Below are 57,252 nucleotides of genomic sequence, written 5' to 3'. Positions count from 1 at the left end.
GGACGGACTGATAGACGCGATCCAGGTCTTTCCAGTGGCTGCCGTGCCACAGTGCGGCAGTGAGGTTCGAAGCGAGAAGGACAAGTGGCCCCCACATCTGGTGGTACAGAGCCATCTCAATCAGGGAAACAGCCCCTGGGCGGTCTGCATTCAACTGGTGCAGGGCGCCCGCATTACCCTGTGCAGGCACTTTCGCTTCCTTGTCCACGAAGCCGATCGATTCCGTCGCGGATTGAGCCCGAACAGCCAGCATGAGGCAGGTCTGCCGAATCACGGTCTCCCGACGCTCGGTTGTGATCGAGGCTGATTTGAGGCGGGCGAAGCGGTGGAGGATCTCGTGAAACACATACCGGTCCTCGTCAATCTGCTCGATGAGGCTCAGCTCGAACAGCGAGTCCAGCAGCTCAGCTGAGGCGTCGAGGTGGACTTCGTCGAGTTCAGCCTCGGGCGTGGTAGTCACCGTGACCACGTCTGAGGTGACGGACATGTGCGGCAGGATCCCGAGAGTGGTGAAGAGTTCTGCCTGTTCCGGGCTGAGCGCGGCAAAGCTACGCTCCAAGACGGGCTCCACTGCGGTCTGGCCAGCCCGCAGAGCTCTCACACCCCGATCAGGGTTGGAGATGTCGTCGAGGAATCGGTCGACATTGACCTTGGGGCGACGTGCCAGATGAGCGGCCGCGACATGCAGCGCGAGAGGATGTCCGGCACATGCTTGCGCCAGCGAGGAAGCTTGTTCGTCGGTCAGCCGAGAGGGTCCAGCGACGGCCCTCACCAGCTCTTCGCTGTGGCGGTCCGGCAACGGATCGAGCTCGATAAGGTGGACCAGCCCGGTCAGGCCGCTGAGCTTTGTCCTGCTGGTGCACACCAAGGCGAAGGGCCCGTCCATCTGGATGACGTCTAGAAGCGCCTCTTCGGAGACCACGTCATCGATTAGCAGCAGGACCTTGCTGCCGGACAGCGTCGAGCGAAGTGCAGCGAGTTGTTGTGCACGGCCTTCGGGAAGCGGTTCTCCGGGCCGGAGTGTGCGCAAGAGCGCGAGTGCGAGATCAGCGGGTTCCCCCTCCCCGGCAGTCAGGGCGAGATCGATGTGGAACTGCCCGTCCAGGTAGATGTCTGCGACGAGTCGGGAGAGACGCAGTGCGACGGCACTCTTCCCGATCCCGGGTGGTCCGGTGACCACCACCGTTGGCCTGCGGTCACCGTCTGGCCTCCCCAGCAGCCTTCGCCCCTCGTCGATCTCCGCCTCGCGCCCGAAGAGGGGGCGCAACTCTCTTGGGAGGCCCGGAACCGCCTGCGCACCGGGTAGACGATGGCTGGCTTCCATTTGCTGGACGTGCTCGTGTAGGCGTGCCAGAACGTCGCCTGACAGCACAGCATCGGCGTTGGCATGCCGAACGTCCTCGTTGTTGTCCAGCAGTCGGCAGATCTTGTCGTAGTGCCAGATCTCCCACTCCTTGAGCGGGAGCTGCAGCTCTTGCACACGCTCCTGCAGCGCCTTTTGGACGCGGTCGATGCCTCCGCTGCCCGGAACCGAGGAGAGGACTACGTTGCTCGTGATGAGCAGGTACTCCGGCAGGCGCCCCTTCCTGACGCGGTTTGAGTGGGGATCGGCCCAAGCGCGCAGCTCCGAGTTGAGCTGATCGATCAGCCACTCGGCGTCTTTGGCGGTGCCTTCTGGGCGCTTGCGGAACTTGGCTTGTAGTACCCCGTAGCCCCTCCAAGGAGCATCGGGCGTAGGAAAGCGCGTTAGGCCCTGAAACGAGGCTTCGCGTCCACCGTCAGGGCCGTCTCCGAAGATTTCCACAGTCGCCCCAAGCGTCTTGAGGGCGAGAGCCTGGGACAGCTCCTCGAACCGGTAGGGCCCAAGCGGGGTGAGGGCGTAGTCGGTCATGGCCAGCATGGTGAGGCATGGCACTGACAGTGAGACGCCGCGTCTCGTGGCGGGCGCGAGGCCCGCGCTGGCTACAGCCGCCTGAATCAGGGCGGATAGTCCTATTTTATTGCTGTATCGCCTTTAAGTGGGAATTTTGATGTGTGAAGGCTCGATCTCGATGGCGAGGGCGCCAAGCGCTTCCTTTTCCTGCGGGTAGATGGAGCGGATGTTGGTCAATTGCTCGTCGCGGGTGGCAGTCGGGTTGACATTCGCTGGCCCCTCGCCGTCGAGCAGAGATTCGAAGTTTGGGTACTCGGTGACGCGTTTGACCTTGACCTCGCAGGTCTCGTCCGTGTCCTTGATGCGGAAGCGGATGACCTCGCCTGCGGCGAGGTCGGCCAGGTGCGGGTATTTCACCCGCACCTCGATGGTCTTGGTGCCCGCGGCGACGAGGTCGAAGTACTGGCGGTAGAGGTTCAGTTCGCGGACGCGGGCAGTGGCGTCGGTCATGGGGCGGGAACGCTCCTGGTAGCTGGTGCGGTCATCATGCGGCCGATCTCGGCGGCCGAGTACGAGCGGAAGAAATGGCGGGGGTCGGACAGCAAGGTAGCGGTCATGGCCAGCAGTTGCTCGGCGTACTCCGCGATGGTGCCGGGCCACTGACGGGTATCGAGCATCCAGTCGTCTGCTCCCTCGGGTAAGGGAGCGCGGCCCTCACGGATCAATGACTTGGACAGCTTGGCGCCGGTGTCGGTGACGACCTGTGGGCAGAACAAGCGGGCGGGGAGCTGGGCGCGGGTGAGGCCGACGGCCTGGAGCGCTTCGTCGACCAGGTGGGAGCCGAAGACCCAGTCGCCGCCCTTGACCATGACGTGAAGAGTGCCGTGAGGGTTGGACAGGGCGAGCTCCTTGACCGCGTTGCGGTACAGGGTGGCCAGGTCCAGGTAGGCGCCTGCGGTTGGGGTGATGGTCGCCTGGTATGGGCCGTGTTGGAGGCATACGGCAGTGACTTGTGCGGTCTCCGGGTCGGTGAGGTGGACGCGGGTGCGTTCGGAGTGCTTCTCGGTCCAGCCGCAGTCGGGATACGGGCAGGGGATGCGCAAGTGTGGGGTGCCGGTGGAGGGGGCGAGCCACCAGCGGGCGGCGTCGAGGCGGGGCAGGAGGCGGAGCCAGGTGCGGCGGAAGTGCGCACCGGCCTGCTGTTGGCTGTAGGTCTCGACCCGGTGCGGGATGCCGAGGCGCCGGGACAGTGCGGTGAACAGGGGTTGGTAGAGGGCGGTGACGAGGTCGGTCAGGGCCTTGTGGCCGAGGGCTTGGGCGTAGGCGCGCTGGTAGCGGTGACCGCTGACCGGGTCGGTGGTCAGTTCGTAGGGGGCGTTGTCGAGAGCGCTGAAGAGGACTTCGGTGGGGATGCCGAAGCGGTTGCGAAGGCGGGCGGCCATCGCGAAGGCCAGGGACTGCACGAGTGAGGTGCCGATGTGCGGGGCGCCGTTGATCTGGGTGCCGACAACCAGCACGATCCGCTCGGGTGGGGTGGCCAGGATGCGTGGGGTCAGGACGTCCTCGGCGTGGTGGAGGGCGTTGGCCAGGACGGTGTTCGGTGAGACGGGGTGGGTCGTCACGGGATCTCCCTCTGGCGTGGGTTGGAGTTCATTCGGTTCGGGTGTGCCCGAAGAGGAGGCGTCCGCGGGGTGTAGCGCAGTCCAGGTAGGAGTCGATCTCCGCAGGTGCGGCGCTGCGGGAAAGCGGGTCGAGGCCGAGGATGAGGGCTGCCGGGGTTCCTTGGCGGAGCAGTAGGGGCCAGTGGCGGCCGGTGGGGATGCGTTTGCGGTAGGGACTGCCGTCGAAGCGCAGTGTCACCTCGGTCGGGGTGATCAGACGCAGGCGTGGCCCGATGTCCGGCGGGGGCGCGGTGGCGGGGCCGAGGCGCAGAGCCTTGGCGACCGCCCGCATGTGTTGCTCGATGACGGTCGGCGTCTCGTAGAGGGTGTGAGGCTGTTGGGGCACCAGCAGGAGGCAGCACAGAGTGGCACCGGTCGGCGCGGTGTCCAACCACGCGGTGGTGGCCAGGGAGGCGATCAGCCCGGCAGACGGTGTGAAGGACTCAGCGTGGGCAGGGGTCACCATGCGGGCACCGCACTGTGGTGGAAGGCGGCCCACACACACTTGCCAGGGGCATGGCGTTCCTCCACGCCCGAGTGGTCGGCGACTGCGGAAACCTGCTGCAGACCGCGGCCGCCGTCGGTGGTGCCCCGTGGCTCCCGCCTGGCGGGTATGCCATTGCCGCCGTCGTGCACCTCGATGCGCAGCACAGTGGCGTGCAGTTCGACGCGTACGAGGACCTGACCGTCCGCAGGGGGCTCCGTGCAGGACAGCGTCGGTGGCGAGCTCGGAGTGCACAGCCGGATGTCGTCGAGGCGTTCGGTCCAGCCCCATTGGGTAAGGGTTTCGACGACGAAGGAGCGGGCGGTGCCCGGGTTGGTCCGGGGCCGGTAGAAGAGCATCGTCTCGTGCTCGACGGCGCTGTCGAGGGCTTGGTCCGGTGCGAGGGTGTCCGTCTCGTCGGGCGGTCTGCTGGGCATGGCCAACAGCCAACCGCAGTCACTCGTTTGGGTCGGGAGCCAGCGAGGGGGCCACGCGGGGGGCCACTATGGGGGCCAGAGTTCGCATGTTCCGGGGAGAGGGGATGAGCGACACAGGAATCGGCGCGTTGCTCATCCGGCTGCGCACTGGGCGTGGTTGGACCCAGCAGCGGGTGGCCGACGAGTACAACGCCCTGGAGGGACGGGCCGCCAAGACCGGGAAAGAGATTGGGCGTTACGAGCGCGAGGCGCGCATCCCGGTTCCGTACACGCGCAGGTATCTGGCGCAGGTTTTCGGTGTCGACATCGGAGTGCTTGACCGTGCTGTGGTGGTCAGCAAGGGCCGCCAGGACGGAGTCAACGACGTGGAGACCGCTCCGGCGCGGTCTGTGGCGCCTTCGCGCTCGGGTGCCGTGTCTGCGGACGCGGCGATGTCTGCGGACTTCGCCCGGTTCATCGCGCAGCGCAACGCCGACGAGTTCGTCGTCGAGCAGTTGGAGGCCGATGTCGCCCGGCTCGCCCGCGTCTATGTCAGCCATCCGCTGCTGGAGCTGTACGTCGAGATCAAGCGGCTGCGGGACGGGGCGTTTGAGTTGCTGCGCGGGCGTCAGCATCCACGGCAGACCGCTGACCTGTACGTCGCGGCCTCACGGTTGTGTGGGCTGTCCGCGCACGTCTGCTTGGACCTGGGCGACTACGACTCCCGCTCGGGCGTGTGCGGAGGCGGTCGGGCACGAGGGGATGCTGGCCTGGGTGCGGGCCGTGGAATCCCTGATCGCCTACTGGACCGGGCGGTACGAGCAGGCAGCACGACTGGCGCAGGCCGGCCGCCGCCACTGGGCTCCCGGCAGCATCGGAGCCCGGCTGGCGAGCCTGGAGGCACGTGCGCTGGCCATAGCCGGAGACCGGGTGGGCGCGGTGGCCGCCCTTGCCGATGCCGAGCGTTCTCGCGAGGCTATGTCCGGCCACGACGAGGTGCCGGGCATCTTCGCCTTCCCGGCCGCCAAGCAGTTCGCGTACGCAGGGACGACCAACCTGGCCGTGGGCGGGCGGGAGCACGTGCAGCAGGCCATCGCCAGCGCCGGCAGCGCGATCCGGCTCTACCGCAGCGCTGAGGACGACGACCAGTCGGTCGGCGACCTGTTCGCCGCCCACGTTGATCTCGCCCGCGGTCATCTGCTCTTGGGTGACCTGGATGGCACTCAGGCGATGCTCGGATTCGTCTTCGACTCACCGCCCGACCGCATGTCGGCCAGCATCGTGCGTCGGCTCACGGCTCTGGGCCGGGAGCTAGGAGGGCCGCAGTACGGTGGAGCGGCGCAGGCCGCACACCTACGCGAACGACTCCAGCACACGGTCGTCCTCGCGGCCTCACCCGCCGCCCACCCCCCGGAGCTGCCGACGTGACCGAACTGTCCGCCGCACACGACGCCGCCGTCACCGACCGGAGCCGCCTCGTCGGAAGCGCCTACAACGGTGACCGGGACCTGGCCGCCCGCCAGTCGCTCTACCGGTGGCAGACGCCCCGTTACGACCTGCCCGGCATCGTCGCCGAACAGCTGAGCGGCGTACGTGGGCGTGTGGTCGATGTCGGCTGCGGCAACGGCAAGTTCATCCAGCGGCTTCGCGACGACCGGCCCGACCTGGCCCTGCTTGGCCTGGACATCGCTCCCGGCATCCTCGCCGACGTGCCCGGGCCCGTCGCTGTGGCGGATGCCACCCGACTTCCGTTGGCCACGGCGAGCGTCGACGCCGCCCTGGCGCTGCACATGCTGTACCACGTCCCGGACATCCCGCAGGCGGTTAGGGAGCTGTCCCGCGTTGCGGCCCGTGACGGGGTGGTGATCACCTCCACCAACAGCGACCGGGACAAGGCCGAACTAGACGACTTGTGGCAGCGTGCCGCGGGCGACGTCCTCGGCACCGGACGCGGCCCGGCCCGCATCTCGCTCAGCGCCCGTTTCTCTCTGGAGAAGGCCCCGGCCTTCCTGGGGGACGAGTTCTCCCGCGTGGAGACGATCGAACTGCCCGGCACCATCACGGTCCACGATCCCGAACCGGTCATCGCGCACATGGCCTCTTACCGGGCGTGGGCGGACCAGCACGACGTGCCCTTCGAGGCCACGATCGAGCGGGCCCGCGCGATCCTCGTCGATCACATCGTCCGGCATGGAGCCTTCGAGGTCACGTGTCTGGGCGGCATCCTTGTCTGCCGTCGCTGAGAGCGCTATCGCCGTCGACCGCGTTCCGCAGGCCGTTCGCTCACCGTCGTGGGTGTGGACGTGGGCTGTGGTGTCGGCGCCACGGGTGTGGTGTTGCGGGTGATCCGGCTGCGAGTTGCCTGGGCTCGCCTGTTCGGCTGCACGGTGATGCGCCAGTTGAGAACCTCTGCGGGGCGATCAGCGGTGTCAAGTTCTCGCCGTGCGGCGACCTCGGCCAAGAGGCGTCGCGGGTTGTGGCCGGCGGTCTCGGCACGGGCGAGGGTCGTGGTCAGGGCTGGCCATGCGGGATCGGAGAGGACGCGGTCTGCGTGATCGGGGAGGGCTATACGCAGATCCTGCTCGAAGCGGCTGGCGGTTGTGGCGCGCGGTGCGCGACGGGCGAGATCAGCCAAGACTGGCTGGGCGGCCTGCTGGTAACCGGTCTGCAGGTGGCGGAAGGCTTCTTCGGCCGCTGCGGCCTGCTGCTCGTGGCCGCGCTGCTCATGCCACTTGGCGGCGGCGCGCGTCACGTGGAGCGCGGCGAAGAGCAGGGCGATGGCGAGTCCGCCCGGATCGTGAGTGGCGTAGGCGAGTTCCTTGGCGGCTCCCCGGAGGGCGATGGCTGCCTGGTGGTCGGCCCGGATCGCCGAGCGGCGGGCGCGGTTGAACATCTGTGCTGCTGCTTGTAGTTCGGTTCGGCGCCTGCCATTGGTGGCGAGGGCCACGTTGTGGAGGGCGTCGCCGAAGGCGTTCAGATATCCCTGGGCCACGGCGTCGTCGCTGGAGTCGAGGACGGCATGGGTGTGGCGGATGGCGGCTTCGGCGCGGTGCCACGGTTCGACCGGGTCCGCCACCTGCTGGGGGTGGTCGACCAGGGTCTGGGTGGGGAGGCGTTCGCATAGGCGGTTGTAGGACAGGTCGGGGGCGAGCTTTGAGCCGCCGTACCAGACCGGCTCGCCGTTGGCCGTGTCGCTGGGCGCGGCCAGGCTGTAGCCGGTCACCTCGCCGGTCTCCGGGCCGACGCGCGGCCTGACCTGGATGCCGAGAGAGCGCAGCACGGTGAAGTACTCGTCGATGGTGCGTACGGCGGCGGCGACCGCGTACGCCTGCTCGCGTAGCCACTCCCGTGCGGTCTCCTCCCGGCCCTGGCGCTCGGCCTTGGCCCGCTCGGCGCCGGTCGGGGTGCGCGGGGCGGTGAGGTCACCGGACTTCAGGCGACGCAGTCCGAACTCGGCCTCGATCTCTCGGCATTCGCGCTGTGCCCGCCAGCCGTCCCGGTTCGTACGAGGGCGGCGGCCGTCGGCTCGGACGGTGGTGGCCATGATGTGAATGTGGTCGTCGGCGTGCCGGACCGCGATCCAGCGGCACGCCTTGTCGTCTCCCTCGGGGGCGATTCCCGTGGCGGCGACGATGCGGCGGGCGACCTCGGCCCACTCGGCGTCGGTGAGGTAGCGGTCGCCGGGCGCGGTGCGCACCGGGCAGTGCCACACATGCTGCGGTGGCTGCTTTCCGCCCAGTTCCCGGGTGCGGAGGTCGACGTGGTGGTCCAGGCGCCGGGCAAGCTGGGTGTAGGTGGCGGTGGGGTCGCGGCCGGGGTCGGGGGCGCCGGCCATGTCCCAGGCGGCCACGATGTGGGGGTCCGTGTGCTCGTCGCGCCGTCCCTTGCCGAAGAGGTAGTTGATTAGGCCGGGCGTGCTGGAGCCGGTGGAGACGTCAGGCACCATGATCGGCCCCTTCCGTCAGGAACTGGTCCATCAGTGCATAACTGGCCTCGGCGGCCTGCTCGATGCGGTCGAGGACGGCCTCGGCGCGCTCGGGGATCGCGCCGGAGTGGATGGCTGCCGTGATCTGGTTGAGGTTGGTGCCGATCCGGTTCAGCGCCTTGGTGTGAGCTTCGACGGCCTCCACCAGCGGGCGGATGGGGTCGTCCTCCGGGCTGCCGACCATTCTGGCCTTGCCGAGCGCGACGGCGAGGGCGGCGTCGCCGACGAAGCCGGCGAACTTCTGATGGCGCCGCTTGGCCTCGGCGTCGATGAGGCGGACCGCGGTCGGGGTGAAGCGGATCTTCTTCTCTTGGTCGCGCTTCTCGATGGTGCGCTTGCGGTTCATCCGCGCGGGCAGCGCGGGGGCGTCGGGCTCACGCCACGACGGCTGCTCAACGGCGGTGGGTTCTTGCGGATCGGCAGACGGCTCGGCGCGCGGGGCGATGGAGTCGGCGACGGACTGCTCGGCGCTGTCGGCGGCAGACGCGGTGCGGGGCTCGTTCACCCCCTCCTCAGGCTCGGGCGCCCGCTGGCGCCCGGCACCCTCCCCCTCCGCCACCCCAGGGGCGGGGATATGCGCGGACGAAGCCTCTTTAGGGGCTCGTTCGCTCCAGCTTGCTGCTGTTCGTCGGTCCGGGCTGAACCAACCCCAGCGGCGGGAAGAAGAGGGGCTCGTGTCTTTCTTGGCGTGCATGGGTGCTCCGGTGCAGAGGAGGATGGGACTGCGTCACGTCCGTCGCATCCGTCGCATGCCTGGTCAGCACAGGTACGGAGCCGCGGGCAGGTACGGAGAACTCTGTCCCGGCGACAGGGTCCGTCCCCGCGCTGACCTGTGTGGGGACGGATGCGACGAAGTGATACGGACCCCGGTGGGATCAGAGAGCGCGCCTCGGTCCGGCGGGGCCACCGGGCGGGCTGACAGGTAGCGTCCCCGCCGGGGCGGCGGGTGGTTGGCCCTGGGCCCTGCGGGCGGGGGCAGCGCCGTGTTCGGGCTGGGGTGCCGCCTTGACGAGATCGGGGCAGTTGCGGGCCCAGGCATCCAGGAACCGGTTACGCATGTACGCCTTGGCCTGCCTGCCCTTGTCGAACCGGTAGTTGGCCGGGCTGATGTTGAAGTCCCGCAGCAGATTGCTCAGGTGGTAGGCATTCAGCCCTTTGGTGCCGTGCTCCGCCCACGGGGCCTCGGCGTCCAGGATCAGCGCGGCGACCAGATCTTGGGTGGCCAGAGCCTCGGGGTTGTCCGCCTGCGCGAAGATGCGGTGAATGTCGCGCAGGAGCCGCGTCTTCAGGCTGCTCTGCTCGTCGTGGGCCGCCTCGTGACGGGTCATGGCCAGGCAGGCGGCACGAGCCTGAGCGGGCCACTGGCCGCCAGCTAGGTCGGCGATGATGACCAGAGGCTCCCAGGTGTCCGCGGCCCGGTCCTCCACCGGCATGTGCGGCACCGTGCGGGCAGCCTGCCCGCGCAGCGGACCCAGCCAGGCGGTCAGCCGGTCACGCAGCGCGTTGAGTTCCGGCACCGAATACCGGGAGCGGAAAGGGGCGACCTTCTCGCCCGGTTTGCGCTTCTGCATCCGCAGCACGACTGCCCGGTCCATGACCGTGTCCGGTAGGTCGCCGATCCCCGCGATGGCGGCCATGGCGAAGGTGGGGAACGGGGTCGGCTTGTGATCCGGACCGGAGATCCGCCAGGCGGGCCGGTTGCGCTGGTGCCCGGCATTCAGCAGGCCGCGCAGGATCTCACTGTCACCGCTCGCTTTGGGGCCGAAGATGGTGTCCGCCTCGTCCACCAGCAGGGTGGGCGGGTTCTTGCCGATGACCCGGAAGATGACCGCGGGAGAGGTGTTCACCGTCATCATCGGCTGGTGCACGGTTTCGTGGAGCACGTCCAGAGCCCGGGACTTGCCGCATCCCTTCGTCGGGCTCACCACCGCCAGACGTGGCGCGTGCTGCAGAGCCGTCTGGATGTGCGTGGCCGCCACCCACAGGGCGACCGCGGTCAGCGCCTCCTCGTGGGGTAGCACCACGTACTTGCCGATCGCTGCCCGCAACTCATCCAGCAGCGCGACCCCGTCAGCGACTACCTGAGCACCAGCGCCTTCATGGCCGGCGGCGCGGGTCCCGCCATCGATGGCAGCGATCTCTTGTTGCTCGGCCCGTTCCACGGGGACGTCGGTCCCAGGCAACAGGTGAGGGCCGTTGTCCCGGTCCCCAGTGCGGTCCCCTGGTGCAACTCCAGAGTCTTGGGGACCGGTCCCCGTGGGCGTGCCGATGCCGCTGACCTGCATGTCTCCAACGGAATTAGGTATGGGGACCATGGTTCGCGCCGTCAGGGGACCGGATGTATCGCGGGGACGGTCCCCTGATACCGCAGCAGCAGAATGCTCGTCCCCGCGGCGTCCGGTGACGCCTTGGCCGGGGACCGCGACCTCGGGCCAGCTGACCTTGGGGACCGTGTTCGGGTTGGTGGGGGACGTAGAGTCCTCCATAGGCGTTCCTCCCAGACGAGGGGTAGGACGGGCAAGTTCCAGCCCCTCGTCGGCTTGTTCGTTCAGGGATGGGCGGTGTGCGGGGGAACTCTCCGGCCTTCGGCGTTGGCGCGCCGAGGGCCGTTTCCGTGTCCCGGGCCCCCGACGGCTCAGGAGGCCAGACCCCACTCGTCTCGGCCCTCGATCAGCGCCCGCTCGTAGCGCAGCAGCTCGGCCTCGGGGTACAGAACCCGCTTGCCGATCTTGATGCCGCGCGGGCCCTTCTCGATCTGGCGCCAGTAGCGGACGGTGCTCTCTGTTGTGCGGTAGCGCTTGGCGACCTCCGCGGTGGTCAGGTATCGCATACATTCCCAATCAACTAGATAACGTTTCGATATGCATAGTTGTACTCGACGATCACCGGTTACCCAAATCGGGAAGCTAATGTTTCAATTAGGAAAGTGATGGTCATGGTGGAGGCCCGATGACAGGCGACAAGGCCGACGGCGCTGAGGTGCCGCTGCTCTACAGCGAGGGCAACATTGCCGCGCGGGTGGCGCTGGAGCGCGAGGTCAGGGGATGGAGCACGATCGAGCTGGCGGACCGGGTGTCCAAGGCCGGCGTCAAGATGAACCAGACCGCGGTCTGGCGCATCGAGAACGGCACCCCACGCCGCCGTATCAACGTTGACGAGGCCCTCGCCTTCGCCCGCGTCTTCGAGCTGCCCCTCGAAGAGCTGATGTCCCCGCCCCTGGAGGGACTGGACCTCGACAGCAGACGGCTCGTCCAGGAAGCCGTCGAGGCGTACTACGAGACACGCGACGCCGAGGACCGCCTGCACCACGCGGTCGTCGGCATCGCCAAGTACATCCAGGCCCACCCCGACAGCTCACGGGCCATCCACGAACAGTGCCTTCGCCTCATGGGCGACGAGCGCGACGCCCGCACCCTCACCGAGCTCATCGAGGGCGGCGGCTACCACCGATAACCAACCCAAGGGAGAAGCCACTTGGCGAACGTCCAGAAGCGCCCCAACGGCAGATGGCGGGCCCGCTACCGAGACCTCGACGGCAAGGAGCACGCCCGCCACTTCGACCGCAAGATCGACGCCCAGCGCTGGATCGACGAGGTCACGGCCAGCATCGTCACGGGCCAATACGTCGACCCTCGTGCCGGACGGATCACGTTCGAGAAATACGCGAAGAAGTGGGAGGAGTCACTCATCGCCAGCGAGGCGGGGGAGCGCATCACCGACAACGCGCTCCGACTCCACCTCGTCCCGGCGCTGGGCTCCCGCGCGATGGCGGCGATACGCCGCAACGACCTCCAGGTGCTCTTCAAGAGCCTGTCCGAGCTGCTCGGCCCCGGCAGCGTGCGCAACGTCTACGACGTCCTCGTGCGCCTCATGACCGCGGCCGTCGAGGACAAGGTCATCGCCTCCAGCCCGTGCCGCCGGATCACCCTCCCGCCCATGCCGGACGAGGAGGTCACCCCGCCCACGGTCGCGCAGGTCGAGGCCATGGCCCGCGCGATGCCGCCGTACATCCGCGCGGCGATCGTCACGCTCGCCGGATCAGGCTTGCGAATAGGCGAGTTGCTCGGCCTCAAGGTCTCCGACGTCGACTTCAAGGCTGGCGCCATCCGCGTCGAGCGTCAGCGCCTCCAGTCCGGGAAGATCGGTCCGCCGAAGACCGCCAAGTCCCGGCGTACGGTCCCGGTCGGCGAGGTCGTCACGGACGCGCTCCTCCAGCACCTCGCCGCACGCCCCTCCAAGGAGTGGCTGTTCACGATGGAGGAGGGCGAGCCTCTCAACTACCGTCGCTGGAAGACGGAGTGGAACTGCGCTCGCAGGGCGCTCCAATCAGCGGAGACCGAGGCGGCCGAGCGCGAGGGCCGCAGGCCCGTCGAGCTGCCGCACATGGTGACCCACGACCTGCGCCACTTCTACGCCTCCGCCCTCATCGCCGGCGGAGCAAGCGTCAAGCAGGTCCAGCTGGTCCTCGGCCACGCGTCCGCCGTCATCACACTGCGGATCTACGCCCACCTGTGGCCGGGTGAAGAGGACCGCACCCGGACCGTCATGGACGCCGTTCTCGGCGGCCTGCGGACCGGGTGCGGACCGGAAGACCAGACGATTAAGGAAATCGCAGGTCAAACGGCATGATCGAAGATCAGGCCTTCTTGGTCTCCCAGAAGATCTTGTCGATCTGGGCGATGTAGTCGAGCGCCTTCTGGCCCGTCGCCGGGTCGGTGGAGCCCTTCGCCGCCGACAGGGCCTTGAGGGTGTCGTTCACGAGCTGGTGCAGCTCGGGGTACTTTTCGAAGTGCGGAGGCTTGAAGTAGTCGCTCCACAGCACCGAGACATGGTGCTTGGCAAGCTCCGCACGCTGCTCCTTGATGACGGTGGCGCGCGTCTGGAAGTGCGGGTCGTCGTTGCCGGCCATCTTCTCCTGGACGGCCTTCACCGACTCCGCCTCGATGCGGGCCTGGGCCGGGTCGTAAACGCCGCAGGGCAGGTCGCAGTGGGCGCTGACCTTCACCTTGGGCGCAAACAGGCGGGAGAGCATTCAGCTGTCCTTCCTCGTGATCGTCTTCTCAGGTGGGACATTACTCCGTAGGAGACGTGTTTTCTCGGGTGCCCCCAGGGGCTTAGGCCAAAAGTCCGGGGCGAGACTGGGAACCCTGGAGGATGACTGTGGATGACCGTGGATGACCGAGGAACGCACCGGGAGGTTGTCTGATGCCGGAGACCGCGGAGGGGCGGGAGGTCCGGGCACTGTTCGGGGTCGCCGAGGTGGAGGGGCCTTCCATGGTGCCGACGCTGTACCAGGGCGATCAGGTGTTCGTCCGGTACGGGGCGCGGGTGCGGGAGGGGCAGGTGGTGGTGTTGCGCCACCCGCTCCAGCAGAACCTGCTGATCGTCAAGCGGGCGGTGCAGCGCCGTGAGGGCGGCTGGTGGGTGCGCGCGGACAACCCGGGTGCCGGTGCGGACAGCACCGTGTACGGGGTCGTGCCCGACGAGCTGGTCCTGGGGCGGGTCGTCGCACGCTACCGTCCGCGGCCCCGGGAACGGGGTCAGTGGCGGGTGCTGGGTGCCGTCGTCTGGCTGCTGTCCGCGGTGCGGCCGGTGCCCTCAGGGCGGTTCCCGCGGCCCGCTTCCTGGCGTTTGCGGGCGCGGTAGGCCGCCACGTTCGCGCGGGTCGCGCACCGGTCGGAGCAGTAGCGCCGGGAGCGGTTGGTCGAGGTGTCCAGGTAGGCGTTGCGGCATGGCGCCGCCTGGCACAGGCCGAGCCGGTCGGCGCCGTGCTCGGTGAGGTGGAAGGCCAGGCCCATCGCGGCGATCGCCGCGTAGCCCGCGGTGGCGTTGGACGGATGGTCGGCCAGGTGCATGTGCCAGCGTGGGTGGCCCGCCTCGTCGAGGAAGTCGTGCCCGGAGATCTGCGGACTCACCGGGAACTCCATCAGCAGCGAGTTCAGCAGGTCGACGGCGAGCCGTGCGTCGCCGTCGTCGGCGGCCTCGAAGACGGCGCGCAACCGGGCCCGCACCGAGCGGAAGCGGGTCACGTCGGCGTCCGTGGCCCGGCGGGCCGCGGAGTGGTTACCGCCGAACAGCGCGCGCACCGCCTCGACGGAGGTCAGCGTGTCGACGCCACGGCTGGGCTCCTCGCTGTTCACGAGGCGCAGGGCGAAATCCGAGTAAGAGGCCAGTTCCACTTGTAGTCCTTACTGGGTGCCGTCTAGGGTGACGGCACGATGGGGTAATGAGTGCACCGGCAGCAAGGGTATTACCCGGGGCTGTGCCCGCGCCGGGATGCGTGGCAGATGCAGCGGGGATGCCTCGATGCCTCGGACGCAGGAGGGGCGACGGCCCATGACGGAAACGACCGCGGGGTCCGACTGGCAGGCCTGGCAGCACAGCTGGGACCGCCAGCAGGAGTGGTACATGCCCGATCGCGAGGAGCGGTTCCGGGTGATGCTCGACATGGTCGAGGCGCTGGTCGGCCCCGAACCCCGGGTGCTCGACCTGGCGTGCGGCACCGGCAGCATCACGGCCCGGCTGCTGCGGCGACTGCCCGGGGCCACCAGCGTCGGCGTCGACCAGGATCCGGCGCTGCTGACCATCGCCGAGGGCACCTTCGCCTCGGACGAGCGGGTGACCCTGGTGACCGCCGACCTCAAGGACCCCGGCTGGACCCGCCGGCTCCCGCACTCCTCGTACGACGCCGTGCTCACCGGGAACGTTCGCTAAACACACTCTACGTTGCTTGCCTTGCTGAGGGTGCTGTTTCTGTCAAGCCTTGTTCAAACAGCCCGTCAGAGGCAGTGCAGGGAACGGCATGAGCGCACGCCAGAGTGTTAGTTGATCCACATGCGGCTCGTCTGTCGACCGATGGGTGGCGATTAGGAAGCAACTCCAGAGGTGGCAACCCACGTTTCCGGGCAGGAGGGGGCCACGGAACCGGACGACGCGACAGCGTGCCGACATGATGACGACCCCCGCGTTCGCGAGGGTCGTCGTGTACCCGAGACCCAAGTCTGCGGAGTACCGTTTCGATTGCTGAAGTCGAAACGGAGTCCAGTATGCCTAGTAACCATGTCGAAGAGAGCGTCGGGGCCAGGATCGCCTCTTACCGAAAGCTTGCGGGCTACACTCAGCGCGAGCTCGCGGAACACTCTCACCTCTCCCTCGGAAACATCCGCAAAGTTGAGCGGGGTGAGCGGTTGCCCACCCATGGCTTCCTCACTACGGCAGCACGAACACTTGCAGTGAGTGTGGAGGAGCTGACCGGCCAGCCCTACCGCGGACAACAACGATCCGACGAGAGGGCACACGCCCCTATCGCTGCCATCCGGACAGTTGTACGTGCATTCGATCTTCCTCCAGAGTGGCGGCCCACGCCACGCCCTCTAGGGGAGATTGCCAACGATGTAGAGGAAGCGACGCGGCACCGTGCCGCAGCTCGGTACACCCGCCTTGGGCAAGCCTTGCCTGAACTGCTGGAGGAACTCACAGCGGTAGTCCATACGCTGGACGGTGACAGGAAGCGGCGGGCTGCGCAAATGCTGGCTTCCTCCTACTACATGGCGCACTGCTTGGCCTACCGTCTCGGGTATGCAGATCTCGCCGGACAGTTGGATGATCGGCAACGCTGGGCGGCGGACCTCTCCGGAGACCCGTTGACAGTCGCGCTCGCTCAGTGGTCACGTGCTGGTGGATTCCAAGCCGCTCACGAATACGATGCCGGGCTCCGACTGCTGGCACGCGCCCGTGCTCAACTCGCTGAAGAGACTGGAACATCCTCGCCTGCGGCGGTCACGCTACTGGGAAGCTTGCGTCTGCGGGAGGCCACCCTGGCCTCTCGTGCCCGAGACGACCAAGCCACCGAACACCACCTGAGCGAGGCTGCCCGGCTCGCCGAGCAAATCCCAGACAAAAATGATCGTGTCCATTACCACCTCACATTCGGCCCGGTCAATGTCGCTGTACACGGAATCGCCGCTCAGGTGGAACTCAAGAACCCAGAAGAGGCGGCGAAGAGGGCAAGTGTTTTGCGTCTGCCTTCGTCGCTTCCGCGTACCCGGCGGGGACATCATCACATCGACGCCGCTCGTGCCTTCCTCGCCGTCGGCGATCGGGACAAAGCTCTCACGGCATTGCAAGATGCTCGCCAAGTAGCGCCACAACAGACCCGCTACCACCCGATGGCCCGCGAAGCGGTGCGGCTCCTCGCCGAGCGATACCGCCACGCTGGCCAGGAGGTACGAACGCTTGCAACTTGGATGGGCCAAGCCGTGGCCTGACGGGAAGGTGAGCCTTCTGTCAAGCTGACCGGCACTCAGGAAGTACCCCTACATGGGGTACTTCCTTTGTTTTGCACTGAGCATCCTTTGACAGTCAGAAGCCCTCGAACCGCTCTGGCGAAGTCGCGGTCCGAGGGCACTGCCCAACCTGGCTGAGAGGTTGAACAGATGGACCCTATCCGATGGGGCGTTTGGATCGTTCAGGTGCTGGCACGCGCGTTACCGCCTTCATTGGGCTGTCACCGGCCGGACACGGCTGCCGTCCGCATGCCTGCCAACCGATACCCCGCTATCCAGCACGGCACCGTGCCGGCTACGCGCTCTAGCGAGCTGGTGTTGCAGGGGGAAGACGTACAGCTTGTCCGGCCGTATGTGACTGCTTCTGATCGGGAGTCGGAAGTGCGGCGGCAGCGGGAGCGGCGGCGGGCGTTGTGGCTGGCCGTGCACGGTATCGACGTCGGTCCGCGGATGATTCACGGCATGCGGGTGGCGGGATGAGCGGCAACTCAGCATCCGCCTCACAGCAAGTGGCGGCGAGAACGACGGCCAGCGGAGAGGGTCGGGCGCGAGGGGTGTTCCGGAGCCAGGAACACGCTGTCGGTCCGGACTACCGCCCTGAAGCCTTCCTCGTCACGTACACGATGTACTGCGGCACCTGCGGCGCGATGGGTCCCACCGTCGAGGACGGTGAGGATGGCATGGCGTGGGCTGTGGAGCACTTCAAAGACAACCCGACCCATCTCGACTACCGGGAGCTCATCACGCGCCCCTACCGCGCTGTACCGGGGGCGTGGCTATGAGCGACGCATACGCGGTCCTGACCGGGGCCGAGTGGGTACTCCGGGCGGTCGGCGACCTGGGTGGGCGGGAGGCTGTCTACGGCGCGCAGTGCACCACGTGCCGGGAAACGTCCGGGCAGGGCGCCGATGTGGCGCGCTCCGTTGGGGCGTGGGCGGTCGAGCACACCCGCGCCAACCCGAACCACCGAAACTACGTCTCCGTCGTGCGCACACAGTGGCGCGTCGACCCTGACATCAGGATCAGCCAGCCCGCCTCCTCACCGGTCCCCGTCCACACCGGCCAGCCGCGCCCCGGCGATGCGGAAACGACCGGCACAGGCCCCGACCAGCCGCAGCGTCGATCGGCCCGCCATGCCGCCGCGCGCTCACAACAGCGTCGTTGGGTTCCTGCCTGGGTCACACGCGCGATGGCGTTTGTCGGCTGGTTGGCCGGACCGCTGTGCATGACCGGGCTATGCACCGCCCTCGGGGTCGTCCTTACCTCAGTGTTTTTCCTCGGTAAGGGTTGACGGGGCATGGCGAAAAAGAAGAACGAGCCATGCAACCATGCGGAATTGGACCCGGAAACGAACAAGTGCAAGAAATGCGGGAGCCAGATTTACCCGCCACCCCTGAACGGAAAGTAGACGGACAGAAATGACGAATGGTCCTGACCCGCAGGCTGCAAGGGTAAATCGCGGTGAAGCTGAGGCGGTGTGCAATGAACTCAACGAGGCGCTGAAGAGCCGGGGAGTCGTGCTCCCGTCGCTATGGGTGGAACCTAAGGGAGACGCTTTGTTTGACCTGCGGCCTCTTATCGACTTGGGGCGCTGTAACCTGAGTACGGCCCGAGCACTTCTGGCCGTGGTCCGGAACTCTCAGGAACACGCGGAGGCTGGGGCGTGAGTCTGCCACTCAGTTCTCTCAACCGACCCAAGCGCAGGCGTGGTCTTCATGGCGAAGTCGTCAACGAGCTGGGGCAGATGATTGTCACAAACGAGGGATTGACTAACAGTCCCATCGTTATAGACGATCTGGTGCAGCACTTTGGGGCATCGCGTACTGTCATTCGTGAGGCAATCCGTTGCCTGGAATCCAAAGGAATGATCTCCGCTCGCCCTAATGTGGGCACCGTCATTCGCCCCGTCAATGAGTGGAACCTCCTTGATCCTGAGGTCATGGAGTGGCGGGCGCTGGGACCACAGGCACACAACCAGCGCAAGGAGTTAAATGAACTCCGGCAGGTCGTTGAGCTCTTCGCGGCACGTCTCGCTGCTGCAACGGAAAACCCGACCGCATGGCAGCTCCTGACCGAGTCCGTCATGGACATGGATGATGCCGTACGCCTCGACCAAGCGGACCAGTTCGACCATGCAGATGCCTGCTTTCACCGGCACCTGATAAGCGCCGCTGGCAGCGTCATGGTTAACCACCTCTCCGCGATCGTTCCCCGAGGTCTGATCACCTGCACGGAGTCGACCACGTGTGACTACACGGAAGCCTCGGTGGAACGTCACCAAGCTGTCGTCCAGGCACTTCGCCAGCAGGACAGCAAGGAAGCGGAACGAGCAATGCGGGACCTACTGGCGAAACCCTTGGACTCCGCGTTAGAGCCCACCACCTGAATCCCTGACCTCCCGCCCCCTGCCGGTGACGCAACGGAGACTTTCCCAGGTCCCCACACCCGGCACGGGGCGGGGTTCATCGTGCTCATTCGTGTGCTACAAAGAGGGGCCCCGCCCGGTGCACTCCATTTGCACCGGACGGGGCTTTTTTGCTATTTATGGTTATTTAGCCGTTGTATTCGGTGGTCTGGCAGGCTTTGCGCTCGCTGCCCTTGATGGTCACGCAGACTTCCACGCCGGTGCCCTGCTGAAATCCGGTCCAGTGGTAGCTGATTTCGTCACCGTGCCGCTTGGCGGTTTGGGTGTCGTCCTTCTTCCCATTCAGCCACATCGTCATGGGCCTGCTCTTGACGTCTGAGGGTGGGTTCGTCCACCTCCCGGTGACCGAGTTCCATCCGTTGTTGCCTTCGAGCTTGATGCAGATCTGCGGACCGTCCCAGTTGTGCGTGCAATCGCTGCTGTCTGCTGCTGCTGAGCCGGCCATCGGGAGGACGCCAAGAACAGCGGTCAGTCCGATTGCCGTATAGATCATCTTTTTCACGCGCTGACCAACGCCTGACGGGGCGTCAGAGGCACGGTGGGGCTGGTGGTTCCACGCGTGCGTGTGATCACGATGCGCGTCGACAGCGTGGAGAGTGCGGCGCGCGGCCGGGGTGTGTGACTGCTGTCGCGCGCTCTCGACTCGCTACTCATCATGACAAGTGCTTGCACTCGGGGAGTCGCCCCTCCCATACTCATGACTCATCAGAACAAGGCACGTCCGAATGTGTCGGGCGGCTTGTGGCTGGAGTAGGAAGGTGTGGGTTGATGATCTTCTTCAAGAGGCACGCGTTTTCGCTCGGCCTGGTCGGTGTGGCGCTCGGGCTGCTGCTGGCCACGTGCTCGGCTGGGCACTCTGATTCGGCCGGGGACTACGGGAGTCAGGGGGCCGGCGCTGCGGTACCGGTATCCACCATTGGGTGGGGCTCGTGTCACCGAGTGACCAGTCAGGTCAGCGGCCTGAGGCTGCGGGCGCGGCCGGGGTATGACGGGGCGGTCCTGGCGCTGATGTATCCGGGCACCACGATGGATCCGCTCTACCCGGTGAACAGCGAGTGGACGCGTGTGCGGGTGACCAGTGGGCCGGCGGCTGGGTGGTCCGGCTACGTCTCCAAGCTGTATCTGAACTGGCTCTGCTGACGGCCCGTCGTGTCGGGTCGGTGCTGATGGCGGTCGGTATCCCTTTGGGTTGGGGTGCTGGCCGCCGTCGGCGTGTCACCCGTATGGAGGAATGGCGGCTGCGCGGCCTGTTCCGTCGTGACCGGGCGTGTGCGTCTAGGTACCCTCGGAAGTTCTGGCGTTAGCGATCTTGAATGATTTTCTGCGGAATGCGCAGTGCGGGGTGGAGGCGCGATGACGGGGTTTGATGATCCTCGGGAAACCGGAGAGTGGGGCGTTGACCGGACCTTTGAGGATGCAATCTGGGTGCGGGAGGTGCCCTACGTCAAAGGCTGGGCTGAGGCTCGGGATGCCGCGATGGCCTGGAACAACGCGGTTGAAGAGGCGGGGTTACGGTCCGTCGACTTGAAGGCGGTTGCCTCGACCGGGGCGGGGGGCGTGCCTGTGGTGCGTCTGCGGGCGACGGTGGAGGGCATTCGGACAGTGACAGAGCTTCTGCGGCTGGGCGGTAGGTCGCTGGGGGCTCGGCGATGGGTGAGGTAGAGGGGACGTGGCCTCGCTGTGGGCACGCGGGCGGCGACGGAGGCTTTGGGCGGGAGCTGCCATGGGGCGAGTGATCATGGCCCCTTACGCTTGCCGCGGGCCGGGCAGCACTGTGCCTGCCCGCAACAGCCCGGCTAGGGGCCATGATCTTAGAGGCTCGCCCCATGGTGGCTGCCTAAAGCCTCCGTCGCCGCCCGCCCCAGCCACAGCATCTTTGACCTCACACACCGCGCACGGATCAGATGGACGGGGGAAGGTATGCAGCGTCGGGTAGTCGGTCGTCCCTACAGGACACGTCGCCGGGGCAAGGTTCAGGTCCTGGAGGACGAGAAGGGGCACAAGTGGATCGTGTGCTCCGGATGCCGGATGGACCGGCACGCTGCGGGTTTCGGGTCCGTGGATGCGATGGCGCGGCAGCATGCCGACACATGTGATCGCTGACGGTAGACGTGAAGATGCCCCGTACGCCTGGTGGCGCGCGGGGCATCGTCACGTCTCGGGGTGCGGGTGGGGTTGGGCGCTGTCGCTCGGCCGGGACCGGCGCTTGCGCCGCAGCCCGGCCGGAAGCGGCTTGGCGCCCGGCGCGCCGTAGGCGCGCCCTTGAGTAAGTGAAGCGGATTTAGACCGATCGAGCCTTACGGCGGGCGGGGACCTTCTCCGGGGTGATCCGGAACGCAAGACGCGTGTGTGCGGCGCTGGTCCGCAACTCCTCGCAGACCAGCGGGTGTCCGTTGTCCGTCAGCGTGACCCGGTGGCTGACCAGGATCGGAGCACCATCGGGCACGTTGAGGGCGGCACGCTCGTCCGGCACGGGGTTCCGTGCGGATGGGTACTCGGTCCACATCAAGGCATGGCCTGCTTCGACCAGCCTGTTGTAGATGTCGGCGGGCTCAGCGTCGGGTGTTTCGGCAAGGGCCGGCACCTTCTCCGCGACGTCGAACGGGATGTACAGGCGGTGGGCGGTGCGGTCGCCGGTCTCCGGATCGGCTAGCAAGCGGTCGCAGGTGAACGCGGCCTCGTCGGGCCTCTCCAGCAACTCGCCCACCATCCCTTCCAGGTGCGTGCGCGTCACGGTCCCAGCCTCCACAACAATCAGGCTGTCGGTCAGCTGGAGGGCCTTGCCGGCGCGGTTGATGCCTCGGGCGACGGTGGACCTGGGCGTGGTGGTCTCCGCTCCACGGACCAACGTCCCCTTGCCGTGCTGGCTCGTGACAAGACCCATGTTCCGAAGCTCCGCGACTGCGCTCCGGGCGGTCGGCCGGGAAACGTCGTACCGGCTCATCAGCTGGGTCTCGGACGGCAGTAGCTCCCCGGGCGCGTACTCACCTGCGGCGATGGCCTCGGCGAGGGCGGCGGCGAGCTGCTTGTAGAGCGGTTCAGGGCGCTTGATGTCACCCGGCACTGGGTCCCCCTTCTATCTCAGGTCAGTCATCAGCTTGCTACTCGTCAGCATAAGTGCTTGCGCACTGGCGATCCACCCCTTCATACTCATAACTCATCAGGATAAGTAACGTCCGGATGGGTGATCCGGGCTGGAGTGGAAGAGGTGGGGCTCTGTGCAGAGCATCCCGGTAGATGTGGCACGGCTGGGCATTGTCATGTGCGTGGTACCTCCGGAACCTCGGGTGAACCGGGACACCGGGGAGGTGCGCAAAGACCGTGAGGGCAACCCCACGTGGACGGTGGGGCTAGCCGTGCGTCAGAAGGACGGTCGGCGGGCTGACGTGATCGACGTGACGGTCTCCGGCGAGCCGGCCGTGATCAGTGAGGGCGCCCGGGTGGATGTGGTCGACCTGGTGGCTACCTCCTGGGAGATCGACGGCCGTAAGGGGACCTCGTTCCGGGCTGCGGCCGTGCATGTGGCCGGGGCGGCTCCTGCTGCGCGAGGTAAGGCGGCGGGGGGTGACCGGGCGTGATTCTCCTCGTGGTCCTGGTCCTGGTACTCGTCGCGCTACTCACCCAACGGCGATGGGAAGACAAGTTCAATCGCAACCGATGGTGCTGGTATCTGCTGGCCTATCCTGCGGCTCACGTGCGCATTCGCTTCACGTGGCGGCGGCTGTGTCAGACGGCTGACCTGTGCGTGGTCCGTCGACCGCGACACACACTTATCGGGCGCGACACGTACGTCAGGGGGCAATCGCTGCGACCGATCCCCCCGCGCCTGGGAGCCATCAAGGCCACCAGGAACGGGCTGGCGGTGCATATCAAGCTGCACCCTGGGCAGACTCCGGCCGAATTCGTCGCTGCCCTGGATGCGATCACGCACGCCTGGCGCATGCACTCGGTACGCATCACCTCCCCCACCCGCGGTCACCTCCTGGTGGTGGCCGTCGTGCGGGACCCTCTGAGCACGGAACCGGGCGCGCTGCCACAGGTACGGACTCGCCTCCTGGAGGCGGTGCTTGGTCGGCTCGGGGACGGCGCGGCCTGGGTGATCGACTTCCGGATGGTGCCGCATTGGCTGGTGGTCGGTGCCACACGGTCGGGTAAGTCCAACTGGCTGCTGCGGCTTGCGCGGGCGTTGGCTTCGCAGCCTGTCGCCCTGGTGGGCATCGACTGCAAGGGCGGCATGGAACTCGGTCTGATCCGGGCCCGGCTGTCGGCCCTGGCTACGGACCGGTCGCAAGCACTGCGGGTGTTGCGGGGGCTGCTGCAAGAGGCAAAGGATCGCATGGCCCTGTGCCAGGAAGCGGCTGCACGTTCCATCTGGGAGCTCCCGGAGGGTGAGCGGCCAGTCTCGGTCGTAGTCCTGGTCGACGAGATCGCGGAGTTGTATCTGTCCGATGGGAGCCGGGAGACCAAGGCAGAGACAGCGGAGTGTGCCTCGGCCTTACTACGGCTTGCACAGCTGGGCGCGGCCCTGGGCATTCACCTGGTCGTCGCCGCACAGCGGTTCGGCTCCGAACTCGGCCCGGGAGCAACCGCACTGCGGGCACAGCTGGCCGGACGGGTCTGTCACCGGGTATCGGACTCCGCCAGTGCGGAAATGGTCCTCGGTGACCTCTCGCCCGACGCCGTAGCAACGGCACTGACCATTCAGACTGACGATCACGGCATGTCGGTGACGTCCGTGGACGGCCAGTGGATGCGGGCTCGGTCCCTGCTCACCACACGGGATGACGCTCGAGCGGCGGCCCTGCGCCACGTGCGCACCACTCCGGTCCTGCCCAGCGTCAGCATCTCCCTCGCAAAAGGAGGCACCGAATGATCGAGGGAACGGGCGTTACCGACGGCGGCGCAATGATGCTGATGATCGTCTTCGGCGCATTCACCGTTCTACTGGTCCGCTCACGCGAAATGGCCTGGTGGCAAGCGGCGCTGGTCTTCCTCTTCGGAATCTACACGGCATTGACCCCGGTGGTTTTCACCGTAACTGAACTCGTTTCCTGGGTTCTCGCCCGGCTCGTGTGACTACCTCCGAAAAGGAACACGCAGTATGAAGCCTAGGAAATACGTGTACTGCCCGCGCTGCCTCCACCCTCGGCCCTTCCGAAAAGGCGGACTCCAGCGGCCCTGCCCCTCCTGTCGCTCCCGTAGTCGCCCCCGGAGCACACCTCGACCACCGCGCCGTAAGAACTGACTAGCCACCCAAAACCCGCATTTGAAGGGAGATCCAGTGTTCCCCCATCCCAGGTTGGCGGTGTTCGCCACTGCCCAGAACGAAAGATCACCACCCATGGCAAAAGACGAAACCCGGCGCCCCGTGACCTCGATTGCGGGGCGCCCCCGTTTGACCGACACAGAAAAAGACCTGATCCGGCTCGCGCAAGAACCACTGTTTCCCCGCTGGTTGGAACAGATCACGGCAATCGGTGGCTGCGCCCACCCTATTTACCTCGCCGGGCACACCACCATCCTGGAAGCGTCGACCGGTGCTGTACTGCACCACTACGACACCACACACGAACCGGGCGGTCGGCTGGCCGTACGCTGTCGGAATCGGCGTGAGACGCGCTGTCAGCCCTGCTCGCGACTCTATGCGGGGGACACGTTCCATCTCGTGCGTGCGGGCCTCCTAGGCGGCAAGGGCACGCCTGACAGCGTTGCTGAGCATCCTCGGGTCTTTCTCACCCTGACTGCTCCCTCATTCGGGCCTGTGCACCGCGCTCACCGAAAAGGGGCCCCGTGCACGCCTCGTCGCAATAGTGCTACGTGTGAGCATGGCCACCGGATCGGCTGCGGGCAGACACATGCCGACAGTGACCCGCTCGTAGGGCAACCGCTGTGCTCGACCTGCTACGACTACACAGGCCATGTTCTGTGGCACGCGCATGCCGGTGAACTCTGGAACAGGACCTGTCGGGCTATCCGCCGGCACCTGGCCTCCGCGGTAGGCATCACACAATCTCGCCTGGGCGAGTATGCTCGCGTGTCTTTCGCTAAGGTCGCGGAATATCAGCGGCGTGGGGCGATCCATTTCCACGCTGTAATTCGTCTAGATGGGCCCGACGGCTCCGTCTCCCACCCCCCGCATTGGGCAACCGTAGAGCTGCTCATAGACGTGATAGATGCCGTTGTCCGCACCACACAGGTAACCGCTGCCTACGCGAGAGGGATTGGAGAGCCCATTTTCAAATGGGGCACACAGTTCGATGTGCACGAAATTTGGCACGCATTCAAGTGTGATGACGCTATATCCGATGAAGCTGTCGCTGCGTATGTAGCAAAGTACGTCACGAAAAGCGTGGGCGATGCAGGCGGCATTGACCGTCCGATTACGTCACTGGGGGAAATCTCCCTACTGCCGCTGTCACGCCACGTGAAGACTCTCATGTCAAGTTGCTGGGTTCTGGGTGGGTTACCGGAATTTGAAAACCTTCGATTGCGCTCTTGGGCTCACACCCTCGGCTACCGGGGGCACATCCTAACCAAATCCCGCGCCTACTCGACGACGTATGCCGCGCTCCGTGCCCAGCGTGCGCAGTATGTCGGCCACATGGACGCAACCGGCACCGTCACGGATGCGGTCTGGCGATACGTCGGCTCTGGTCACAGCGTCGCTGGGGTGGAGATCGCTGCCGGGATAGCCGCGGATCTGGCGGCTTTGCGTGAGGTCCGAAAGGAGATCGCTGATCGGGGGCCGTGTGGTTGATGCGGTTGTCGGCTCATTCTCTTCCGTTCGCCTGGTGGACGGACGCTACGAAGAATCGAGTACCTGGTGCGTAAAGGTCGATTCTCCGAGCGTCGCGCGTGACGTTTCTCGTATTCTTGGCGGTGCTCCATCTGACTCACAGGCGAGGCGTGGCGGACAGTGGGAAATAGTGACCAAAGCGATAGAAATCCCGGTTCTCGCTGAAGACTTGGATGATGACCGGCTAGCTTTCCGTCTTTTTGATCACTGTGATGTCGGCGTCTTTTTCTTTCCCTTTGGTGTCTGGAGTCGAGAGGAAGTTGCGGGACGTCTTTCACTTCTGGGGCCGTGTCGGGATCGGTGCGTTCTTTCGATCAAACCTGTGGAGTTCAAAACCCGCACAGGGCTTACGGTCCTTTATCGGTTGCCTTTTGTGAGTGCATCCGCACTCCAGCGGTAGGCTCTGAGGATATAGAATAGCCCCGGATGGATGGACCCATTCCGGGGCTATTCAGCATGTGATGCCCCTACATGATCTGCTGGTGGATGTTGGCCCCGGTCACCTGGAAGCGCCGCTCTGCGCTCGTGGCGAAGAGCGTCACCCGGATGTCAAATCCGCTGAGGAGTTCGCGACGTGCGGCGTCGTCGTGTGCGGCGTGCCATTCGTCCGCTACGGTCTTCCCGGTCGGTACCATGCACATGCCCGGGGGCCTGTCCGGCAAGTTCTTGAGTTCGGCAATCTCACGGCTCATGCGACCGTATTCCTGCCGGTACCATTCAGCGTCGTCGTCAGAGTCGTAGAGCCCTGCTGACCGGTCACTCCGCAGCCGCTTGCGGTCCGCTTCGATCTCGGCGATTCGTGCGGCGTAGCCGGTGCCCGGATCAAACTCGCGTCGCATGAGCTGACCGGAGCCGTACCGCACGAGGAACCATTCCTCCACCCTCTTGTTCAGCTCGAGAACCGACATGACCGGACCCGGCTTGCAATCCTTCGACGAGGGGATGCCTCGTACCCGAGCCGTGCAACCGTAGGCGCTGTACTGGTTGACCCTGCCGAGAATATACAGCCGTTGTCCGCAGTTCCCGCAGAAAGACAAGCCAGTCAACATGTAAGTCCCCTTCTGTGCTCGGGCTCCTTTCTGTTTCGGCTTGGTCTTCGAGATTAGTGCATCGCGGGTGGCGCGATCCCACAAAGGAGCGGCCAGGCGTACGGGGTGGCCGTCCTTTCCGATTACGGGGCGGTCCTCGTGCATCAGATACCCCAACGAGGCTTCCTCCGTTAGTAGCCGATTGAGGGTCTTCGCGTTCCAGAGTGTTCCTTTCGGCTTTCGTCCGTACATGACGGATCGATAGTCGGCCGGAGAGAGAACACCTTCGCGGTTAAGCCTCGCGGCTTCCGTGTGTAGAGTCACCTTGCCGTTCTCGTCCTGGAGAATGCGTTCCGCGACGTTTCGAATGATTTCCGCTGCGACAGGGTCAATCTCGACATGATCAACCTTGCCGTTCGGCACGAGCCGAACGAATCGGTATCCGTACCGGTTCTTCTGCTTCGGTTGCCCGGCGGCGCGGGCGCGCTTCGTCTCGTCTCGGTTTCGCTTCTGAATGGCTCGTAGCTCCATCTGTGCGCCAAACGACTCCATGGAAAGCCGCATCTCGTCGGCCGGGTCGTCCAGGTTCCACGGTCCATCGTGCCCGTAAGTCACCAGAAGGCGCTGGGACTCGTGGATGGTGTAAGCGGTGTTCAGTACGTCCCGTTGATTGCGGCCGATGCGGTCCACGGCGGCCCCCACAATGCCCGAGTAGGGGCCTGCCTCGCCTCGCAGCCACGGACCGAGTCCGGGCCGCGTGAGAGGGTCCGTGGCGCCGGACACCTCCCAGTCGTCGGCCCAGGCGATGACGTGGCCGCCGATCGCTTCCGTAGCACTGAGGACGTGGTTCTCCTGCTTCTCGGGGCTGTTGCTCGCGTCCTTCATGCGCGACAGCCGGCGCACGCCTACCAGGCACTTGCCGCACCCGTCGTACTCGGTCGTGATCACCTGCACCATGATGGTCTACCTCCGCTCTACACACCTGCGTTTAGCGGACTTTCCTCACCGCCACCGCCCTGCACTGGATGCACAGCGAGCCGCTCACCACGCTCTACGGCCAGCTCGCCGGGCTGGTCAGGGAGGGCGGCGTCTTCATGAACGCCGACCACATGCCCGACCCCACGACGCCGCGGATCAACGAGGCCGAGCGGACGTTCCGGCACGCCGCGAGGGAGCGCGCCAAGGCGGCCGGCGCGCTCGACTGGTCCGAATGGTGGGCGCTGGCCGCGCAGGACCCCGTGCTCGCCGGGCCGACGGCTCGACGCTTCGAGATCTACGGTGATCATGCGGATGGGGAGGCGGCGCCGGTCGGGTGGCATGTGCGGGTGTTGCGGGAGAGTGGGTTCGGGGAGGTGCGGGGGGTGTGGTGTTCGGCTACCGATGCGGTGGTGCTCGCGCTGCGCTGACGTCGTCGTCAGGGCCGCCGGGGGGGTGCCCCGGGCCCCCGGGTGCCGGCGGTTCCCTGGGTCTTTGGGCTCGGCCCTGGTCCTTGACCCTGGGCCTGGGCCTGGGGGGGCCCGGTCCTTGGCCTCTGGCCTTTGGCCCGTGCCCCTGGGGGGTGGGTGGGGGCTGTCGGTGGTTGGCTGTCTGTGCGTCGTGGTTTGTTGCGCAGTTCCCCGCGCCCCTGGAAGGGAGTGGGTGGGGTATGCCGGTGGTTGGCTGTCTGTGCGTTGTGGCTTGTCGCGCAGTTTCCCGCGCCCCTGAGAGGGGGGTGGGGGTGCGGGTGGTGGTTGGCTGTCGGTGCGTTGTGGCTTGTTGCGTGGTTCCCCGCGCCCCTTTCGAGCGTGTGGGGCTGGGGTGCGGGGAACTGTGTGAGCGGTGTCCACCGGGGCGGTGGGGGACGGATCGCTGCCAGGCGGGTGGTTCGGGGGTGGGCCCTGGGGGACCGTCGTGTGTGGGGGTTACAGGACCTTTGACAGGAAGGACTGGGTTCGTTCGTGGTGCGGGTTGGTGAGGACCTCCCGCGGGTGGCCGGACTCGACGACCACGCCGCCGTCCATGAAGACCAGGGAGTCGCCGACCTCTCGGGCGAAGCCCATCTCGTGGGTGACCACGATCATGGTCATGCCGGACTCGGCGAGGTCGCGCATCACGTCCAGGACGTCGCCGACCAGCTCCGGGTCGAGCGCCGACGTCGGCTCGTCGAAGAGCATCAGCTTGGGGTCCATGGCCAACGCGCGGGCGATCGCCACCCGCTGCTGCTGGCCGCCGGAGAGCTGCGACGGGTAGCTGGACGCCTTGTCGGCCAGGCCGACCCGGGTCAGCAGCTCGTGCGCGCGCTCCCGGGCCGCCGCCTTGTTCATGCCCTTGACCTGCACCGGCGCCTCGATGATGTTCTCGACGGCGGTCATGTGCGGGAAGAGGTTGAAGCGCTGGAAGACCATGCCGATGTCGCGGCGCTTGCGGGCCACTTCGTGATCGCGCAGCTCGTAGAGCTTTTCGCCCTGCTGCCGGTAGCCGACCAGGTCCCCGGCCACGTACAGCCGTCCCGCGTTGATCTTCTCCAGGTGGTTGATGCAGCGCAGGAACGTGGACTTGCCGGAGCCCGAGGGCCCGATGAGGCAGCAGACCTCGCCGGACGCCACCTCCAGGTCGATGCCCTTGAGCACCTCGAGGTTGCCGAACGCCTTGTGGACGCCCTCGGCCTTGACCATCGCGGGCCCAGCGGCCTCCGCCGAAGCGCCGTCGTCCTTGATCATGTCGGTGGTCATGCCATGCCTCCGTTCGGGCGGCCGAGCGAGGTGAGGTTCGCGCGCACCCGCTGCCACGGGGTGGGCGGCAGGCTGCGGCTGGAGCCGCGGGCGTAATGGCGCTCGATGTAGTACTGCCCGATACTCAGGACGGACGTCATGACCAGGTACCACGCGGCGGCCAGGAACAGCATCTCCACCGGGGCGCCGGAGGTCTGACCGATGTCCTGCGCATAGCGCAGCAGCTCGTAGTACTGCACCGCGGAGACCAGCGAGGTCGTCTTCAACATGTTGATGACCTCGTTGCCGGTCGGCGGCACGATCACCCGCATGGCCTGCGGGATGATGATGCGACGCAGCGTCTTGCCGTGGCTCATGCCCAGCGCGTGCGCGGCCTCCGTCTGGCCCTCGTCGACGGAGATCAGGCCCGCCCGGCAGATCTCGGCCATGTACGCGGCCTCGTTCAGGCCGAGCCCGAGCAGTGCCGTCAGGAACGGCGTCATGAAGTCGGACCAGTAGTTCTTGTAGATCGGTCCGAGGTTGATGTACTCGAAGACCAGGCCCAGGTTGAACCAGACGAACAGCTGGACGAGGACCGGTGTGCCGCGGAAGAACCAGATGTAGAACCAGGCGATCCCCGACGTCACCGGGTTGGGCGAGAGGCGCATCACCGCGAGGAGGATGCCGCCCGCGACGCCGATCAGCATCGACAGCACCGTCAGCAGCATCGTCTGGCCGACGCCCTTGAGGATGCGGTGGTCGAAGAAGTAGTCGGGGACCGCGCCCCAGTTGATCTTGCCCTGGGCGAAGGCGTAGACGATCGAGACCAGGACGGCTATGGCGATCAGGGCGGCGAGATAGCGCCCGTAGTGGCGGACCGGGACGGCCCTGATGGCCTCGTGCCCGGCCGCCGGCACCCCGGTTGCGGGCGCCGTGGCCGCCGGCGCGCCCTCCGGGGCGCCGTCCGCCTTGTCGATCTCGTCTGACACGGGGGTATGCCTTTCAACTGCTCGATGACGTCGGCACGGTTTGATGGGTGCCGGGGCATCCGGGGGGTGGTCCGGTGTCCGGAGTGTCGGTGGTCGTCCGGGGCGCGTGTCTCCTTGCCCGGGCGGTGCGCGCGGCGCGCCTTCGTGGGGTGGAACGGCCTGCCGCCGGCGGATGCGTGACCGCACCCACCCGGCGATCACCGGCCGGGCCCCAGGTCGTCACCGGCGGGGACCGCGGCCGCCGTCGGTCCCAGCGGCCGGCAGGTCGGGCGACCGCCGGCCGGTGGGGCGGCCGATCACTTGCCGAGGTTGATGCCGGCCTGCTTGACGGCGCCGTTCTCCACGCCCCAGCGCTGCACGATCTTGGCGTAGGTGCCGTCCTTGATCAGCTGGTCCATGGCCGCCTTCAGGGCGTCCCGCAGCTGGGTGTTCGACTTCGCCACCGCGATGCCGTACGGCGCGGCCTCCACCTGCTTGCCGACGATCTGGAAGTCCTTGCCGCCACCGGAGGTCTGCACCGCGTACGCGGCGACCGGGTAGTCCGACGAGCCGGCGTCGGCGCCGCCGGAACGCAGCCGGGTCTGGGCCTGCTCGTCGGTGTCGAAGGCCTCGATGGTGAGCTTCTTGCCGGCCGGGCACTTCTTCGCCTCGGCCTTGGCCAGGTCGTCGGAGATCGTGGCGCGCTGCAACACGATCGTCTTGCCGCACAGGTCGCCCCAGCCGTTGATGCCCTGGGTCTTGCCCTTGAGGGTGTAGATGGACACGCCCGCGTTGAAGTAGTCGACGAAGTCGACGCCCTCGCCGACCTTCTTGCCGGTCTCCGAGTCGATACCGTTCTGCCGGTCCTTGCTGTCGGTCATCGCGGACATCGCTATGTCGTACCGCTTGGAGCGCAGGCCGGTGAGCAGCGTCTCGAAGGTGCCCCGCTGGAAGTCGAACTTCACCCCGAGCAGCGAGCCCATGGCGTCGGCCAGGTCCGGGTCGATGCCGGCGGTGTTGCCGTCCTTGTCCTTGAACTCCACGGGGGCGTACGCGATGTCGGAGCCGACCCGGATCACGCCCTTGTCGCGGATCTCCTGGGGCAGCTTGTCGGCGAGCGGTGCGGAGCTGCTGGAGCCCGACTTGCCGCCGTCGTCCGCCTTGTCCTTGGACTTCGTCTGGTCGCCGCAGCCGGAGAGCACCAGCGCGCCGGTCACCACGAGCGCGCCGAGCGCGGCCAGCCGGTACCTTGCGCGACCGGGGATCCGGTGGGCCGACGCGGCGTCCACGGCGGCGGTACGTGGGGTCGGGTTGGGGGTCATGCGGGGTCCTCCGGCGGTGAGGGTGTTGCCAATGGCCGACGGGCACACACCATCGAGTGACGCGACCTTGTGTGATTAGGGCATCTTGCCATTCGGACCCCATCAATCCGTGGGCCACCCTTGTCAAAATCGGATAACGGGTGATCCCAGAAGCGCCATGAACCCGCCCCCCGTGACCGTTGCATTTGCGGCACTTACCCCTTCACGCCGTAGAATCTGCGCCTTCTTGCGGGAAGCTGGCGTCTGGTTCGGATGCTGCGCCAGCCGTGGGTCATACGTCTCCTATGACACTTCTCACCCGGCTCATGGGGACTCGTCGGCGGCGGCGCCCTTCAGGTATGAAGGTGACCCACACCCCTCATCCGGGGCTCAGGGCGCGCGTGCGGCGCGCCCATCGCGTATGTGTCGTACGCAGGGACCCACCATCACGGCACACGCGGTGCCCGCCCACCCCTCAATCAGGAGTGGTTCACCCTCAACCTTGAAAACCTAAGGGGTACAAACCAGTGGCAGCGGAGATCGTCAATCCTTGCAACGGCGCCAGGTCGGCAGCTCCCAGCACAGCAGACACCAGGTCGGTTCCGCCCGGCGCGGTGACCGGCACGGACCCGGGTGCGGAAACGGGCGACGGGGGTGCGGACCCCTTCGATGCCGCTTTCGCGCTGCACCGCGGCGGCAAGATGGCCGTGCGGTCCACCGTCCCGGTGCGCGACCGGGACGACCTTTCCCTCGCCTACACGCCCGGCGTGGCCAAGGTGTGCAGCGCCATCGCCGACCGGCCCGAACTGGTCCACGACTACACGTGGAAGTCCCAGGTGGTGGCCGTCGTCACGGACGGCACCGCGGTGCTCGGACTCGGTGACATCGGGCCGGAAGCGTCCCTGCCCGTGATGGAGGGCAAGGCGATCCTGTTCAAGCAGTTCGGCGGAGTGGACGCGGTGCCGCTCGCGCTGGCGACCACCGACGTCGACGAGATCGTCGAGACGGTCGTCCGGCTCTCGCCGAGCTTCGGCGGGGTCAACCTGGAGGACATCGCAGCACCGCGCTGCTTCGAGATCGAGCGGCGGCTCCAGGAGCGCCTCGACATCCCGGTCTTCCACGACGACCAGCACGGCACGGCCGTCGTCACGCTCGCGGCGCTGCGCAACGCGGCGCGGCTGACCGGACAGGCGTTCGGCGAGCTGCGCGTGGTCATCTCGGGCGCCGGGGCGGCCGGCGTCGCCATCGCCAAGGTCCTGCTGGAAGCCGGCATCGGCGATGTCGTGGTGACGGACCGCAAGGGCATCGTCAGCACCGACCGGGAGGACCTCACCCCGGTCAAGCAGGAGCTCGCCAAGATCACCAACAAGGCGGGGCTCCGGGGCTCCCTGGAGTCGGCGCTCGACGGCGCGAACGTGTTCGTGGGCGTCTCGGGCGGCACGGTCGCCGAGTCGGCGGTCGCCTCGATGGCGAAGGACTCCTTCGTCTTCGCGATGGCCAACCCGAACCCGGAGGTGCACCCGGACGTCGCCCACCGGCACGCCGCCGTGGTCGCCACCGGTCGCTCCGACTACCCGAACCAGATCAACAACGTGCTCGCGTTCCCCGGCATCTTCGCGGGTGCACTCCAGGTGCGCGCGTCCCGGATCTCGGAGAGCATGAAGATCGCGGCGGCGGAGGCGCTGGCCGGGGTCGTCGGGGACGACCTTGCCGCGGACTACGTGATTCCGTCACCGTTCGACGAGCGGGTGGCGCCGGCGGTGACCGCGGCGGTGGCCGCGGCGGCACGGGCCGAAGGAGTCGCCCGCCGCTGAGGTTGCGGTGAGCCGGCCGCTTTCTCGTCGGCCGGCTCCTCCGCCCTGGGACCGGGACCGCGCCCGGAGGCTCCGCCTCCTTGGCGCGGTCCCCTTGTCTTGTCCTGCTGGTTCGCCCTGCTTCTTTTCCCTGCTTGGGTCTCTGCTTGTCTCTGCTTTTCCCGGCTTTTCCCGGCTTGTTCTCTTTGTTTTCTTTGTTTTCTCTGCTTGGTTCGCCCTGTTTGGTTGCCCTGTGTTGGGCCGGTGCCGGGCCCGTCGATGCCTCTGCGGGGCGGGCGCGTGCCGGTTGCGTGCCGGACGTCATGGGTGACGGCCGGTGCGTGGCGTGTCACAGACGTGGGTGGTTCCGCGGTGCCGAGGGCGGGCCTATCGTCAAGGTCATGTTCGCTGCCTATGCTGCCCGTATCGACCGTGACCAGCCGCTTTCCGGACTTGAGTTGGGGGAGCGCCCCGCTCCTCAGGCGCGGTCCGGCTGGACCAATGTCACCGTGAAGGCCGCCTCGCTCAACCACCACGACCTCTGGTCGCTGCGTGGCGTCGGTCTCGGCGAGGACAAGCTGCCGATGATCCTCGGCTGTGACGCCGCAGGCGTCGACGAGGACGGCAACGAGGTCGTCCTGCACTCCGTCGTCGGCGAGTCCGGCCACGGGGTCGGCCCCAAGGAACCCCTCAGCATCCTCACCGAGCGCTACCAGGGGACCTTCGCCGAACAGGTCGCGGTGCCCACCTGGAACGTACTGCCCAAGCCCAAGGAACTCTCCTTCGAGGAAGCGGCCTGCCTGCCGACCGCCTGGCTCACCGCCTACCGGATGCTCTTCACCAACGCGGGTGTGCGCCCCGGCAACTCGGTACTGGTCCAGGGGGCCGGCGGCGGTGTCGCCACGGCCGCCATCGTGCTCGGCAAGGCGGCGGGTCTGCGGGTCTTCGCGACCAGCCGCGACGAGGCCAAGCGCAAGCGCGCCGTCGAGCTCGGCGCCGTGGAGGCACTGGAGCCCGGTGCACGACTGCCGCACCGCGTGGACGCCGTCATCGAAACGGTCGGCGCGGCCACCTGGTCGCACTCCATCAAGTCGCTGCGCCGCGGCGGCACCCTGGTGATCTCCGGCGCCACCAGCGGCAACAACCCGCCGCAGGCCGAGCTGACCCGCATCTTCTTCCTTGAACTGAGGGTGATCGGCTCCACCATGGGCTCGAAGGACGAGCTGGAGGACCTGCTCGCCTTCTGTGCCGCCACCGGCGTACGCCCCGTCATCGACGAGGTCCTGCCCCTGGACCAGGCCCGTGCGGGATTCGAGCGGATGGCGACGGGCGGACAGTTCGGCAAGATCGTGCTGACGGTGTGAGCTGACGGCCGGGCTGTGCCCAGGGGCCCAGGTCCCAGGTGCCCTGGGGCTTCTGTCGTGACGCCTGCGTCCGCGTCAACCACGGTTGACGCGGACGCAGGCGTCAATGTAAGTTGACGTCATGACCGAAGCAACGGATCTTGTCGAGCGCGCCGGCGACCGTGACCCACGGGTCGGGTTGCGAGCCGTGGTCGCGCTGCGGCGGCTGTCGGAACAACTGGAGGCGGTTCAGGTGCGCGCCGCCCGTCAGCAGGGCTGGTCGTGGCAGGAGATCGCCGAGGAACTGGGCGTCAGCAGGCAGGCCGTGCACAAGAAGTACAGGGGGCAGTGATGTTCGAACGGTTCACCAAGGACGCCAGGGCCGTGGTCGCCAGCGCCGTCGAGCATGCGACGCAGGCCCGGGCCGCCGAGACCGGCGCCGATCACCTTCTGCTCGCCCTGCTGGACGCATCCACCGGCCGTGCGTCGTCCGTTCTCGCGGCGCTCGGGGCGCGTGATCGCCGAGAGGGGATCGTAGGGGCGCTGGAGGAGGCGCGGCGCCGAGGTGGGCTGTCGCAGGCCGAAGCGGAAGCCCTTGCCGGGCTCGGTATCGACCTTGCCGCGATCGTCTCCCGAGTGGAGGACGTGCACGGCGTGGGCGCGATGGCGGCGGGCGCCGGCGGTCGCGGCCACCGGGAGAAGGGCCGGCTGACGGGGCACCAGCCCCTCGCGGACGACACCAAGGACATCCTGCGGAGATCACTGCGGATCGCCGTCGCTCGCCGGGACCGCCATATCGGCGCCGAGCACCTCCTCCTCGCCCTCCTCGCCCGCCCCGGCATTCCCACGGAAGTCCTGGCCGACCATGGCGTCACCTACGCGGAGGTGGAGCGCATCCTCTCCGGCGACGAGGCCGGGGGGTTCCGCGCGACGGGGTGAGCCGGGCGGCGGGCCGTGCCGGGCGGTGGGCTGAGCCAAGCGGTAGGTCCGTGGGGCGGGGGCGGCGTGTGCCGCTGCCCCCGCCGGTCCGCCTGAGCCTCAGCTCAGCCGTCCGACTCCCGTGTCGTCGGCTTCGGCCCCCGCAGAGTCGCCCCTATGTGCGCTGCCGCCGTCGACAGGTGGCGGCGCGCGTCCCGTAGCTGGTCCTCGGTGACGCCATGGTCGCGTGCGGCGTCGCGGATGTCGTCACGGAAGCGGTCCAGGAGGCGGTCGAGGTCGCGTGCCGGGTTGCCGGTGGAGGCCTCATGGGCCCAGGCCGGCTGGTAGGTCACCCGGGACTCGTCCTCCTCGGACGGGAACTCGAACTCGGGGAGCCCGGCTCCTGCGCCGCTTTCGCCACTGCCGGGACCGCCCTCGGTGTCCGTGCCCTTCCCGGGACGGGTGACCTTCTCGAAGCGGGGGGCCTGGCCGGTGCGGGTGTGCTGTGCGGTGTCCGTGCTCCCCGTGGCGCCGGCGTCCTTGCCGGAGATCCAGCCGAAGTCCGAGAACTGCTTGGCGAGTTCGGTCAGGCCTTCGCGGACGCCGGTGGGCCAGTCACCGCGCGCGAAGTGGTCCTGCACCTGCTCCTGGACCTGGCGGGCGATGCGCTGCACCTCCTGCTGGGCCTGGGCGTGGGCCCGCTCCTGGGCCTCCTTGGCCTGGCGGCGGGCGCGCTGTGCCTCGTCGCGGGCGCGGCGGCTCTCGTCCTTGGCGCGGCGCGCCTGCTCCTTCCACTCCTGCTTGGCCCGGCGCATCTCCTCCTTCGCCGCCCGCCAGGCCTCCTTGTCCCCGAGCTTGCCCAGGTCCATGAGGTCGCTGAAGTCGGTGCGGTCGCCCTGCCGGCCGGAGGAGGAGCGCCGGGCCTCGGAGGCCGCGGCACGCATCTCGCGGCGCAGGTCGCCCGCCGCGCCCCGTACGTCGTCACGGATCTCCGCGGCCAGCTCGGCGACGGACTCGCGGATCTCCAGCTCCAGGTCGGCCAGCTCACCGCTGCGGTCGGCGAGCTCGGCGCGGCCGGCGTCGGTGATCGAATAGACCTTGCGCCCGCCTTCGGTGGTGTGCGTGACCAGGCCCTCCGCCTCCAGCTTGGCCAGCCGCGGATAGACCGTGCCGGCCGAGGGTGCGTAAAGGCCCTGGAAACGCTCCTCCAGGAGTCGAATCACCTCATAGCCGTGGCGCGGCGCCTCGTCGAGCAGCTTGAGCAGGTACAACCGTAGGCGGCCATGGGCGAAGACGGGGGGCATGTCAGAGCACCTTCTTGTCGGTCGGGCCGATGTCCTTCGGGTCGCCGCTCTCCGGCTGGCCGGATGGGGCCGGGGCCTGAGGGGGGACCCGGACGTCCTCGTCCGGTGGCTCGTCGGCCGGGGGCCTGCGCAGGAGTGCGATGGAGCCCGAGACGGTGGTCGCCTTCAGCCTGCCCTGGCCGGCGCCCAGTCGCCCGGTGATCCGCTTCGTGCCCCACTGGCCGGCGACGCGAAGGTCCTCGAAGGCATTCGAGACGGTGCCGCTGGTGGTGTTGGCCTCCACTTGGGTGTCGGCCGGGTGCGGGAGGCGGATGGCGATCTCGCCCGAGACGCTGGCCACGCTGACGTCGGTCGGTCGGCCTTCAGGGCTGGTGTTGTCCGACGTCAGGTCCACGATCATGGAACCGCTCACCGAGTCGGCCCGTACGGAGGTCCCGGCGCCGTCCACGATGGTGAGGTCGCCCGAGACGGAGTTGAACCTGAGGTCGCCCGTCATGCTCTGGGCCTCGACGCTGCCGGAGACGGTCTCGGCGCGCACCGGGCCCGAGAGGCCGACCAGGGTGGTGTCTCCGCTGACGCCCTTCACCTCCGTGCGCCCCTCGATGCCGGAGACGACGGCGCCGGCGCCGACCACCCCCACCTCGACCAGGGTGTCCGTCGGCACGGCCAGCGAGACCACCGCGGAACGCTGCCAGCTCTTGGGGTCCAGCCATTTCAGGAAGCCGTTCCAGGGCAGGCCCTCGTAGGTGACCGTCAGGGTGCCGCCCTGCTGGGTGACGATCAGGGGCGGGCCCTTGATGTCCGACACGTGGAGGCGTGGGGCACTTTCGTCGGTACCCACGACGTTGACCATGCCGTGGACTATGCGCACGTGTAGGTCCGTGACCGGAGCGTCGAAGACGAGTTTCTGTGGTTCTGCCACGGACCACCTGGGCATGGGGGCGACCTCCCTGCGAACGCCTGGACGCGCCATATCGCGTCTTCTGCCAAACACGATATATCGTGCCTCGCCAAAGTCAAGACACGCATGTGATCACGTGGGTGCGGTGGATGGCGGCGCACGTGGTGAAACGGCGCATACGCCCGCGCAATCGCCCCGCAGGGCCGTCGGATGCCCGTGCGATCAGGAGCGCTGCTCGGAAGGACCCGGCCCCCGGTACCGACGAAGCGGCGCAAGGCCGTCGGAACGCGCGGCGCGCAGCGCGGGGACGACCGTCCGCGACGACGGCCCGCTGCCCCGCCGTGTGCACCACCGCCTCACCACCGCCACAACGGACCTGGGGGCACCCCCGCAGAGGTACCCCCAGGTCACAGTGCCGCACTCCACCCCTGCCGACCCCTGTGCCCGGGGCTCAGGCAGGGATGGAGCCCCGTTCCGCGCCGCTTACTCCTCGTCCTCGTCGTCGAGCCGTGCCAGCCAGGTGGCCAGCCGCTCGACCGGGACCTCGAAGTCGGGGTTGAGGTCGACGAACGTACGCAGTTGTTCGGAGAGCCACTCGAAAGTGATCTGCTCGTCGCCGCGCCGCTGTTCCAGTTCCTCGATGCCTCGGTCGGTGAAGTACAACTGTTGCTCCTGATACGGATGGGGTGCGAACCCCGCTGTCTGTGGTGACAGCGTAGGCCGTCGCGCCCGTACCGGAACGTCGACGAATGCGACAATGCCGCCCCGGCCGCAACCGCTCAGGGCTCCGGTCTCGTCGCGGTTCAAGTGGGCCCGGATGCGGAAGGGTTGGCCCAAGGGCCACCGATGCCGGGCGGGGACATGCGACGGGGGAGCGGGTGATGTCGGGATGAGTCACATTCAGGAGATCGAGCTGCCGGACGGCACCGTCGTGCTGGCCCGGCTCAGCACCCCGGGCGGCTACGGCGCGGACGACCTCGACGTCGGCGTCCTCGACAGCGCCGCCGCCAAGGTCGAGCAGCTCGGCGAACTGATCACCGCGGTCGGGACCAGCGTGCTGACCGCCGCCCGCGCCGTGTGCCCCGACGAGGCCGCCATCACGTTCGGCGTGGAGCTCACCGCCAAGTCGGGCAAGGCGTTGGCCGTGCTCGCAGACGGCGAGGCCAAGGCGTCCGTCCAGGTGACCCTCACCTGGCGCACGGCACAGCGGGCGCCGTCCGCCGGGCAGACCGCCGGCGCGCCCGCCGGCCGACCCGAGGAGGCGTCCATGGCCACGCCCGGGCCCCGCGCCCCCGCCGACGTCGCCCCCGCTGCCGCACCCGACGACCCCACCCCAGGGAACACCCCTCATGCCTGAGCTGAACGACTGGCTCGACGCGCTCGCTCGGGCCGCCACCGTCCATCTGCTGCCGGACGAGGAGTCCGGTGCGATGTGGGGCAGCGGGTTCTTCGTCGCGCCCGGCCGGGTGCTGACCGCCGCGCACGTGCTCCTCCCGCACCTGGCGCGGGACCGGAACCGCGTCTTCGCGGTGCGCGGCGGCATGGAGGTCAACGCCGGCATCCCGGTCCTGGCCCGGCTCGAACACTGGCTGGTCGACGAGGGCCGCGGCGAGGCCCCGTCCACCGGGGAGGACCTCGCCCTGGTGCGGCTGCTCGACGACACCGTCGAGCACGAGTGCGTATGGCTCGCCGACCGGCCCGTCCAGCACGTCGGCGTCCTGTGGGCGTACGGCTACCGCCCCGGTGTCGCGGACGGGCGCCCCTGCGCGCTGTCCTGGAGCGGCGACACCGAGATGAACGTGCGCGAGGCCGAGTACGGGCTGCGCTCCAAACCTGACATCGAGTTCCCGCCCGGTGTCTCGGGCGGACCGCTGCTCGACCCGGACACCGGTTCCGTCGTCGCGCTCATCAAGGCGCGCCGCGGGGAGCGGGACGGCGGCCTCGCCGTGTCGATGCTCACGCTGCGCCGGTTCGGTGCCGTGTACGGCGAGGTGATGCGGGAGCACGACACCTGGCACGGCCGGGCCCGCGGCGCCGGCACCTGGATCAACGTCCAGCAGCGTGACTTCGTCCGGGGCAGGACCGCGCACGGCGCCGAGTGGACCCCGCACGACCGGCGCACCGCCCTGAAGCTGCTCGCCGCCCTGCCGCCGCCCCCCGACGTGCCGACCGTGGAGGCCCTCGCCCGCCAGGCCGTCAGCGGCAACCAGTGGCCCCAGCGCCAGGACCGCAGCCCCAAGCTGTACGCCTGGCGGGACGGCCACGGGCTGCTCTATGAGGGCGCCCAGCCGCAGGACGCGATGATCATGCTGCGGTATCTGCGGCTGGTGGCGTGTTACGTGCACGCCCGGGGCGGCGAGGTCGACGCCCTCACCGGCTGGGTCGAGGAACGGCTCGTCGAGCATCCGCTGTCCGCCATGGCCGACTTCGTGCGCGAGGCCAACCTGCCCGAATGGCTCAAGCCAGGACCCGAGGACTCGGTACGGGCCGTGATCCCCTACCCGAGGGCCGGTGAGGGCACCACCGTCGCCGTGCTGCTCGATCCCGTGATCGGCTCCGATCCGCTGCACTTCTTCTGGCAGATCTGGATCGACGACGGGGACGGCGAACCCGCCCTCTACGCGGCGGACCGCACGACGCACGGCCACCGGCTCGGTGATCTGGTGCAGGCGCTGCGGCCCTCGCTGACCGACGTCTTCCACACCAGGGACCGGGCCGGACGGCCGGTTCCGCTCGAAGTCGCGCTGCCCGTGGAGCACTTCGACACCGCCGTGCACCGCTGGCGGTTCGACGACATCGCCGCGCTGGACGACACGTACCACCTGGGGGCGCAGCGCCGCGTTGTGCTGCGCTCCCTCGAGCGCCGGGGAGAACCGGACAATTTGTGGACAGACCGCTGGCAGGCGATGGTCGCCCAGGGGCGGCTCAGCGGCTGGCGCGTGCCCGAACCCGGCGTCAACCCGAACGCCCACCAGTTCCAACAGGCCCCGCACGACGCCGTCCCCGTCATCTGCCGCTCGGTCGGCCGCGGCCTGGGGCACACGGCCATGAAGCTCGCCCTGGACGGCGGTCACGGGGTCGCCCTGTGGCGCGTCGACGGGCACGCGGGGAGCAACTGCGCGGACTCCTGCGACGACCTGCGCACCAGGACCAAATGGCTCTTCGAGCGGGTGGAGAACGTCACCGAGCTGCCCGACCGGCTGCGCCAGCTGCGCCAGGAGGTCGCCGAGCAGCGTCCCGAACGACGCTGGGCGGAGCCGCTCGCGCTGCTCTACGACGACCCCGGGCGCCCCCTGCCCGCCGAGGACACCTCACCCCTGGACGCACCGCTGTGAACGCCCGTGTGCCGTTCTCGGCCGCCGGCCCCGTACGCGTCGCGGCACGCACGGGGCGCGGGCCGCTGTGCCCGGCACCGCGGGCGTCCCGGCGCGTTCGAGGGGTACCCGGTCCTCAGGAGGTGCCCGGTGACCCGTCTGGTCGAAGGCGACCCGCCCGCCGGCCCGTCGAGCCGTGCACCCGGCCACGAGGCGGGTCACCCGCCACCCCGCCAGGACACGCCCCGCGGCTCGCCGCCCGATCCCTCCAAGGCGCCGCGCCCTTGCGAGGCGTCCCGCCGCCTCCGTACGCCCTCGGACCGACGCGCCCGGCGGTCGTACGCACCGCCCCGCCGGCCCGCACGCAGCGGAGTGACGCGGCGGGCAGGGGACGCACCAGTGGCAGCTGCGGCACCGACCGCACCGCAACAGGCTGGCCGAAAAGGCCTGTATGCGATGTCTGGCCTGGGTACATTTTCAGGGGCCCGTTGCGGGTACCCATCGCCCCGGTCGGCCAGGACGTGGTCTACCACCGACCGTTGACGAGGAGCACCCCATGAGTGAATGGTTCATCTACCGGGGCACCGGGGGGCCGGATCCGGACAAGATCGACGACCTCCCCGATCCTCCACCGTGGCGCCACTTCGACGTGCCGGCGGTGCCGTACGAGGTGCCGCCGCTCGACTCGTCCAGCAGCCGCAGACTCGGCGCGCGCCGGGTGCCGCTGCCCGTCCAGGACGACGACACGCTCGAACTGATCAACGCGGCCCTGTACCTGCGCCGCCCCCTCCTCGTCACCGGCCCGCCGGGCGCCGGCAAGTCCACCCTCGCCCACTCCATCGCCTACGAGCTGGCCCTCGGCCGCGTCCTGGAATGGCCGATCGTCAGCCGCAGCGAGCTCAAGGACGGCCTCTACACGTACGACGCCATAGGACGCCTCCAGGACGCCCAGCTCGACCGCGCCCACGTGCCCGGCGAGACGGACGGCGACACGTCCGCGCACGGCACGCGCTCCTCGGACATCGGCCGCTATCTGAAGCTCGGCCCGCTCGGCACCGCCCTGATCGCCGCGGAGCGGCCCCGTGTGCTGCTCATCGACGAGCTGGACAAGAGCGACATAGACCTGCCGAACGACCTGTTGAACGTCCTGGAGGAGGGCAGGTTCGGCATTCCCGAGCTGGAACGGATCGCCGACCGGCCCGGCTTCGAGACGGTGGAGATCCTCACCGACGACGGGCGCCGGGTGCCCGTGACCAACGGGCAGGTGCGCTGCCGCGCCTTCCCGTTCGTCGTGATGACCAGCAACCGCGAGCGGGAGTTCCCCGCCCCGCTGCTGCGCCGCTGCATCCCGCTCGACCTGGAGGCCCCGCGGGACCAGCGCCTCGCCGCGCTCGTCCAGGCACACTTCGGCGCCGGTTCCTACGAGGACAACCACGACATCGTCGACCAGTTCACCGAGGCCGAGACCGACGGCGCCCTGCGCCCCACCGACCAGCTGCTGAACGCGATCTTCCTGGCCCAGCACGCCGCCCGGGACGCCTCCCGCGACCCCGCGGCGCAGCGCGCCGACATCGCCCAGCTGCTCATGCAGCCCCTGGACCGCGGACCCAGGTGATCCGAGGTGAGCGGTGCGGAGCCCAGGCCTGCCCGGGGGGCGCAGAACGCCCCCGACGGGGCGCGCGACGACGCTGCGAGCCAGGCGCTCGCCGCGCTGATCGCGCGGATGCGTGAGGCGGAGATCGCGCCGAGCGTGGAGGAGATGGCCGACGCGCTCTGGCTCGCCCGCTGGCTGCCCGCGCCCGAGCGGACCCCGCAGACCACCACGGCGTCCGGGGAACGCACGCGCCGCGTCCGGCAGGGCGACAGCGACGGCCGCGGCATCAGCCCCTACCCGCTGTCCGTGGCCGCACAGCACGGCGAGCCGGAGGGCACCGCCGAGGACGACCACACCCAGCTGTACATGCGCCCCACCCCCGACGACGGGGGAGCGCCGCTACGCCGGGTCCAGGTGCCCGCGGCACCCGCACTGCCCGAACCCCTCGCGCTCCAGCGCGGACTGCGCATCCTCCAGCGCTACCGCGCACCCGTGCGCCCCGTCCGTGGCCGCACGCTGGACGAGGGCCGCACCGCCGACCGGGCCGCCGAGTCCGGACTCGTCCAGCCCGTGCTGCGGCCCGAACGGCGCCGCGAGGCCCGCCTGCTGCTGGTGATGGACGTCTCCACCTCCACGGTGGTGTGGCAGCAGGCGCTCGACGAACTGCGCCAGGTCTGCGAGCGGGCCGGCGCCTTCCGCGAGGTACAGGTCCAGTACCTGCACGCCACCGACGACGGACTGCCCGGCTACGCCGCCACCCCCGAGCGCACCGGCGCACTGCACGCGCCCGAGCAGCTCAGCGACCCCACCGGGCGCCGTCTCACCCTCGTCCTCAGCGACTGCGCGGGCCCCATGTGGCGCAGCGGCCGCATCCAGCGGCTGCTGTACCGCTGGGGCGCGACCGCGCCGGTCGCCGTCGTCCAGCCGCTGCCCCAGCGCATGTGGCTGCGCACCCACCTGCCCGCCCGGCGCGGGCTGCTGCACCGGCGTGAAGGCCCCGCCGGGCGCCTGGTGTTCACACCCGAGCGCGGGCGCCCCGAGCGTGACGCGCTGCCGGTGCCGGTGCTCGCCCTGCGCCGGTCCTCCGTGGAGGGCTGGGCCCGGCTCGTGGCCGGCTCCACCGGGCAGAGCCTGTCGGCCGCCGCGGGCTGGGCACGGCCCCGGCACGCGGCCGCCACCGCACCGGTCAGGGCCGCCGAGGAGGTCTCCGGCGAAGACCGCGTACGGGCCTTCCTCCGGCAGGCCTCGCCCGATGCACGGCGGCTGGCCACCTACCTGTCGGCGGTGCCGCTGTTCCTGCCCGTGATGCAGCTCGTCCAGCACGCCATGCTCGCCGGCACGGGCCCTGACGTGCTCTCCGAAGTGCTCCTCGGCGGGCTCCTGAAGCGGCGCGAGGACGCCGCCGACCCGCGCGAGGTGCGCTACGACTTCCTGCCCGGCGTCGCCGTCGAGCTCCGCAAGAGGCTCACGGCCGACGAGGCGAAACTGCTGTTCAAGCACTGCTCGGAGTACATCGAGCGGAGTTTCGGGCGCACCGCACGCAACTTCCCCGCGCTGGCGGCCGCCTTCCTGCGCGGCGCGGTCGACCCGGCGACGGCCCAGGTCGGCGGGCACGGCGAGGCCGGCTCCGTACCGCTGCCCGAGGAGCACGCCGGGCTGCGGGCCTTCGCCGAGGTCTCCTCGGAGGTGCTGCGCGACCTGGGACAGCGCACCCCGTGGCCGCTGCCCCGACCGCCCGACCCGCGCCTGGGCGCCGCCGAACTGCTCGATCGCGGTCGCTCGGCGCTGCGCAGGTTCGAGGCACAGGGACTCATCCGGGAGCTGGACGAGGCCGTCGTGCTGTTCAAGCAGGCCGACGCGCTCGCCGCCCAGGCCGCCGAGCGGGACCGGGCCGCCGAGGAGCTGGCCAACGCGCTCCTCGCCCGCTGGCGGGTCCGCCGCGTCGGCGACGACCTGCGCGAGGCGCTGGCCGTGGTGAGCGCCGACCGGGTCGCCTCGGTGCGCGGCAGCCTCCTCAGAGGCACCATCTGCTGGTTGTTCGCCGGGGAGCTGCACAGCTCCTGGCTCGGCCTGGACGATCTGCCCGACGACGTACGCCGGTTCGCCCGTGAGCACGCCGCCGGCGGCCGCAGCGGGCACCCTGCCACCGCCTGGGCCTACTGCGAACTGCTCCGCAGGGCCGACACCGACCTCACCCGCGTGGTCTTCGGCGATGCGGTGGAGTCCCTCTCCACCACCCGGCTGAGGCCCCGGCCGCGCGGCGACGGAGCCGCCGCACCCGCCCCGACGCCCCGCCCGCAGGACCCGCAGGGCGAGCGCCGGCCGCGCTGGCCCAGGTGGCCGGCGCGCAGTGCGCCCCCGGCCGTACCGCAGGGCCCCGCGGACCCACCGTGGCCGGACGACACCCCGGCCGGCCGTGACGTACCCCGAACCGCGGCCACCGACCCCGGATCCACCCTGCCCGACACCGTCGCCGGTAGCGCCACGTCGCCCGGCACCGCCCGGGGCACCCCGCCGCCCGAGGGCCCCGACCTGCGCAGACTCGGCTCCGAGACGCTGCCTGCGGTACGCCGCGCGCTGGCCGAGTCCGGCGCCCGGCTCGCCCGCCCGCAGGGCCCGTTCCAGGCACCGAACGCCGAGGAGTGGTACGTCACCGGCCTGGTGCGGGCCGCCGGCGCCGCCAGGGTGCGGCTGGAGTACCCCGACCCGGAGCGCGGCCACCTGCTGCGCGGGCGCATCCTGCTCGACCTCGCCCGCCAGTACCTGGGGCGCGGCGCCGTCGAGGGCACCGGCTGGATCGACGAGGCGCGTGCCGCGCAGGCCGGCCGGGACGCCGGTGAGCACCTGATGGCGGCCCTCGGCCGGCCCGACGCGCTGCCCGCCGCCGAACGCTGCCGCGCCTGGCTCGACATGGCGTCGGCCATCGAGACCTTCCGCGCGCCCGGCGACCGCCCCGGGATCATGGACGCCGTCGACCAGGCCCTGGCCGCCGCCGGCGACGACGAGGAGCTGTGCCTGGAGTGCCACGTGCTCTCCGCACGGCTGCACCGCGACCGCTACGAGGCCGCCGGCAACACCGCCGACCTGGACCGCGCCGTCGCCGCCTGGCAGCGCGCGGCCGCGCTGCCCGCCGAGGACGACCCGCGACGCCCCGGCATCCTCACCGAGTACGGCGCCACCCTGGTACGCCGCGGCGAGCAGCGGAACGCGTCCGACGACATCGACTCCGCCGTGCGCCTGCTGCGGCTCGCCGTGGACTGGACGTCCGAGGACGATCCGGAACTGGCGGACCGCAGACGGACCCTCGGCATCGCCCACTACCTGCGGTTCATGGCGCAACAGGTGCTCGCCGACCTGTACGAGGCGGACTGGATACTGGGCGAGGCCGCGCGCGGCGCCGAGGACCCCGGGCTCGCCCAGGACTGCTGGCTCCAGCGCGGCGCCGTCGTCATGGAGCTGGCCGACCGGCTCGCGTCGCCCGCCCTGTTGCAGCGGGCGGACGACCATCTGCGCACCGCCGTGGAGTTCGCCAGGGAGAGCGGCGAAGGCACCAGGATCGCCCGTGCCCGGCAGCTGCGCGGCATGCTCCTGGAGCGGCGCGGCGTGCCCGACCGCGCCCTGCACCACTACCGCGAAGCCCTGGAGACCACCGACGAACCGGAGCTGGTCGCCGAACTGCGCGAGGCGATCACCCGCCTGGAGTCCGAGGCGGGCGGGGCGTGACCGCTCCCCAGGAGGACTGCGACGCACCGCTGCCCGGGATAGCGTTCCCGGCCCGGACCGATCACCCCGTGCTCGCGGCCGTCCTCGCCGACCTGCGTGCGCGCACCACGCCCTGGGACCCGGACGACCCCGCGCCGCCCCCCGCCGTCGCCGACTACGAGGACGCGCCATGACGACCGCCGACGGCATACCCGGCGCGTCCCCCACGCTCCCCACGACCGCCGTGCCCCCGGGCGCACACCCGGCGCACCCGCACCCCCACCCGCGCTGGCCGCACGCCACCCTCGACACCCGGGGACACCGGCCCGTCCCGTTCCGGCAGTTCGTGCTGAAGGTGCACAGCCGGTGCAACCTCGCCTGCACGTACTGCTACGTCTACGAAGGCCAGGACGGCAGCTGGCGGCACCGGCCCGTCCGGGTGGGCGAGGACACGATGCGGACGGCCGCCGCACGGATCGGGGAGCACGTGGCCGCACACCGGCTGCGCCGCATCCGCATCGAGCTGCACGGCGGCGAGCCCCTGCTGTCCGGGCCCGGCCCGGTGCTCGCCTACGCCCGCGCGGTACGCGCCGCGGTCCCCACCGACTGCCGGATCACCGCCACCGTCCAGACCAACGGCACCCTGCTCACCGAGGACACCGTCGGCCGGCTGGCCGCCGCCGGGCTACGGGTGGGCCTCAGCCTCGACGGCGGTCTGGCCGCCCACAACGCCCGCCGCCGGGACCACGCCGGCCGTCCCGCATGGCCCGCGGCGCACCGGGCGGCCCGGCTGCTGGCGGTCCGCCGCGACGCCTACGCGGGGATCCTGTGCACCATCGACCTCGGCGCCGCGCCGCGCGGGGTCTACCACTCGCTGCTGGACCTCGCCCCGCCGGCCGTCGACTTCCTCCTGCCGCACGGCAACTGGGCGGCGCCCCCGCCCGGTCTCGACCCCGGTGCGCGCCCCGGACGCCACCGGCCGCGCCCCACGCCGTACGGGGACTGGCTCGCGGCGCTCTTCGACGCATGGTGGGACGCCGAGCGTGCGCCGGTGCGGATCCGGCTCTTCCACGAGATCGTCGCGTTGCTGCTCGGCGCGCCCAGCACCGCTGAGGCGGTGGGCCTGTCGCCGCTGGCCGCGGTGGTCGTCGACACCGACGGCGCCATCGAGCAGGTCGACTCGCTCAAGTCCGCCTACCCGGGCGCCCCCGCCACCGGTCTCGACGTACGCCGCCACCCCTTCGACGACGCCCTGCGGCACCCCGGCATAGCGGCCCGGCAGCTCGGCGAACGCGCCCTGGCCGGCACCTGCCGCCGCTGCCCGGTGCACCGGGTGTGCGGCGGTGGCAACTACGTCCACCGGTACGCACCCGGCAGTGGCTTCCGCCATCCCAGCGTCTACTGTGCCGATCTGGAACGCCTGATACGCCATGTCGCGCACCGCCTGAGTCACACCACGCAACCGCGCCCCAACCCGCCAACGTCCCCTCTTTGACGGAAATCTGACGCACAATTGACGTCACCGGAGGATCCGGCGCCCGGCCCCGGCCGGACGGCACCGACCCCCTTACCCGTACCAAGCTCGACAGCCGCGCACCGGGCCACCGAACCGTCACCGGGCCCGGCGGCCGGAGGAGACTGCGACATGACGGCAGGACCAGCGGACCTTTCCTCCCACGTCACGGTGGTCTTCGCGGGCCAGAGCGAATCCTGGGCCAAGTGGATCGACCACCAGATACAGCGCGCCGGCCGCCCCAGCGCGCTGGTCCGCTGGAACCCGCTGCGCCGGCCCCCGACTCCGGACGGCCTCACCGACCTGCTCGCCGCGCCCGGCCGCATCCTGCTGGTGATAGACGACTGGTACGACCAGCTGGGCACGCCGCGCTTCGAGGCCTGGGCGCACGTCCTGCGCGACGTACTGCCGCGGTACCGCGGCCGGATCGCCGCCGTCAGCGTCACCACCCGCCCGATGCCGGGCGAGGTCGTCGCGCTGGCGCCGGTGGGCCTGCGCGGGCTGAGCCCCGAAGTGGCCAGGGCCCGGGTGCTGGAGTGCGCCGGCATCCCCGCCCCCGAGACCCTGGTCTCCCTCGCCCGCGGCCCCCGCTTCCCCGACGACCCGCTCGCCGTCGAGCAGGCCCCGCGCCGCAACCGCCACTTCGTCGGCCGCGCCGAGCTCCTCGAGGAGATCTACGGCAGGTTGACCGGGCCCGGCGACGCCGTCGCCCTGTACGGCCCCGGCGGTATCGGCAAGACCCAGCTGGCGCTGGAGTACGTACACCGTTTCAAGGGCGAGTACGACATCGTCTGGTGGGTGGGCGCCGCGGGGCGCTCCGCCGCCGCCCGCGAGTACTTCGCCCGGCTCGCGCCGCACCTCGGCCTCGACGAACACGGCCGCCTGGAGACCACCATCAAGGCCGTCAAGGCCGAGCTGAACCGCACCGAGCGCCCCTGGCTGCTGGTCTTCGACGGCGCGAGCGGCCCCGAGCGTTTGGCGGATCTCATCCCCGGCGAGCGCGGCCACGTCCTGATCACCACCCAGACCACCGACTGGGCGGCGCACGCGGAAACGATCGCCGTACCCACCTTCCGGCGCGACGAGTCCGTCACCTTCGTCTCCCGCCGCACCCGGCGCCTGACGGAGGACCAGGCCGACCGGCTCGCCTCCGCCGTAGAGGACATGCCGCTGCTGCTGGACCAGACGTCCGCCTGGCTCGACCTGAATCCCGCCGCGTCCGTCAGCGCGTACATCGGCGACATCCAGTACGGCAAGCCCGCCCGGTTCGAAGTGGTGGCCTCACCGAACTACCCGGAGAGCTTCCAGGTCGCCTGGGCGAAGCTGCTCAACACCCTCCGCGAGAACTCCCCGCCCGCCTGGCAGCTGCTCAACCTGCTGGCGCACTTCTCGCCCGACCCGGTGCCGGTGCGCCTGCTGGCCACCGCACGCCCCGGCGACCTCCCGGACGACCTCCAGGAGCTGGTCTCCGAGCCGAGCAGCTGGAACCACGCGCTGCGCCGGCTCTCCCAGATCACCTCCATGCGCGTGGAGTACGAACAGGGCCCGCGGATGGACATCCAGACCGTCGGCACGCTGCGGATGCACCGCCTCTTCCACGAATACGTGCGCTCCGTGCAGGCGCCCCAGGACGCCGCCGCCTACTCGGCGATCGCCCGCCAGGTCCTCGTCTCCGCCGACCCGCGGGAACCCGCGGCACCGGCCAACTGGGCGCGGTACGCCGAGCTGATCCCCCATCTGGAGCCGTCCGGCGCGCTGGCCGCCGAGGACCGACCCGTGCGCGACCTGGTGCTCACCTGCATCGAGTACCAGCGCGTCCGGGGCGAGCACGAGGACGGCCTGTGGCTCAGCCGCCAGGCCGTCGACAACTGGCGTGCGACGTCCGGCCACACCGACCGCCGGGTCCTCGTCGCCGTCCACCAGCTGACCGGCATGCTGCGCAGGGTGGGCCGGTACACGGAGTCGGAGGCGCTCGGCCGGCAGACCCTGGACCGGCTCAGGGAAGCGGTGCGCACCCCACCCACGGGACAGGGCACGGGCGAGCAGACCCCGCCGCACGGGACCACCGCCGGCACGGTGGAGGGGCACACCCCGGCGGGCGGCATCAACAGCCTCGACAGCACCGGAACGGTACCCGTGGCCGGGGTGCGCACGATCGAGCTGATCCGCGCGGAGGACTCCCTCGCGGGCACCCTGATGGCGCTCGCCCGCTTCGACGAGGCACGCGAACTGTTCGCGTCAGCGGCCGAGCGCGCGGCAGCGGAACTCGGTGAGAACGTCCCGCGCACCCTCTCCATCCGCAGCAACCTCGCCGTCGCCATCGGTCTCCAGGGCCGCTACACCGAATCGCTCGCACTGCACCGCAGGATCCTGGAGGCCCGTGTCGAACTCCTCGGCGGCAAGCACACGCTGACCCTGTACTCCGCGCTCTGCACCGCCAGGATGCTGCGGCTGCTCGGCCGGTACCGCGAGGCCCTCACCGAGCAGGAGCACAATTCCCGGCTGTTCGGCCAGGTCCTGGACCGCGACCACGGCGACACCCTGGCCGCCGAGCACAATCTCGCGCTGTGCGCCCGCCGGGTCGGCGACTCCCAGTTCGCACACGCCATGATGCGCGCCGTACGCCTGAAGCTGCTCTACCGCTACGGCGCCCTGCACCCGCAGACGCTGCTGGTCTCCTGCGACTACGCCATGCTGCTGCGCCACCTCGGCCGCACCGACGAGGCCCGCGAGCTCGCCGAGAGCACCGCCGACGGCTACGCCAAACTCCTCGGCACCACCCACCCGTACACCATCGGTGCCCGGGACAACGTGGCCGTGCTCATGGGTGAGATGGGCGAGCAGCATGACGCGGTACTGCTGTCCCAGGACACCGTGGAGGGGATGGAACGGGCGGTCGGCCGCACCCACCCGTGGACGATCGGGTGCGCCCTGAACCGCACCTCCGCGCTCGCCGGCGACGAGGACGTGGCCGGCGCGGCGGCGCTCGGCCGGGACGCGCTCGCCCGGTCTGTGCAGGCCCTGGGCGAGCACCACGTCCTGACCAGCTGCCTCAAGGCCGGCCTGGCGCTCGATCTGGCCGAGCTCCAGGAGCGCGAGGAGGCGGCGGAACTGCACCGCCAGGCCCTGACCCACCTCACCCACCTCCTCGGTCCCGACGCCCCCGTCACCCGCTTCGTCGCGGACCACCGCCGCCCGTTCTGGGACTTCGAGCCGCAGCCGGTGTAGTTGGGCCGGTCACCGGCGAGGCGACGGTCCCGTCGCGCCCGTTCGCGCAGTTCCCCGCGCCCCTTTTTCGGGGGTGTTCGGGCCGGTGGGGATGTGGGGGTTTCGTTGTGGTTGTTCGCGCAGTTCCCCGCGCCCCTTTTCGGGGGTGTTCGGGCCGGTGGGGATGTGACGGTTTCGTCGTGGTCGTTTGCGCAGTTCCCCGCGCCCCTATTGGGGTTGCCCCGTTGGGTGGGTGGGGATGTGACCGTCTCGTCGTGGTTGTTCGCGCAGTTCCCCGCGCCCCTTTCACGACCCGGTGAACGTGTCAGGCGTCGCGCTGCCGGAGCAGGACTCCGGCGACGAGGAGCGCGGCGGCCGCCCATGCGCCGAGCACTCCGAGGCCGGTCCACGGGGCGATGGGGAGCGAGCTGAGGTTGGTGGTGGCCTGGCCGGCCAGCCCGGCGGTCATGGGGGCGAGCTGTTCCAGGTGCCGTCGCAGCGGATCGCCGACGGCCTGGGCGAGGATCGGTGGCAGGTAGAGCAGGGCGAGGACGGCTCCGATCGAGACGGCGGTGTCGCGGACGGCGGTGGCGACGCCCAGCGCGAGCAGGGCGACGAGCATGAGGTAGAGCCCGCCGCCGGCGGCGGCCCGCAGCGTGGGCCCGTGGCTGATCGAGATGAGCGCGTAGCCGTGCGCCGGGTCGAGGCCGGCGCCGGGGAGCAGCAGTCGCCCGACGAGCAGGCAACCGGCGACGGTGAGGAGGCCGGCGAGGAGGGTCAGGGCGGCGACGTTGGCGGCTTTGGCGGCCAGGACGACCGCGCGGCGCGGCATGGCGGTGAGGGTGAGGCGGATCATTCCGGTGCCGTACTCCTCCGAGACGGTGCGGACGGCGAGGACGGCAACGACCGCCTGGCCGAGGGTGATGCCGGTCAGGGCGAGTCTGGTGGGGTCCTGTCCGCGGTCGGAGGAAACGTGGGTGGTGGCGGCGATACCGGCACTGACCGCGACGGTCAGGACGACGGCGCCGGCGAGGAGCCAGGCGGTGCCGGACAGGGTGCGCAGTTTGGTCCATTCGGCGCGCAGCGCGTCGATCATGCGTCCCTCCGGTGCAGCGTGACGGCGGCGATGCCGAGGGCGAGGGCGGCGTAACCGCACAGCACGGCAAGGCCCGCCCACCAGGAGAGCGGGTAGTAGCCGTTCGCCATGGTGTAGGGGTAGGCGACCTGCGCGGATCTGGGGAGCGTACCCAGGACGGAGAAGCCGGCGGCCGGCGTCAGACGGAACAGCCACCGCTCAGCGGCTCCGGACAGCGAGGAGCCGATGACGTACGGCAGGACGAACACGACGATCCCCGCCGTGACCGCACCGGCACTCTTGCGGACGATGGTGCCGACGGCGAGCACGGCGACGGCGGTGAGGGCCACCAGCGCTCCGGCGCCCGCGATGACACGCGCCACGGTAGGAGTGCCGACCGGGAAGACGTAGTCGCCGTTCGCTTCCAGGAGGTGCTCGCCGAGCGGGACCGCGACCGCGGCGGCGAGTGTCCCGATGACGAAGGCGGCGGCGCCGATGACGACCGCCTTGGCCGCGAGCACGCGGTGGCGGAGCGGGGTGGCGGCGAACGTGGTGCGGATCAGGCCGCGACGGTACTCGACGGTGATGAACATCGTGGCGATGACGGTGATCACGACCAGGCCGACGACGATCCCGAGCACGAGCGTGCTGGAGGGGGTGCCGGTGCTGAGGAGCCCTTCGACCACGGCGGGGGCGATGTCACCGGAGCCGCTCAGGACGTAAGAGCTGCCGACACGGTGGTAGCCGCCGCCCGGCAGTTTCGGGTAGAAGTCCCGGGCGCCGATGCTCTGCTCGTGCCAGGCGCCTTGGGTGACGTGGTCGAAGGTGGCGGTGGCCCGGGTGGCGAATCCACTGCCAGCACGATCGAACGACACGGGCGACGTGACGAACAGCCCGACGTGCACGGTGGCGGGGAGCCCCGCCAGGTGCGCGGTGCCGATCCTGGTCCAGGCCGTGCCGTTGACCGAGTCGTAGCCGGTGAGCGTGGCGCCGGTGCGGGTCAGCCGCAGCCAGCGTGGCGCGGTGTCGGAGACCGGCCCGGACCGGCCGGCCCGGTCGTGGGTGTAGTCGTACTGGAAGCGGACGCCGTGCGCGCCGGTCACCATGACCGCGGCGTAGGGCGATCCCTGCTTGGTGCTCGGCCGCAGCAGGATCCCGGCCTTCGCCCAGGCCGCAAGTCCCGGTCGGGTATGGGCGAGCGACGGGGCGACACTCGTCTGGTTGGTCGAGGTCACCCCGGTGAGTGAGCGGACCCGTGCGGTGATCGTGGCATCGCCGGTGAGCGGTCGCTCGACGAACTGGTAACTGTCGGCGGCGGCTTCGCCGTCCGGTCCCGTCGCCACGTAGGGATGACCGGACCGGCAGGTCGAGCCGGTGCCGGTGCAGGTGCCTTCGTGGGTGCCGTTCGCGACGAGGAACGTGAATGTGGTGCACAGCACGACGGCGACACCCAGGCCGATCAGCCAGCCCCGGATCGTACGGAACTTGGTCCACTCCGACCGAAGGACCAGCCGAAAGCTCTCCCGCTGAGGTCGGGTGGTCGGGCGGGGAGCTGCGGTGGTGGTCATCGCCGCGCCTCCCGGTGCGAGGCGCCGGCCTGGTACTCGGACTCGCTGCCGGTGAGGTGGAGGTAGACCTCTTCGAGCGTTGCCCGGTGCGTGGTCACCTCGGAGAAGGGCACGCCCGCCTGGCCGAGGATCTCCACGACGTGCTGCGCCGGGACCCCGGACACGGTGACGGCGTGGGCGCCGGTGACGGTCGCGGCGGTCGCGTGGCGGTGCAGCGCCGCGGCCGCGTCGGCCGGTGCGGATGTGCGCAGCCGGACCTCCTCGCCCGAGGCACGGGCGAGGAGGTCCTCGACACGGGCGTCGGCGAGTACCCGGCCGCGGCCGACCACCACGACGTGATCGGCGATCCCTTGCAGCTCTCCCATCAGATGGCTGGAGACGAGGATGGCGCGCCCCTCGGCGGCGAGGGAGCGCAGCAACCCGCGCATCCAGATGATCCCTTCGGGGTCCATGCCGTTGAACGGCTCGTCCATGACGATCACCGGGGGGTCGCCGAGCATGGCGGCGGCGATGCCGAGGCGTTGGCGCATGCCCAGGGAGTAGCCGCCGGCTTTACGCCGCGCCGCACTGCCGAGGCCGACGAGCTCGATGGCGGTGTCGACGTGGCGGGCGGACATGCCCTGGGAACGGGCCAGCCACAGCAGCTGGTTCCGTCCGGTGCGGCTGGGCTGGAGGGCGGTGGCGTCGACCAGCGCGCCGACGTGGTGCAGCGGGTGCCGCAGTCGCGCGTAAGGCTTTCCGCCGATCAGGGCGCGGCCTTCGTCGGGGGCGTCCAGGCCGAGGACGACCCGGATGGTGGTGGATTTGCCTGCACCGTTCGGGCCGACGAAGCCGGTCACCGCGCCGGGCGCGACCGTGAAGGTCATACCGTCGAGCGCGACGGTCGACCCGAAGCGTTTGCGTAGGCAGCTGACTTCGATCGTTGCGTCACTCACGTGTTCGTCCGTCCTTGGAGCCGGGGATGGTCTGCTCCACCAGCTGTACGGCACGGCAGGTGTCAGCCCGGTGCCAGCTGCCGACACCGGGCTGACACCTCGTGCCTGTCATCGTGAGGAGCGACGCAAGCCGAACGGGGAACGGCAGAACGGCAGAACGGGAGAACGGTCGTGAGAGTGCTCGTCGTCGAGGACTTCGAGGTCCTGGCACGCTCGATCGGGACCGGCCTGCGCCGCGAGGGCATGGCGGTCGACGTCGTCCTCGACGGCAGCGACGCCCTCGATCACCTGGCCGTCGTCCGCTACGACGTCGTGGTCCTCGACCGGGACCTGCCCGGGGTCCACGGGGACGAGGTGTGCCGGCGGATCATCGCGGAACGGTCGAACAGCCGCGTACTGATGCTCACCGCCGCCGGCACCGTCAAGGACCGTGTCGACGGCCTCGGGTTGGGCGCCGACGACTACCTGCCCAAGCCGTTCGACTTCTCCGAACTGGTGGCCCGCATCCGCGCGCTCGGGCGGCGAGCCGCGCCCGCGACACCACCGACCCTCCACGGTGGTGACGTCACGCTCGACCCCAGCCGTCGGGTCGCCTTCCGTGCCGGACGGCGACTGGAGCTGAGCCCGAAGGAGTTCGCCGTCCTCGAGTGCCTCCTCGCCGCAGGAGACCGGGTGGTGTCCGCCGAAGACCTCCTCGAACGGGTCTGGGACGAGGCGGCCGACCCCTTCACCACCGCGGTCAAGACGACCATCCGCCGGCTGCGGGCCAAGCTCGGCGACCCGCCCGTCATCCACACCATCCGCGAGGCCGGCTATCGGATCGGAGACCGATGATGCACCCGGTGAAGAACGCCCTGTCCGTCCTGCGTCGCCGCCCCATCCTGCGGGTGCAACTCACCCTGCTCTACTCCGGTCTGGCTCTCGGCCTGCTGGCAGCGGTCCTGCTGGCCACCAACCTCCTCTACGGCCACAGCGAACAAAGGGCCCCGGCCGGCACCCCTGCCGCCCCTGCGTCGGGCAGCCACGCCTTTGACGCCGGTCCCGCCGCCATCGGCCTGGGCGCCGCGGCCCTCGCCATAGCCGGGGCATGGTGGCTCGCCGGCAGATTCCTCCGCCCGCTGCGCGTCATCACCACCACCGCTCGGGAGATCTCCGCCACCAACCTGGACCGACGGCTCGACCTCACCGGTCCCGTTGACGAGCTCACCGACCTCAGCAGGACCCTCAACGATCTCTTCGGGCGGCTCCAGGCCACCTTCGAAGCCCAGCGCCACTTCGTGGCCAACGCCTCCCACGAACTGCGCACCCCCCTCGCCGGCCAGCGCACGCTTCTCCAGGTCGCTCTCGCCGACCCCGCGGCCGATACCGCAAGCCTGCGGGCCGCATGCGAAGAGGCGCTCCAGCTCGGAGACCAGCAAGAACGACTCATCGGGGCCCTGCTCACCCTCGCCACCAGCGAGCGGGGAGTCGAACGCTGGGACCCGATCGACCTCGCCGACATCACCCGAGTCGTCCTCTCGGGCCACCAGCGCGAAGCGGACCGCCGCGGCATCCACATCGACGCCAGCCTCGCCCCCGCACCAACCGTCGGCGACCCCCGACTGGCCACCAGCCTGATCGCGAACCTCCTCGACAACGCCCTCCGCCACAACATCGCCGAGGGCCACGTCACGGTCACGACCACCTCATCGCCGCAACACGCCACCATCGCGATCAGCAACACCGGCCCGACGATCCCCCACCAGGATCTCGACCGCCTCTTCCGCCCCCTCCACCACACCGGCACGCAACGGGTCCACCACGACGGCCACGGCCTGGGCCTCGCGATCGTGCTGGCCATCGCCCAGGCACACGGCGCCGAACTGGCACCGCACCCCCGTCCAGAAGGCGGACTCACCGTCGAAGTGACCTTCCACCCAACCCAAAAGCCGTACCAGGGCTGACCACCGACTCAACCCACACGGGCAGCTGGTCCGAAGACGCCAGGACCACCCCTTGGGACCGGTGATGGACGCATGGCGTCCACGCTGAGGGGCGCGGGGAACTGCGCGAGCAACCCACACGGGCAGCTGGCCCGAAGACGCCAGGACCACCCTCGGGATGGGTGATGGACGCATGGCGTCCACGCTGAGGGGCGCGGGGAACTGCGCGAGCAACCCACACGGGCAGCTGG

The 57,252-nt window shown here is 69.3% G+C and carries 50 protein-coding genes and 2 pseudogenes (1 of these 52 only partly in view); 29 read left to right on the top strand and 23 right to left on the bottom strand.

Annotated elements, in window-relative coordinates; translation table 11 throughout:
• The 5 genes from NQO67_RS23755 to NQO67_RS23735 form a co-directional block, all read right to left on the bottom strand.
• A protein-coding gene (locus NQO67_RS23755) for a tetratricopeptide repeat protein (RefSeq protein WP_255952235.1) crosses the window boundary here: on the bottom strand, positions 1 to 1,891 show its beginning. Its footprint begins 2,717 nt before the window's first position; the window shows 1,891 of its 4,608 coding nt (coding positions 1-1,891); it begins with the start codon at positions 1,889 to 1,891; the stop codon falls past the left edge of the window.
• A gap of 123 nt (positions 1,892 to 2,014) precedes the next feature.
• Positions 2,015 to 2,383 (bottom strand): ASCH domain-containing protein, encoded by a 369-nt coding sequence (locus tag NQO67_RS23750; protein WP_255952234.1) that lies wholly within the window; start codon positions 2,381 to 2,383, stop codon positions 2,015 to 2,017.
• Entirely contained in the window at positions 2,380 to 3,495 is a 1,116-nt protein-coding gene (locus NQO67_RS23745) for a hypothetical protein (protein ID WP_255952233.1), read from the bottom strand. The genes NQO67_RS23750 and NQO67_RS23745 overlap by 4 nt, the downstream gene beginning before the upstream one ends.
• A gap of 28 nt (positions 3,496 to 3,523) precedes the next feature.
• Positions 3,524 to 4,000, bottom strand: coding sequence for a hypothetical protein (locus NQO67_RS23740; RefSeq protein ID WP_255952232.1), 477 nt, complete (start codon positions 3,998 to 4,000; stop codon positions 3,524 to 3,526).
• Positions 3,994 to 4,455, bottom strand: coding sequence for an ATP-binding protein (locus tag NQO67_RS23735; protein WP_255952231.1), 462 nt, complete (start codon positions 4,453 to 4,455; stop codon positions 3,994 to 3,996). Before NQO67_RS23735 ends, NQO67_RS23740 begins: the two co-directional genes overlap by 7 nt.
• Before the next feature lie 762 nt (positions 4,456 to 5,217).
• Here NQO67_RS23735 and NQO67_RS23730 point away from each other — a divergent pair.
• The gene (locus NQO67_RS23730) at positions 5,218 to 5,862 is read left to right on the top strand and encodes a hypothetical protein (protein WP_255952230.1); all 645 of its coding nucleotides are present in this window, start codon (positions 5,218 to 5,220) and stop codon (positions 5,860 to 5,862) included.
• Complete coding sequence (locus NQO67_RS23725) at positions 5,859 to 6,677, top strand: class I SAM-dependent methyltransferase (RefSeq protein WP_255952229.1); 819 nt, start codon at positions 5,859 to 5,861, stop codon at positions 6,675 to 6,677. The genes NQO67_RS23730 and NQO67_RS23725 overlap by 4 nt, the downstream gene beginning before the upstream one ends.
• Positions 6,678 to 6,682: 5 nt before the next feature.
• Here NQO67_RS23725 and NQO67_RS23720 read toward each other — a convergent pair whose 3' ends face one another.
• From NQO67_RS23720 to NQO67_RS23705, 4 genes are all read right to left on the bottom strand, one after another.
• Positions 6,683 to 8,380 carry a relaxase/mobilization nuclease domain-containing protein gene (locus NQO67_RS23720; RefSeq protein ID WP_255952228.1) on the bottom strand — a complete coding sequence of 566 codons (1,698 nt, stop codon included), beginning with the start codon at positions 8,378 to 8,380 and terminating at the stop codon, positions 6,683 to 6,685.
• Complete coding sequence (locus NQO67_RS23715) at positions 8,370 to 8,924, bottom strand: MobC domain-containing protein (protein WP_374119074.1); 555 nt, start codon at positions 8,922 to 8,924, stop codon at positions 8,370 to 8,372. Before NQO67_RS23715 ends, NQO67_RS23720 begins: the two co-directional genes overlap by 11 nt.
• A 370-nt stretch (positions 8,925 to 9,294) precedes the next feature.
• The gene (locus NQO67_RS23710) at positions 9,295 to 10,467 is read right to left on the bottom strand and encodes a DUF3631 domain-containing protein (protein WP_374119090.1); all 1,173 of its coding nucleotides are present in this window, start codon (positions 10,465 to 10,467) and stop codon (positions 9,295 to 9,297) included.
• Between the two features lie 587 nt (positions 10,468 to 11,054).
• Complete coding sequence (locus NQO67_RS23705; protein ID WP_255952226.1) at positions 11,055 to 11,249, bottom strand: helix-turn-helix transcriptional regulator; 195 nt, start codon at positions 11,247 to 11,249, stop codon at positions 11,055 to 11,057.
• A 119-nt stretch (positions 11,250 to 11,368) separates the two neighbouring features.
• Here NQO67_RS23705 and NQO67_RS23700 point away from each other — a divergent pair, with 119 nt between their 5' ends.
• Both NQO67_RS23700 and NQO67_RS23695 read left to right on the top strand, forming a co-directional pair.
• Positions 11,369 to 11,872, top strand: coding sequence for a helix-turn-helix domain-containing protein (locus NQO67_RS23700; RefSeq protein WP_255952225.1), 504 nt, complete (start codon positions 11,369 to 11,371; stop codon positions 11,870 to 11,872).
• Positions 11,873 to 11,893: 21 nt separating this feature from the next.
• The gene (locus NQO67_RS23695; RefSeq protein ID WP_255952224.1) at positions 11,894 to 13,048 is read left to right on the top strand and encodes a tyrosine-type recombinase/integrase; all 1,155 of its coding nucleotides are present in this window, start codon (positions 11,894 to 11,896) and stop codon (positions 13,046 to 13,048) included.
• A 7-nt stretch (positions 13,049 to 13,055) separates the two neighbouring features.
• Here NQO67_RS23695 and sodN read toward each other — a convergent pair whose 3' ends face one another.
• Positions 13,056 to 13,451 carry a superoxide dismutase, Ni gene (sodN, locus tag NQO67_RS23690; RefSeq protein WP_255952223.1) on the bottom strand — a complete coding sequence of 132 codons (396 nt, stop codon included), beginning with the start codon at positions 13,449 to 13,451 and terminating at the stop codon, positions 13,056 to 13,058.
• A gap of 173 nt (positions 13,452 to 13,624) precedes the next feature.
• Between sodN and sodX the strand changes: the two genes are divergently transcribed.
• Positions 13,625 to 14,065: a nickel-type superoxide dismutase maturation protease gene (gene sodX, locus NQO67_RS23685; protein WP_255952222.1), complete on the top strand. Its 441-nt coding sequence runs from the start codon at positions 13,625 to 13,627 to the stop codon at positions 14,063 to 14,065.
• Here sodX and NQO67_RS23680 read toward each other — a convergent pair.
• On the bottom strand, positions 13,960 to 14,598 hold the full coding sequence (locus NQO67_RS23680; protein WP_255952221.1) for a CGNR zinc finger domain-containing protein: 639 nt from the start codon (positions 14,596 to 14,598) through the stop codon (positions 13,960 to 13,962). The two genes, sodX and NQO67_RS23680, sit on opposite strands and share 106 nt — an antisense overlap.
• A 157-nt stretch (positions 14,599 to 14,755) precedes the next feature.
• Between NQO67_RS23680 and NQO67_RS23675 the strand changes: the two are divergent.
• The 5 genes and pseudogenes from NQO67_RS23675 to NQO67_RS23660 all read left to right on the top strand — a co-directional run.
• A pseudogene (locus NQO67_RS23675) lies at positions 14,756 to 15,118 on the top strand (class I SAM-dependent methyltransferase); the annotation flags it as partial.
• Positions 15,119 to 15,465: 347 nt separating this feature from the next.
• Entirely contained in the window at positions 15,466 to 16,686 is a 1,221-nt protein-coding gene (locus tag NQO67_RS23670; protein WP_255952220.1) for a helix-turn-helix domain-containing protein, read from the top strand.
• Between the two features lie 494 nt (positions 16,687 to 17,180).
• Positions 17,181 to 17,486, top strand: coding sequence for a DUF7848 domain-containing protein (locus NQO67_RS23665; protein WP_255952219.1), 306 nt, complete (start codon positions 17,181 to 17,183; stop codon positions 17,484 to 17,486).
• Positions 17,483 to 17,995: a DUF7848 domain-containing protein gene (locus NQO67_RS44820; protein WP_445195104.1), complete on the top strand. Its 513-nt coding sequence runs from the start codon at positions 17,483 to 17,485 to the stop codon at positions 17,993 to 17,995. Before NQO67_RS23665 ends, NQO67_RS44820 begins: the two co-directional genes overlap by 4 nt.
• A 372-nt stretch (positions 17,996 to 18,367) precedes the next feature.
• On the top strand, positions 18,368 to 19,090 hold the full coding sequence (locus NQO67_RS23660; RefSeq protein WP_255952218.1) for a FadR/GntR family transcriptional regulator: 723 nt from the start codon (positions 18,368 to 18,370) through the stop codon (positions 19,088 to 19,090).
• Between the two features lie 166 nt (positions 19,091 to 19,256).
• Here NQO67_RS23660 and NQO67_RS23655 read toward each other — a convergent pair whose 3' ends face one another.
• Positions 19,257 to 19,631, bottom strand: a complete 375-nt coding sequence (locus NQO67_RS23655) for a hypothetical protein (RefSeq protein ID WP_255952217.1) — start codon at positions 19,629 to 19,631, stop codon at positions 19,257 to 19,259.
• Between the two features lie 266 nt (positions 19,632 to 19,897).
• Here NQO67_RS23655 and NQO67_RS23650 point away from each other — a divergent pair, with 266 nt between their 5' ends.
• Positions 19,898 to 20,269 carry an SH3 domain-containing protein gene (locus NQO67_RS23650; RefSeq protein ID WP_255952216.1) on the top strand — a complete coding sequence of 124 codons (372 nt, stop codon included), beginning with the start codon at positions 19,898 to 19,900 and terminating at the stop codon, positions 20,267 to 20,269.
• A 1,141-nt stretch (positions 20,270 to 21,410) separates the two neighbouring features.
• Here NQO67_RS23650 and NQO67_RS44325 read toward each other — a convergent pair.
• A complete protein-coding gene (locus NQO67_RS44325; RefSeq protein ID WP_255952215.1) occupies positions 21,411 to 22,193 on the bottom strand; it encodes a GntR family transcriptional regulator in 783 nt (260 codons plus the stop codon).
• A gap of 154 nt (positions 22,194 to 22,347) precedes the next feature.
• Between NQO67_RS44325 and NQO67_RS23640 the strand changes: the two genes are divergently transcribed.
• From NQO67_RS23640 to NQO67_RS23625, 4 genes are all read left to right on the top strand, one after another.
• The gene (locus NQO67_RS23640; RefSeq protein WP_255952214.1) at positions 22,348 to 22,707 is read left to right on the top strand and encodes an SCO3933 family regulatory protein; all 360 of its coding nucleotides are present in this window, start codon (positions 22,348 to 22,350) and stop codon (positions 22,705 to 22,707) included.
• Complete coding sequence (locus NQO67_RS23635; protein WP_255952213.1) at positions 22,704 to 24,002, top strand: FtsK/SpoIIIE domain-containing protein; 1,299 nt, start codon at positions 22,704 to 22,706, stop codon at positions 24,000 to 24,002. The genes NQO67_RS23640 and NQO67_RS23635 overlap by 4 nt, the downstream gene beginning before the upstream one ends.
• Positions 23,999 to 24,205, top strand: a complete 207-nt coding sequence (locus tag NQO67_RS23630) for a hypothetical protein (protein WP_255952212.1) — start codon at positions 23,999 to 24,001, stop codon at positions 24,203 to 24,205. Before NQO67_RS23635 ends, NQO67_RS23630 begins: the two co-directional genes overlap by 4 nt.
• A 265-nt stretch (positions 24,206 to 24,470) precedes the next feature.
• Positions 24,471 to 25,886 (top strand): replication initiator, encoded by a 1,416-nt coding sequence (locus NQO67_RS23625; protein ID WP_255952211.1) that lies wholly within the window; start codon positions 24,471 to 24,473, stop codon positions 25,884 to 25,886.
• A gap of 506 nt (positions 25,887 to 26,392) precedes the next feature.
• On the opposite strand, the gene NQO67_RS23620 is transcribed toward NQO67_RS23625, so the two are convergent.
• Entirely contained in the window at positions 26,393 to 27,910 is a 1,518-nt protein-coding gene (locus tag NQO67_RS23620) for a recombinase family protein (RefSeq protein ID WP_255952210.1), read from the bottom strand.
• Between the two features lie 44 nt (positions 27,911 to 27,954).
• Here NQO67_RS23620 and NQO67_RS23615 point away from each other — a divergent pair.
• A pseudogene (locus tag NQO67_RS23615) lies at positions 27,955 to 28,359 on the top strand (SAM-dependent methyltransferase); the annotation flags it as partial.
• Between the two features lie 495 nt (positions 28,360 to 28,854).
• Here the strand turns inward: NQO67_RS23615 and NQO67_RS23610 are convergent.
• The 3 genes from NQO67_RS23610 to NQO67_RS23600 form a co-directional block, all read right to left on the bottom strand.
• On the bottom strand, positions 28,855 to 29,664 hold the full coding sequence (locus tag NQO67_RS23610; protein ID WP_374119073.1) for an amino acid ABC transporter ATP-binding protein: 810 nt from the start codon (positions 29,662 to 29,664) through the stop codon (positions 28,855 to 28,857).
• A complete protein-coding gene (locus NQO67_RS23605) occupies positions 29,661 to 30,632 on the bottom strand; it encodes an amino acid ABC transporter permease (protein WP_374119072.1) in 972 nt (323 codons plus the stop codon). The genes NQO67_RS23610 and NQO67_RS23605 overlap by 4 nt, the downstream gene beginning before the upstream one ends.
• 296 nt (positions 30,633 to 30,928) lie before the next feature.
• Complete coding sequence (locus tag NQO67_RS23600; RefSeq protein WP_255952209.1) at positions 30,929 to 31,933, bottom strand: ABC transporter substrate-binding protein; 1,005 nt, start codon at positions 31,931 to 31,933, stop codon at positions 30,929 to 30,931.
• Between the two features lie 506 nt (positions 31,934 to 32,439).
• On the opposite strand from NQO67_RS23600, the gene NQO67_RS23595 reads away from it, so the two are divergent.
• From NQO67_RS23595 to NQO67_RS23580, 4 genes are all read left to right on the top strand, one after another.
• Positions 32,440 to 33,726 carry an NAD(P)-dependent malic enzyme gene (locus NQO67_RS23595; RefSeq protein WP_374119071.1) on the top strand — a complete coding sequence of 429 codons (1,287 nt, stop codon included), beginning with the start codon at positions 32,440 to 32,442 and terminating at the stop codon, positions 33,724 to 33,726.
• Between the two features lie 380 nt (positions 33,727 to 34,106).
• Positions 34,107 to 35,069: a zinc-binding dehydrogenase gene (locus NQO67_RS23590; RefSeq protein WP_255952208.1), complete on the top strand. Its 963-nt coding sequence runs from the start codon at positions 34,107 to 34,109 to the stop codon at positions 35,067 to 35,069.
• Between the two features lie 121 nt (positions 35,070 to 35,190).
• Positions 35,191 to 35,400 carry a helix-turn-helix domain-containing protein gene (locus NQO67_RS23585; RefSeq protein WP_255952207.1) on the top strand — a complete coding sequence of 70 codons (210 nt, stop codon included), beginning with the start codon at positions 35,191 to 35,193 and terminating at the stop codon, positions 35,398 to 35,400.
• Positions 35,400 to 35,987, top strand: coding sequence for a Clp protease N-terminal domain-containing protein (locus tag NQO67_RS23580; protein WP_255952206.1), 588 nt, complete (start codon positions 35,400 to 35,402; stop codon positions 35,985 to 35,987). The genes NQO67_RS23585 and NQO67_RS23580 overlap by 1 nt, the downstream gene beginning before the upstream one ends.
• Positions 35,988 to 36,091: 104 nt before the next feature.
• On the opposite strand, the gene NQO67_RS23575 is transcribed toward NQO67_RS23580, so the two are convergent.
• From NQO67_RS23575 to NQO67_RS23565, 3 genes are all read right to left on the bottom strand, one after another.
• On the bottom strand, positions 36,092 to 37,270 hold the full coding sequence (locus tag NQO67_RS23575; protein WP_255952205.1) for a PadR family transcriptional regulator: 1,179 nt from the start codon (positions 37,268 to 37,270) through the stop codon (positions 36,092 to 36,094).
• A gap of 1 nt (position 37,271) precedes the next feature.
• Positions 37,272 to 38,207, bottom strand: coding sequence for a DUF4097 family beta strand repeat-containing protein (locus tag NQO67_RS23570; RefSeq protein ID WP_255952204.1), 936 nt, complete (start codon positions 38,205 to 38,207; stop codon positions 37,272 to 37,274).
• 447 nt (positions 38,208 to 38,654) lie between these two features.
• A complete protein-coding gene (locus NQO67_RS23565) occupies positions 38,655 to 38,834 on the bottom strand; it encodes a DUF6104 family protein (protein ID WP_255952203.1) in 180 nt (59 codons plus the stop codon).
• A 226-nt stretch (positions 38,835 to 39,060) separates the two neighbouring features.
• On the opposite strand from NQO67_RS23565, the gene NQO67_RS23560 reads away from it, so the two are divergent.
• From NQO67_RS23560 to fxsT, 7 genes are all read left to right on the top strand, one after another.
• Positions 39,061 to 39,528, top strand: coding sequence for a CU044_2847 family protein (locus NQO67_RS23560; protein ID WP_255952202.1), 468 nt, complete (start codon positions 39,061 to 39,063; stop codon positions 39,526 to 39,528).
• Entirely contained in the window at positions 39,521 to 41,506 is a 1,986-nt protein-coding gene (locus NQO67_RS23555) for a VMAP-C domain-containing protein (protein ID WP_255952201.1), read from the top strand. Before NQO67_RS23560 ends, NQO67_RS23555 begins: the two co-directional genes overlap by 8 nt.
• A 535-nt stretch (positions 41,507 to 42,041) precedes the next feature.
• A complete protein-coding gene (locus NQO67_RS23550; RefSeq protein WP_255952200.1) occupies positions 42,042 to 43,100 on the top strand; it encodes an AAA family ATPase in 1,059 nt (352 codons plus the stop codon).
• 6 nt (positions 43,101 to 43,106) lie between these two features.
• Complete coding sequence (locus NQO67_RS23545; protein WP_255952199.1) at positions 43,107 to 46,802, top strand: SAV_2336 N-terminal domain-related protein; 3,696 nt, start codon at positions 43,107 to 43,109, stop codon at positions 46,800 to 46,802.
• A complete protein-coding gene (locus NQO67_RS23540) occupies positions 46,799 to 46,975 on the top strand; it encodes a hypothetical protein (RefSeq protein WP_255952198.1) in 177 nt (58 codons plus the stop codon). The genes NQO67_RS23545 and NQO67_RS23540 overlap by 4 nt, the downstream gene beginning before the upstream one ends.
• Positions 46,972 to 48,276 (top strand): FxsB family cyclophane-forming radical SAM/SPASM peptide maturase, encoded by a 1,305-nt coding sequence (locus tag NQO67_RS23535; protein WP_255952197.1) that lies wholly within the window; start codon positions 46,972 to 46,974, stop codon positions 48,274 to 48,276. The genes NQO67_RS23540 and NQO67_RS23535 overlap by 4 nt, the downstream gene beginning before the upstream one ends.
• 150 nt (positions 48,277 to 48,426) lie before the next feature.
• A complete protein-coding gene (fxsT, locus tag NQO67_RS23530; protein WP_255952196.1) occupies positions 48,427 to 51,522 on the top strand; it encodes an FxSxx-COOH system tetratricopeptide repeat protein in 3,096 nt (1,031 codons plus the stop codon).
• A 304-nt stretch (positions 51,523 to 51,826) separates the two neighbouring features.
• Here the strand turns inward: fxsT and NQO67_RS23525 are convergent, their stop codons facing one another.
• Genes NQO67_RS23525 through NQO67_RS23515 form a run of 3 tightly spaced genes read right to left on the bottom strand, consistent with a single transcriptional unit; the run spans position 51,827 to position 55,079 of the window.
• On the bottom strand, positions 51,827 to 52,597 hold the full coding sequence (locus NQO67_RS23525) for an ABC transporter permease (RefSeq protein ID WP_255952195.1): 771 nt from the start codon (positions 52,595 to 52,597) through the stop codon (positions 51,827 to 51,829).
• Positions 52,594 to 54,144: a DUF1349 domain-containing protein gene (locus tag NQO67_RS23520; RefSeq protein WP_255952194.1), complete on the bottom strand. Its 1,551-nt coding sequence runs from the start codon at positions 54,142 to 54,144 to the stop codon at positions 52,594 to 52,596. Before NQO67_RS23520 ends, NQO67_RS23525 begins: the two co-directional genes overlap by 4 nt.
• Positions 54,141 to 55,079, bottom strand: a complete 939-nt coding sequence (locus NQO67_RS23515; RefSeq protein ID WP_255952193.1) for an ATP-binding cassette domain-containing protein — start codon at positions 55,077 to 55,079, stop codon at positions 54,141 to 54,143. The genes NQO67_RS23520 and NQO67_RS23515 overlap by 4 nt, the downstream gene beginning before the upstream one ends.
• Before the next feature lie 171 nt (positions 55,080 to 55,250).
• Between NQO67_RS23515 and NQO67_RS23510 the strand changes: the two genes are divergently transcribed.
• On the top strand, positions 55,251 to 55,913 hold the full coding sequence (locus NQO67_RS23510) for a response regulator transcription factor (RefSeq protein WP_255952192.1): 663 nt from the start codon (positions 55,251 to 55,253) through the stop codon (positions 55,911 to 55,913).
• Between the two features lie 8 nt (positions 55,914 to 55,921).
• Positions 55,922 to 57,022 carry a sensor histidine kinase gene (locus NQO67_RS23505; protein WP_255952191.1) on the top strand — a complete coding sequence of 367 codons (1,101 nt, stop codon included), beginning with the start codon at positions 55,922 to 55,924 and terminating at the stop codon, positions 57,020 to 57,022.
• Positions 57,023 to 57,252 lie beyond the last annotated feature (230 nt).

This window comes from Streptomyces odontomachi (genome assembly GCF_024435355.1).
Taxonomy (GTDB): Bacteria; Actinomycetota; Actinomycetes; order Streptomycetales; family Streptomycetaceae; genus Streptomyces; species Streptomyces odontomachi.
The sequence above is the reverse complement of the archived record's forward strand: the minus strand, read 5'-3'. Positions and strand labels throughout refer to the sequence as shown.

Excerpts from the sequence above, each read along its gene's own strand:
- NQO67_RS23750 (WP_255952234.1), bottom strand. The coding sequence starts at position 2,383 with ATGACCGACGCCACTGCCCGCGTCCGCGAACTGAACCTCTACCGCCAG.
- NQO67_RS23740 (WP_255952232.1), bottom strand. The coding sequence starts at position 4,000 with ATGGTGACCCCTGCCCACGCTGAGTCCTTCACACCGTCTGCCGGGCTG.
- NQO67_RS23735 (WP_255952231.1), bottom strand. The coding sequence starts at position 4,455 with ATGCCCAGCAGACCGCCCGACGAGACGGACACCCTCGCACCGGACCAA.
- NQO67_RS23720 (WP_255952228.1), bottom strand. The coding sequence starts at position 8,380 with ATGGTGCCTGACGTCTCCACCGGCTCCAGCACGCCCGGCCTAATCAAC.
- NQO67_RS23705 (WP_255952226.1), bottom strand. The coding sequence starts at position 11,249 with ATGCGATACCTGACCACCGCGGAGGTCGCCAAGCGCTACCGCACAACA.
- NQO67_RS23700 (WP_255952225.1), top strand. The coding sequence starts at position 11,369 with ATGACAGGCGACAAGGCCGACGGCGCTGAGGTGCCGCTGCTCTACAGC.
- sodN (WP_255952223.1), bottom strand. The coding sequence starts at position 13,451 with ATGCTCTCCCGCCTGTTTGCGCCCAAGGTGAAGGTCAGCGCCCACTGC.
- sodX (WP_255952222.1), top strand. The coding sequence starts at position 13,625 with ATGCCGGAGACCGCGGAGGGGCGGGAGGTCCGGGCACTGTTCGGGGTC.
- NQO67_RS23670 (WP_255952220.1), top strand. The coding sequence starts at position 15,466 with ATGCCTAGTAACCATGTCGAAGAGAGCGTCGGGGCCAGGATCGCCTCT.
- NQO67_RS23665 (WP_255952219.1), top strand. The coding sequence starts at position 17,181 with ATGAGCGGCAACTCAGCATCCGCCTCACAGCAAGTGGCGGCGAGAACG.
- NQO67_RS44820 (WP_445195104.1), top strand. The coding sequence starts at position 17,483 with ATGAGCGACGCATACGCGGTCCTGACCGGGGCCGAGTGGGTACTCCGG.
- NQO67_RS23650 (WP_255952216.1), top strand. The coding sequence starts at position 19,898 with ATGATCTTCTTCAAGAGGCACGCGTTTTCGCTCGGCCTGGTCGGTGTG.
- NQO67_RS23630 (WP_255952212.1), top strand. The coding sequence starts at position 23,999 with ATGATCGAGGGAACGGGCGTTACCGACGGCGGCGCAATGATGCTGATG.
- NQO67_RS23625 (WP_255952211.1), top strand. The coding sequence starts at position 24,471 with ATGGCAAAAGACGAAACCCGGCGCCCCGTGACCTCGATTGCGGGGCGC.
- NQO67_RS23620 (WP_255952210.1), bottom strand. The coding sequence starts at position 27,910 with ATGGTGCAGGTGATCACGACCGAGTACGACGGGTGCGGCAAGTGCCTG.
- NQO67_RS23610 (WP_374119073.1), bottom strand. The coding sequence starts at position 29,664 with ATGACCACCGACATGATCAAGGACGACGGCGCTTCGGCGGAGGCCGCT.
- NQO67_RS23600 (WP_255952209.1), bottom strand. The coding sequence starts at position 31,933 with ATGACCCCCAACCCGACCCCACGTACCGCCGCCGTGGACGCCGCGTCG.
- NQO67_RS23590 (WP_255952208.1), top strand. The coding sequence starts at position 34,107 with ATGTTCGCTGCCTATGCTGCCCGTATCGACCGTGACCAGCCGCTTTCC.
- NQO67_RS23585 (WP_255952207.1), top strand. The coding sequence starts at position 35,191 with ATGACCGAAGCAACGGATCTTGTCGAGCGCGCCGGCGACCGTGACCCA.
- NQO67_RS23580 (WP_255952206.1), top strand. The coding sequence starts at position 35,400 with ATGTTCGAACGGTTCACCAAGGACGCCAGGGCCGTGGTCGCCAGCGCC.
- NQO67_RS23575 (WP_255952205.1), bottom strand. The coding sequence starts at position 37,270 with ATGCCCCCCGTCTTCGCCCATGGCCGCCTACGGTTGTACCTGCTCAAG.
- NQO67_RS23570 (WP_255952204.1), bottom strand. The coding sequence starts at position 38,207 with ATGCCCAGGTGGTCCGTGGCAGAACCACAGAAACTCGTCTTCGACGCT.
- NQO67_RS23560 (WP_255952202.1), top strand. The coding sequence starts at position 39,061 with ATGAGTCACATTCAGGAGATCGAGCTGCCGGACGGCACCGTCGTGCTG.
- NQO67_RS23555 (WP_255952201.1), top strand. The coding sequence starts at position 39,521 with ATGCCTGAGCTGAACGACTGGCTCGACGCGCTCGCTCGGGCCGCCACC.
- NQO67_RS23550 (WP_255952200.1), top strand. The coding sequence starts at position 42,042 with ATGAGTGAATGGTTCATCTACCGGGGCACCGGGGGGCCGGATCCGGAC.
- NQO67_RS23535 (WP_255952197.1), top strand. The coding sequence starts at position 46,972 with ATGACGACCGCCGACGGCATACCCGGCGCGTCCCCCACGCTCCCCACG.
- fxsT (WP_255952196.1), top strand. The coding sequence starts at position 48,427 with ATGACGGCAGGACCAGCGGACCTTTCCTCCCACGTCACGGTGGTCTTC.
- NQO67_RS23525 (WP_255952195.1), bottom strand. The coding sequence starts at position 52,597 with ATGATCGACGCGCTGCGCGCCGAATGGACCAAACTGCGCACCCTGTCC.
- NQO67_RS23520 (WP_255952194.1), bottom strand. The coding sequence starts at position 54,144 with ATGACCACCACCGCAGCTCCCCGCCCGACCACCCGACCTCAGCGGGAG.